Source organism: Sphingobium sp. DC-2, from assembly GCF_000722555.1.
Lineage (GTDB): Bacteria > Pseudomonadota > Alphaproteobacteria > Sphingomonadales > Sphingomonadaceae > Sphingobium > Sphingobium quisquiliarum.
In genome coordinates this window covers 1-54454 of sequence record NZ_JNAC01000034.1, presented here as the reverse complement: position 1 = coordinate 54454, position 54454 = coordinate 1, and the positions used below count along the sequence as shown (strand labels likewise).

Here is a 54454-nt window from a genome sequence, read left to right as displayed (position 1 = left end):
CAGCCCCACCAGCGTCAGGGCGCGTCCCCCGGTCTGGAGATCGTGCCGCGCGGAAAAGACGGTCTCCGCCGCTTCCTCCACGATGCTGTTCCATTCGCCGCAATCGTCGCATTGCCCCTGCCAGCGGCCGGATACGGAGCCGCACTGCTGACAGACGAATTTGCGCTTTGCCTTGGCCATGCACGAGCTATGACGCGGCTTTGCGAACATTTCAAGAACAAAGCGCTGGCTTGGGCTTCGGCAAGCTCAGCCGGGCCCTTCGACTTCGCTCAGGGCGAACGGATAGCAAGGGTAAGCCCATCGTCCTGCCTATGGAAACCAGCCGCAGGGTGAGGCATTGTTTCGGGATGAAATCCATTCGCGTCGCCAGCTACAATATCCGCAAGGCCATAGGAACCGATCGCCGCCGCAACCCGGAAAGGGTGCTGGAGGTGCTGAACGAGATCGACGCGGACGTGATCGCCTTGCAGGAGGCCGATCGCCGCTTCGGCGTCCGGTCGGCGGCGATCCCGCCCCTGCTTCTGGACAGCCTGAGCCCCTACAAGCCCGTGCCGCTGAACGTGCAGGTGGATTCCATGGGCTGGCACGGCAATGCGATATTGGTACGCAAGGAGGCGGAGATCGGCGCGCATGACGTGCTGCATCTGCCCTGCCTCGAACCGCGCGGCGCGACCATGGCGGAGGTCACGCTGGCGGGGAAGACCATGCGCTTCTTCGGCATGCATCTGGACCTGTCGGGGCTGTGGCGGCGCAGGCAGGCGGCGGCGGTGATCCATGCCGCCGGGGTGCGCGAGACGATGCCGACCGTCCTGATGGGCGACCTGAACGAATGGAGCGCCAATCGCGGATGCCTGGCCGATTTCGCCCGCCACTACAGCTTCGCGCCCTGCGGCCGCAGCTTCCATGCGCGGCGGCCGGTGGCGCAACTCGACCGGATCATGCATTGCGGCCAGTTGAAACTGCTGGACTGCGGGGTGCATGATAGCGCTGCGGCGCGCAAGGCGTCGGACCATCTGCCCATCTGGGCGGAGTTCCGGGCCTGAGGGGGAGGGACGGGTGAAGATGCTTGCGGTGGGGAATAATGGCTGAACGGCGCGCGGGCGGTGTTGGAGGGGCATGCGTTCCGGGACAGGTTGCGGCCCCATGAAGGAACGCGAACTCCGCCTCGCGCTGGTCTGCTATGGCGGCATCAGCCTGGCCGTCTACATGCATGGCATCACCAAGGAGATCTGGCGGCTGGCGCGCGCGAGCCGGGCCTTTCATGACGGCGCGCCCACGGGCGGCAGCAGCGAGGCGATCTACCGCAAGCTGCTGGAGGAGCTTGAAACGGCGGGCGGCGTCCGGCTGCGCGTCATGCCCGACATCATCGCAGGCGCGAGCGCGGGCGGGATCAACGGCATCTTCCTGGCGCAGGCGATCGAGACCGGCCAGTCGCTGGAGCCGCTGACCGAAATGTGGCTGGAAAATGCCGATGTCGAAAAGCTGCTGGACCCGGACGCCCGGCCCGCGCGGCGGATCACCAAATTCTGGGCGGCGCCGCTGGTGTGGATGGCGGCGCGGCACCCCGGCGATACGGTGGAGCGCACCGTCGCCCCCGTAGCGCGGGAGGAAGTGCGCCAGAAACTGTCCCATTTCATCCGGTCCCGCTGGTTCGAGCCGCCCTTCGGCGGCGCGATCTTCACTGCCATGATCCTGGACGCGTTCGATGCGATGGAGGCGGCCGATCGCGGGCCGCCCCTGCTGCCCGAAGGCCATCCGCTCGACCTGTTCGTCACCGTCACCGACTTTGAAGGCCATCCGCAAAGCCTGAACCTCAACAGCCCGCCGCAGGTGGTGGAGACGGAGCATAGGCTGTCGATCGGCTTCACCGCGCGCGGGCGGGATGCGGGCGGGGGCGGCCGCGCCTTCGCCGATCCCGCCGAACTGGTCTTCGCCGCGCGGGCGACGGCCAGCTTTCCCGGCGCTTTCCCGCCCTTCGCCGTGCGGGAGCTGGACAAGGTGCTGGAGGAACGCAAGCGCCCCTGGCCGACCCGCGACGCCTTTCTGGCGCATGCCCTGCCCCGCCATTGGGCACGGGGCATGGCCGACGACGCCATATTGATCGACGGATCGGTGCTGGCCAACGCCCCCTTCGCCCAGGCGATCGGCGCGCTGCGCAACCGGCCGTCGCGGCGGGAGGTCGACCGCCGCTTCGTCTATATCGATCCCAAGCCGGGCCGCCGGTCGGTGCGGCTGAACCGGCAGGGCGCGGCGGAGGAGGACGCCGGGGGCGAATCGACGGCGCTGCCCGGATTTTTCAGGACGATCTTCGGCGCGCTCAGCGACATTCCGCGCGAGCAGCCGATCCGCGACAATCTGGATGCGATCGACCGGCACAGTTCCCGCATCCGCCGCATGGTGCGCATCCTCAACGCCTTGCGGCCGGGGATCGAGGCGGAGGTGGAAAGCACGATCGGCGGCCTGCTGTTCCTGGACCGCCCCACGCCCGCCCGCCTGTCATCCTGGCGCGCGAAGGCGCAGCAGCGCGCGGCGAATTCGGCCGGTTTCGCCTTTCCCGCTTATGGGCATCTCAAGCTGTCGGGCATTGTCGAGGATCTGGCCGCCCTGCTGTTCGACCTGAGCGGCGAGGAAAGCCCGTTGATGCGCGAAAGCTACCGGCAGGCGCTCTGGTCTCATGTCCGGGCGATCGGGGCGGACCGGCTGACGGAGGATGTGGGGCCCAATTCGCCGCCCGTCACCTTCTTCCGCACCCATGACCTGTCCTTCCGCATCCGGCGGCTGCGCTTTCTCGCGCGGCGGCTGGCGGAGACGCTGGAGGTCGAATCGCAGGCGGGCGATGATGTCATCCAGAAGATGCACGACGCCATCTATCAGGCGATCGCCCATTATACCGAATGCGAGGGGCATGATTTCTACGATGGCGCGATCCGGCAAGCGGCGGGCGAGGTGCCCAATGATCCCGCCACGGCGCTCGACGCGATCGCGCGGGCGCGCGGCCTCAATGAACGGGACCAGACCGCCGACCTGATGCTGGCCGAAGCATTGGCGGCCCTGCCCAAGGCGGAGCGGCGGGTGATGCTGCTCTCCTATCTCGGCTTCCCCTTCTACGACATCGCCACGCTACCGTTGCTTCAAGGACACGCCGCGGATGAATATGATCCGGTCAAGGTCGACCGGATTTCGCCGGAAGATTGCTCGGCGATCCGCGCGGGCGGCGCGGAAGCGACATTGAAAGGCATTGAATTCAACAACTTCGGCGCCTTTTTCAGCCGGGCCTACCGGGAAAATGACTATCTGTGGGGGCGGCTGCACGGGGTCGAGCGGCTGCTGGACATCGTGAATTCGGCAGTTCCCGCGGCAAGCCGCCTTTCCGAAGACGCGGTGCGGGCCTATAGGCGAGCCGCTTTCATGGCGATTCTCGATGAGGAGGAACAGCGGCTGCCGCATGTCGCTGACCTGATCGCGACATTGCGGGAGGAAATCGTTGGGCGCACGGGTGGGGCTGTTTCCGATGATGATGATACTGGCGCTGGCCGCCGGTTGCCGTGACGCGTCGGACGAAGATGCGCCCGCCGCCAATGCGATGACGTCCGCCCCTGCCCCGGCCGCCAATATCGTGGAAGCCGCGCCGCCGGTGGAAAATGCCGCCGCGCCCGCCCGGCCATCCGCGCAGGTGACGGTCAGGGCGCATCCCGCGCCGCGCTCCTCGCTGGACCTGCCCCCATCCCCTGACGCGGCGCAGCTCACCGCCTTTCCCGGCGAGGTGACCAGCTTCATGGTCGACCGCGACAGTTGCGATCATTTCCGGGGCGAGGAACCCTATGACGGCGAACGGCGCGTCTTCCTGGCCGAAAGCATCGCGGAACTGTGCACCGGCACCGACGCGCGGCTGGCACTGCTGCGGCGGCGCTATGCGAACGACCCCTCCGTCATCGCGGCGCTGCGGGGATATGAGGACCGGATCGAAACCGCGCGGCAGAACTGACCATCGCCGGACGCGCGCGGCAATGGTCGCTCTGTTCACATGACGGGCTTTCGCTTATGGCCCGGCCATGTCCGATGATAGTCAGCCCTGCCAGATCGCGCCGACGCGCGCGCAGATCGAAACCCTGGCGCTGGAGGCGTTGTCGCGCCTGCCCGACCCCTTCCGCTCCCACCTGTCCAACGTCGTCCTGTTCGTCGAGGAATTCGCCGATGCGCAGGTGCTCAAGGACATGGAGATAGACGATCCGTTCGGCCTTACCGGCCTGTATAGCGGGCGGCCGGTGGGCGACCCGGCGCAGACCGGCGACAGTCCCCCCACGGTGCATCTGTTCCGCAGGCCGCTGCTGGACGAATGGGTGGAAACGGGCGTGCCGCTCGACGCGCTGATCACCCATGTGGTTGTGCATGAGATCGGCCATCATTTCGGCCTGTCCGACATCGACATGCAGGTTCTGGAGGACATGGTCGCGCCATGAGCGGAGCGGCGCTGCGCCTGTCGGGCATTGCCTGCGCGCGTGGCGGGCGGCTGCTGTTCCGGGGTGTGGACCTGCATCTGGAGGCGGGCGGCAGCGCCCTGCTGCGCGGCCCAAACGGCATCGGCAAGTCCAGCCTGATGCGGATCTGCGCCGGGCTGCTGCGCGAAGCGGCGGGGACGGTCGAACGGCACGGCCGGATCGCGATGGCGGACGAGCGGCTCGCGCTGGATATGGAGCAGCCGCTGATGCAGGCGCTGTCTTTCTGGGCGAAGCTGGACGGGGCGGACGCGGCGGCGCTGGATGGGGCGCTGGCGGCGATGGCCCTGACGCCGCTGCGCGATGCGCCGGTGCGGATGCTCTCGACCGGGCAGCGCAAGCGGGCGGCGCTGGCGCGGGTGATCGCGAGCGGCGCGGTCATCTGGCTGCTGGACGAGCCGGGCAACGGGCTGGACGACGCATCGCTGGCGCTGCTGGGGCGCTGCGTGGAGGCGCATCTGGCGGGCGGCGGGATCGTGCTGGCGGCGTCGCACCAGCCCCTGCCGCTGCGCGCGCCGGTGCTGCTGGACCTTGCGGCCTATGGTGTCGAGGAAGCCGCATGAGGGTGCTGGCCCTGCTGGTGGCGCGGGACCTGCGGCAGGCGTGGCAGTCGGCGGGGCTGTGGCTGCCGGTCGCCTTCCTGCTGCTGGTGGCGAGCCTCTATCCCTTCGCGGTGGGGCCGGACGCGGCGCTGCTGCGGCGATCGGGCGGGGGCATGCTGTGGATCGCGGCGCTGCTCGCCAGCCTGCTGCCGGTCGATCGCCTGGTCGCGCCGGACCGCGACGCGGGCGTACTGGACCAGCTGGCGGCGCGCGGCATCGGCGAGGAGATGGTGGTGCTGGCGCGGCTGGCGGCGCACTGGCTGGGCTTCGGCCCGGCGCTGATGCTGGCGGCCCTGCCCGCCGCCGCGCTGCTGAAGCTGGACGGCGCGACGATCGCGCTGGTGGAGCTGGGGCTGCTGATCGGCACGCCCGCGCTGGCAGCGCTGGGGCTGCTGGTGGCGACGCTGACGGCGGGGCTGCGGTCCAGCGGGGCGCTGGCGGGACTGCTGGCGCTGCCGCTGGCGGTGCCGCTGCTGATCTTCGGCGCGGGGACGCTGGGCGACGGGAGCGGCGCCGCGTTCAAGTTCCTGGGCGCGGCATCGCTGTTGCTGGTCGCCATCACCCCCATCGCCGGGGGAGCGGCGATCCGCGCGGGACGGGAATAGGCTCAATGCCAAACTCGACAGCGCGGCGCGCATGGGCCAAGGCGCGCGGATGATCGCGCTGGCCGCCTCCATCCTGTTCGTCCTCATCTGGTCCACCGGCTTCATCGTCGCGCGGGCGACCGTGCCCCATGGCGCGCCGGAACTGATCCTGAGCCTGCGGCTGACGCTGACGGCGCTGCTACTGGGGCTGATCGCATGGCGGGCGCGGCAGGCGCTGCCCCCGGCCGGGCGGCTGCGGCAGCATCTGGCGGCGGGCGCGATGCTGCACGGCATCTACCTGACCGTAAGCTGGTGGGCGGTCTATCATGGCATGCCAGCGGGCATCATGTCGCTGCTGGGCGCGCTGCAACCGCTGATGGTGGCGGTGGCCAGCGTCGCGCTGCTGGGCGACCGGCTGCCGGGGCGCGCCTGGGCAGGCCTCGGCATCGCCATTGCGGGCGTCGGATGCGTGCTGCTGCCAGCGATCGAGCGGTCCGGCGTGGATGGCATCCCGGTCCTGCCCGCCATTGCCGGGCTGGCCGCCATCATCGCCATGACCGGCGGCACGCTGGTCCAGCGGGGTTCGATTTCCGGCGACGGCATCTGGATTTCGGGCGCGGTGCAGAATGCGGGCGGCGCGCTGGTCGCGATCGCGGCGGCGCTGACGATCGGCGAAGCGCGGTGGGACAATGCGCCGCTGCTGTGGATCGGCCTCGGCTGGTCGGTGCTCGGGTTGTCGGCGGGCGGGCTGTCGCTGCTCGTCTGGCTGGTGCGCACACAGGGGGCGGCGCGCATGTCGATGCTGCTGCTGCTCGTCCCGCCCCTCGCCGCGATCGAGGCATGGGCGCTGTTCGGCGAGCGGCTGGGCCCGGTGCAGCTCATCGGCTTCGCGCTGGCGCTGGCGGGCGTGCTGCTCGGCCGCTCGCCGGGAAGGCGCGAGCCAGTGGCGGAGCCTGCCTAGGCTCTAGCTTTCCCGCAGCCGCTCATGATGGCGGATCACCTCATCGATGATGAAGCGCAAGAATTTCTCGGTGAAATCGGGGTCGAGCTTCGCATCGGTCGCAAGCTGGCGCAGGCGGGCGATCTGCCGTTCCTCCCGCCCCGGATCGGCGGGCGGCAGCGCGTGGGAGGCCTTATATTCCCCCACGGCCTGGGTGATCTTGAAGCGTTCGGCGAGCATGAACACCAGCGCCGCGTCGATATTGTCGATGCTCTCGCGATACCGGTTCAAACTGTCGTCCACGCCTGTCCTCCAAATTTCGCGCTTTTTTGCGCCTTCCCGCTGAACGCGCAAGCTATTCCCGCTTGCCATCTGCATTTTGCACCGCCACATGGGCCGGGTCATGACCGCACCTGCTTCCGGCAATGTCCATCCTATCGGCCGCGCCAACGGCGCGCCTTCGCTCGACCCGATGATGGCCCTCGTCGCCGGGGGCATGAACCAGGTGAACGCGGTGATCCTGGACCGGATGCAATCGCGCATCCCGCTGATCCCGGAACTGGCCGGCCATCTGATCGCGGGCGGCGGCAAGCGGATGCGGCCGATGCTGACGCTCGCCTGCGCCGACCTCGTCGGCTATGCCGGGACGCGCCACTACAAGCTGGCCGCCGCGGTCGAGTTCATCCACACCGCCACCCTGCTGCATGACGATGTCGTGGACGGATCGGGCCTGCGCCGGGGCCGCAAGACCGCCAACATCATCTGGGGCAACAGCGCCAGCGTGCTGGTGGGCGACTTCCTCTTTTCCCGCTCCTTCGAACTGATGGTCGAGGCGGAATCGCTCAAGGTCCTCAAGATCCTGTCCAACGCGTCGGCCGTGATCGCGGAGGGCGAGGTCAACCAGCTGACCGCCCAGCGCCGGATCGACACGAGCGAGGAGCAGTATCTGGACATTATCGGCGCGAAGACCGCCGCCCTCTTCGCCGCTGCCTGCCGCATTTCGGCGGTGGTCGCCGACCGTGATGAGGCGGAGGAAAAGGCGCTGGACGTCTATGGCCGCAACCTTGGCATCGCCTTCCAGCTCATCGACGACGCCATCGATTATGAATCCGACGGCGCGACCATGGGCAAGGATGCGGGCGACGACTTCCGCGACGGCAAGGTGACCTTGCCGGTGATCCTGGCCTATGCGCGCGGATCAGAAGAGGATCGCGCCTTCTGGAAGCAGGCGATTGCGGGCAACCGGACCAGCGACGAGGATCTGGCCCGCGCCACCCAGTTGCTGCGCTCCACCGGGGCGATCGACGACACGCTGGCCCGCGCGCGCCATTATGGACAGCGGGCGATCGACGCGCTCGGCCGATTCGACGCAGGCACGGCGAAGGCTGCGCTGGTGGAAGCTGTCGAGTTCGCCATCGCGCGCGCTTATTGAGGGTTTTTCCTCCCCTCACGTTCCCCTTAGCGTCCGGCGAAGGGACGACCCCGTCCGCCTTGGCCGCGGCAAGCGGAATCAGAGCGGAGCGTCAGCTGAACATATGCGGTCATGATCCTTTCTCCTGAAACGCTCGGCTTCCTGATCGCGGCGGCGCTGATGGCCGGGTGCATCGACGCCATGGCGGGCGGCGGCGGCCTCATCACCCTGCCCGCCCTGATGGCCGCAGGCGTGCCGCCGGTCGCGGCGGTGGCGACGAACAAGCTGCAATCGTCCATCGGCACCTTCGGCGCATGCATCGCCTATGCGCGGGCGGGACATATGGACGTGCGCGCCTATCGATGGCCGATCGCCGCCGCCTTCGCCGGGTCGGTGGGCGGGGCGTGGCTGTTGCAACGGGTCGACCCGTCGATCCTGGCCGGGCTGATGCCGGGGCTGCTGATCGCGCTCGCCGCCTATTTCACCTTTTCCCCCCGGATCAGCGAACTGGACCGGCACAGCCGCCTCGGCATTGCGGGGCTCAGCCTGCTGATCGGCATGGTGGGCTTTTATGACGGCTTCTTCGGCCCCGGCGCTGGCGCTTTCTACACGACCATCTTTCTGGCCATGGGCGGCCTGGGGCTGGTGCGTGCGACGGCACAGACGAAAGCGGCCAACCTTGCCAGCAATGTGGCCGGTCTGCTGACCATGATCGCGGGCGGCCATGTGATCTGGGCCGCTGGCCTCGCCATGGCGGTGGGCAGCATCACCGGCGGCCAGATCGGATCGCACCTCGCCATGCGCTTCGGGAGCAGGCTGATCCGCCCGCTGCTGATCATCATGTCGCTGGGGCTGACGGCAAAGATGCTGCTGGACCCGAAAAATCCCGTGCATCAACTGCTGTTCGGCTGAGCCCTAAATCCTCCCTGTCGCAAGAGGCGGAAGGGGATCAACCGTAAGGCTGGTGGAGGGGAAGTGCGCGCCCTTCGCCCGTTTCCCATCCACCAACGGCTGCGTCGGCAGTCCCTTCCCCACGTCTTCGGCACAGGAAGGATTTCACGAGCCGATAAAAAAGGCGGCGCTCCTCAGGAACGCCGCCTCTCTTGTCTCGACCGTCAGGCCGCGAGGATGATCAATCCTCGCTGCGGACGTCGCGGCGCTCGGCGATGCGAGCGCGCTTGCCGGTGCGGCCGCGCAGATAATAGAGCTTCGCACGGCGCACGACACCGCGGCGGACCACGGTGATCGAATCGATGTTCGGCGAATAGAGCGGGAAGACGCGCTCCACACCCTCACCGAACGAAATCTTGCGCACGGTGAAGTTGCTGCCCATGCCCTTGTTGGAGCGGGCGATGCAGACGCCTTCATAATTCTGGACGCGGCTGCGGTCGCCTTCGACGACCTTCACGCCGACGCGCAGCGTATCGCCCGGACGGAATTCCGGGATATCCTTGGCGAGAGCCGCGATGTTTTCGGCCTCGATCTGCTGGATCAAGTTCATTCAACTCAGTCCTTCGTTTCGCGTTGCGCACCAGAGGGCGGCTGGTCCCGAACGCCGATATGACGTTCCCAAAGGTCCGGCCGCCTTAGCCGTGTGTCTTCTTCCGCCCTTTGTTTCCGCCAGGCGGCGATTTTCGCATGATCCCCCGATCGCAACACTTCAGGGATCGCGCGCCCTTCCCACAGAGCGGGCCGGGTATAGTGCGGATATTCGAGAAGGCCGCTTTCGAAGCTCTCTTCATCCCCACTGGAAGCCGCGCCCATTACTCCGGGAAGCAGCCGAATGCAAGCGTCCAGCAGCATCAGCGCGCCCATCTCTCCGCCGGACAGGATGATGTCGCCCATGCTGATCTGCTCGACGGGACGCGCTTCGAAAATGCGCTCGTCAAATCCCTCGAACCGGCCGCACAGGATGGTTGCGCCGGGCCCGGCGGCCAGTTCCCGCACCCGCGCCTGGGTGATTGGCCTGCCGCGCGGGGTCATGGCGATCACCGGCAGATCGGGCCGCTTCTCCAGCGCATGATCGATGGCAAGCCCCAATATGTCGGCGCGCAGCACCATGCCCGCCCCGCCGCCCGCAGGCGTGTCATCGACGGTGCGATGCCTGTCCGTCGCAAAGTCGCGAATGTGGATGGGGTCGCAACTCCATTTCCCCTCCATGAGCGCCCGTCCGGCGAGCGACAAGCCCAGCGGCCCGGGAAACATCTCCGGGTAGAGGGTCAGGATCTGGGTGGTGAACGTCATATTTCGCGGAGCCGGGAACGCACTATGCCACAGTCATGCTGAACGTGTTTCAGCATGACGCTAAAAGCGGATGGCCGTTCCAGCCCATCAGACCGCAAACGCCGCCTCGATCACCGCGCGATCCCCGGCAATCGTCACCGCATGCATCGGCGCCATGAAGCGCTTGCCGTTCGGCCGCTCGACCTCGATAATGTCGCCCGCGCCGAAATTCTCGACCGCCACGATATTGCCCAGCCCTTCACCTTCGGTAGAGAAACAGGGCAGGCCGATCAGGTCGGCATGATAATATTCGCCCTCTTCCAGCGGAGGCAGGGCAGAGCGGGGCACCGTAAGTTCCGTGCCGCGCAAGGCTTCCGCAGCGCTGCGATCGCCAATCTCGGCGAACCGCGCGACAGCGCCATTGGGGCCGGGGCGCACTGATTTTAGCGTCAGCACCCGTCCCGCCGCATCGAAGCTCTTGTAGGATTTGAGGGCCTCGGCCCCCTCTCCGAACAGCTTCAGGCGGACTTCGCCCGTCACCCCATGCGCGCCGATGATGACGGCCAGAGTGACGGGTTTGCCGGTCAAGTCGATCAGCCTTCGGCCTGTTCTTCAGCCGGAGCAGCTTCGGGCGCGGCTTCTTCGGCGGGCGCTTCGGCCGGAGCGCTGGCGGCTTCTTCAGCGGCCTTGCGGGCTTCCTCGGCCTCCGCAGCCTTGGCGGCGCGGTCTTCGGCGCGTTCCTTGGCCTTCTGGCCCGGCTCCGCCTTCTTCGGGTTGCTGCGGGCGGCGCGTTCCTTCACCCCAGCGGCGTCCAGGAAGCGGGCGACGCGGTCGGTCGGCTGCGCGCCGGCGGCAACCCAGTGCTTCGCGCGCTCGACGTCCAGCACGACGCGCTTTTCATCGCCCTTGGGCAGGACGGGGTTGTAGCTGCCGATGCGCTCGATGAACTTGCCGTCGCGCGGGGCGCGGCTGTCGGCCACGACGATGCGATAATAGGGACGCTTCTTGGAACCACCGCGCGAGAGACGAATGGACGTTGCCATGAACTTGACCTTACCTTTCTGACTTAACCTGTTGAAACTGTTTATTTCTTTATGAAATTCTGAAAACCGGGCGGCAGGTTCGGCATGCTGCCGCCGCCTAGCCCCGGAAGCCCGCCCAGGTCGGGCCCGCCAGCGCCGCCGGGTCCGCCAAGCCCGCCCAGCATCTTGTCCATGCCGCCGCCGGTGAACATCTTGGCCAGCCCTTTGAGGCCGCCCATCTTGCGGATCTTCTTCATCGCCGTTTCCATCTCCTGATGCATTTTCAGGAGCTTGTTGACTTCCTGCACAGTGCGGCCGGAACCCTTGGCGATGCGTATCTTGCGCTTGGCGTTGATAACGGCGGGCTTCTCCCGCTCCTTGGGCGTCATCGATCCGATCATCGCGTCCAGATGGATCAGCGTCTTGTCGTTCGCGCCGCTCGCCGCCATTGCCTGCTGCGCCTTCTTGAGGCCCGGCAGCATGCCCGCCAGCGCGCCAAGGCCGCCCATGCGGCGCATCTGGTTGAGCTGCGAGCGCAGGTCGTTCATGTCGAACTGACCTTTCGCCATCTTCTTGGCGAGCTTGTCGGCTTCCTCCGCGTCGATCGTCTCGGCGGCCTTTTCGACCAGCGATACGACGTCGCCCATGCCCAGGATGCGTTGCGCCACGCGCGCCGGGTGGAAAGGCTCGATCGCGTCCAGCTTCTCACCGGTGCCCGCGAACTTGATCGGCCGCCCCGTGACCGCGCGCATCGACAGCGCCGCGCCGCCGCGCGCATCGCCGTCCATGCGGGTCAGCACCACGCCGGTCAGCGGCACCTGAGCGGTAAAGCTGGTCGCGACATTGACCGCGTCCTGACCCGTCAGCGAGTCGACCACCAGCAGGATTTCAGCCGGGTTGGAGACTTCGGCGACCGCCTTCATCTCGTCCATCAATGCCTGATCGACGTGCAGACGGCCCGCCGTGTCGAGCATCACCACGTCGAAGCCCTGGAGCTTCGCCGCCTGCAACGCGCGCTTGGCGATCTCGACCGGCTGCTGGCCCGGCACGATCGGCAGCGTCGCGACATCGGTCTGCGCGCCGAGGACCGCAAGCTGCTCCTGCGCGGCCGGGCGCTGGACGTCGAGCGACGCCATCAGCACCTTCTTGCGCTCTTTTTCCTTGAGGCGCTTGGCGATCTTCGCGGTGGAGGTGGTCTTGCCCGACCCTTGCAGGCCGACCATCATGACGACCGCGGGCGGCGCCACGTCGATCAGCAGGTCGGACGCTTCCGACCCCAGCGTTTCGGTGAGGGTATCGGAGACGATCTTGACGACCATCTGCCCCGGCGTGACCGAACGCAGCACGTCGCTGCCCACGGCCCGCTCGGTCGCCTGCTCGACGAACTGCCGCACGACGGGAAGCGCGACATCGGCCTCCAGCAGCGCGATTCGCACCTCGCGCATCGCGGCGCGGACATCGTCCTCCGTCAGCGCGCCGCGCCCACGAAGCTTGTCGAATACCCCGCCCAGACGATCGCTTAGCGAATCGAACATCATCACCTCATTTGAGCCGCAAAGGCCCGGAAAACAGCGCCACCCCGCCAAACGACAAAATCGCCGGCGGGCGAAACCTCGCCGGCCAGCGTCCATCCGGTGCCCCTGTTGAGCGCCATGGATTTGTCAGGGTATCGGACGGCAAGCCGCCTGATTGCGAGCGCCCTTTAGCGCATGGCGGGTCACCGCGCAACCATCTGTTCCCTCGTCACCCCGGATCAAGTACGGGGTGACGGAAGCCGGCATAGATCCGCGCAAGCGCCGCTCTAGCCTTTTCCCGACGCGCGCCCTACATGCGCCCGTCTATGGGACGCTTCTCCAAGATGCACGGCTTAGGCAATGATTTCGTCGTAATCGACGCGCGCGAAGGCGGGGTCGAGATGACGGCGGCGCGCGCGCAGGCCATTGCCGATCGCCATGCCGGTATCGGCTGCGACCAGCTGATCCTGATCGGCGCGTCCGAACGCGCGGACGTGTCGATGCGCATCTTCAACAGCGACGGCAGCGAGGTGGAAGCCTGCGGTAACGCCACCCGCTGCGTGCCCCTGTTCGCGGGGCGCGACGTGCTGATCGAGACGAAGGCAGGCCTGCTGGACGCGAAGGCCGTCGACGGCGGGGCGAGCGTCGACATGGGCGCGCCGCGGCTCGATTGGGACGCCATCCCCCTCGCCTACGCCATGGACACGCTGGCGATGCCGGTGAGTTGGGAAGAATTGCCCGCGCCCGCAGCGGTCAATGTCGGCAATCCCCATGTCATCTTCTTCTGCGATGATCTGGACGCGGTTGACGTCGAGCGGCTGGGTCCACTGATCGAGACCGATCCGCTTTTCCCCGCCCGCGTGAACGTCAACTTCGCGCAGATCATCGGCGAAAACCACATCCGCCTGATCGTCTGGGAGCGCGGCGCGGGCCTGACCCGCGCCTGCGGCACCGGCGCCTGCGCCACGGCGGTGGCGGCGGTGCGGCGCAAGCTGGTCAGCGGCCCGGCGAAGGTCAGCCTGCCGGGCGGCGACCTCGTCATCGACTGGCGGCCTGGCGGGCACATAGTGATGACCGGGCCCGCCACCCATGTCTTCGACGGCGAGGCTGACTGGGCGCGCTTCTGACATGAGCGGGCCGCAGATCATCACGCTCGGCTGCCGCCTCAACATCGCGGAGAGCGAGGCGATCCGCGAGATGGCGGGCGGGCAGGACGATCTGGTCGTGGTCAATAGCTGCGCCGTGACCTCCGAAGCCGTGCGCCAGACGCGCCAGGCCATCCGCCGCGCCCGGCGCGAACGGCCCGGCGCCCGCATCCTCGTCACCGGCTGCGCCGCGCAGACGGAGCCCGGCAGCTTCGCCGCCATGGCCGAAGTCGATGCGGTGATCGGCAATCGGGAGAAGATGGCGGCGGCGTCCTACGCCACATCCGTTCGTGTCGAGCGAAGTCGAGACACGGATGCGCAAGCGCTTCTCGACTTCGCTCGAAGCGAACGGAGCGAGGGAAAGGTCCGCGTCTCCGACATCATGGCCGTGCGCGAAACCGCGCCGCATATGGCCAGCGCCTTCGCCGAACATGCCCGCGCCTTTCTGGAGGTGCAGAATGGCTGCGATCATCGCTGCACCTTCTGCATCATTCCCTATGGCAGGGGGAACAGCCGCTCCGTCCCCGCGGGCGCGGTGATCGGCAAGGCGCGCGAGTTGGTCGACGCTGGCTACAAGGAGATCGTGCTGACCGGCGTGGACGTCACCAGCTACGGCCCCGACCTGCCCGGATCGCCCTCCCTCGGCCTGCTGGTCGAGCGTATCCTGAAAGCCGTGCCGGACCTCCCTCGCCTGCGCCTTTCCTCGATCGACAGCGTGGAGATTGATGAGCGATTGTTCGACCTCATCGCCCATGAGCCGCGCATGATGCCGCACCTCCACCTTTCACTCCAGGCGGGCGACGACATGATCCTCAAGCGCATGAAGCGGCGGCATGGCCGCGCCGACGCCATCCGCATCGTGGAACGGCTCAAGGCCGCCCGCCCGGCCATCAGCATCGGCGCGGACATCATCGCCGGTTTCCCGACCGAGGACGAGGCGATGTTCGAAAACAGCCTGAAGCTGGTGGAGCAATGCGCCATCGTCCACGGCCATATCTTCCCCTACTCCCCACGCGCAGGCACGCCCGCCGCCCGCATGCCGCAGGTCGATCGGACCACGATAAAGGCGCGCGCCGCCCGCCTTCGCGCGGCCTGCGAGCGGCAGCGGCAGGCCTGGCTCCAAGGCCTCATTGGCTCCACCCAATCCGTGCTGGTGGAGCGCAATGGCCTCACCGGCCACGCGGAAAATTTCGCTCCGGTGCGCTTCGCCGCGTCCCGGCCCCCCTCCTCCATCGCACGTGCCGTCATCACGGGCCTTGAGAATGGCGTTCTGATCGCGCAAGAGGCCAGCAATGACTGAACCCGGCACCAGCTGGCGCGACCGCCTCTTCGGCGGCTTGAAGCGCACCTCCGACAAGCTCGGCGAGAATCTCACCGGCCTCTTCACCAAGGCCGCGCTGGATGAGCAGACGCTGGATGAAATCGAGGAAGCGCTGATCGTCAGCGACCTTGGCCCCGCCATGGCCGCCCGCGTGCGCGACCGCCTGTCCGAAGGGCGCTACAACCGCGAACTGACCGAGGAATATCTGCGCGAGATCATCGCGGAGGAGATTGAGAAGGTGCTCGCCCCCGTCGCGCGGCCGCTGGAGATCGAGGCCTTTCCCCGGCCCCAGGTGATACTGGTCATCGGCGTCAACGGCTCTGGCAAGACCACCACCATCGCCAAGCTCGCCAACCTGTTCCTTGAGCAGGATTATGGCGTAATGCTGGCCGCGGGCGACACGTTCCGCGCCGCCGCGATCGGCCAGCTCAAGGTCTGGGCGGAGCGCCTTGGCATTCCCATCGTCGCTGGCAAGGAAGGCGGCGATGCCGCGGGCATCGTCTTCGACGCGGTGAAGCAGGCGACCGCCACCGGCATCGACGTGCTGATCGTCGACACGGCGGGCCGCCTCCAGAACAAGACCGAGCTGATGGACGAGCTGTCCAAGATCCGCCGCGTGCTGGGCCGGTTGAACCCCGCCGCGCCGCATGACGTTGTGCTGGTGCTGGACGCCACGACGGGACAGAACGCCCTGAGCCAGATTGAGGTGTTCAAGGAATTTGCGCAGGTGACGGGCCTTGTCATGACCAAGCTGGACGGAACCGCGCGCGGAGGCGTGCTGGTGGCGGCGGCGGAAAAATACCGCCTGCCCATCCACGCCATCGGCGTCGGCGAGAAGATCGAGGACCTGCGCCCCTTCGATCCGCGCGACATGGCGCGGGCGATCGCGGGGACGGCCTATGCGCGATAGGCGAGAGAAGCCATGAGAACCGTTCGGGCTGAGCTTGTCGAAGCCCTGCCCTTCTCCTTGAAGAAAAGTGCGGCCCTTCGACAAGCTCAGGGCGAACGGAAGGATCAATAATGGCGCAGGACAAAACCGCACCCAAACCCGCCCATAACGGCAATCTCAGCCTCGCGCTGGATTTCGGCCCCCTGCTCGTCTTCTTCCTGACCTACAAGGGCGCTGGCTGGATCTGGGGACCCGGCAATCCGATCACCGCGATGAGCCTCAGCACCGCCGCCTTCATGGCCGCGATCGTCATCGCCGTCATCATATCCAAGGTGAAGCTGGGCCGCGTGTCGCCGATGCTGTGGCTGTCGGCGATGCTCGTCCTCTTCTTCGGTGGGCTCACCATCTATTTTCAGGACCAGAGCTTCATCCAGGTGAAGCCGACCATCATCTACAGCTTCTTCGCGCTGATGCTGTTCGGCGGGCTGCTGCGCGGCAAGGCGCTGCTCAAATATCTGTTGCAGGCGGCCTATGACGGGCTGACGGACGAAGGCTGGCGCAAGCTGTCGCGCAACTGGGCCTTCTTCTTCGCGGCCATGGCGGTGGCCAATGAAGCGATGCGCCATTCGATGAGCTTCGACGCGTGGCTGGCGGTCAAGGTCTGGGGCGTCACCATCGTGTCACTGCTGTTCGCCGCCGCCAACATCCCGATGCTGATGCGCCACGGCCTTGCGCTGGGCGACAAGCTCGACAGCGAGGAAATCGGCGAAACCACGCCGCCGCAGGGCTGATCTTCACGCTCCGGCCGTTCGCGCTGAGCCTGTCGAAGGACCTCACTTCTTTGGAGAAAGAAAGAGACTTCGACAGGCGCAGCCCGAACGGATTGGGCCCGTCGATCACCCGCCGTTGAAGTTGATCATGCAATAGAGCATCGGCAGCGACAGCAGGGTATTGGTCCGCGAAAAGATCATCGCCGTCGTCGCGGCCTTCGCCTTCGCCGCATCTTCCGCCGGAACGATCCCCAGCGCCTTTTTCTGGTTCGGCCAGATCACGAACCACACGTTGAACGCCATTATCAGCGCCAGCCACATGCCGGTGCCGATCAGCACGAAGCCCGGCGTCAGCGTCAGCGCTTCGACCAGATAGGCGCTGCGCCACGCGATGATCAGGCCGGTCAGCACCGTCAGCGCCGCGCCCCAGCGGAAGAAGAACAGGGCGGATGGCGCGATGAACTTCGACACGCCCGGCTTCAACTCCGCCGGAACCTTGGGCATGGTGGGTATCTGGACGAAATTGAAATAGTAAAGCAGCCCGATCCACAGCACGCCGAAGAACAGGTGAAGCCAGCGCAGCACCGCCTGCTCTGGAATCGTATTAGCCGGAATCGCGAAAATCACCGCCAGCGCCAGCACCAGCCCGGCGGCAAGCACAAGATGCAGATTGCCGAAGAATTTTGCCATTGATCCATCCCCCATTGTCCGGCCGCTGCTTCCGAGCGGCCTGACCGGCGATTCTATGCCATCGTTACGCTGCTGTCACATGGATATTTCCTCGCCCCCCAATCAAAATATCCTGTTTTCCGCAGCGCGGTAAGACTGCTACGGGACCGGGAGCCTTCCGGCGGCATGTCCGTTATGCCGCCATCCATCCAAGAACCCGAGGAGTTCCGACATGGCTTTTGTTCTGCCTGACCTGCCCTATTCCAAGGACGCCTTTGGCGACATCCTTTCGGCCGAAACCTTCGATTATCACCATGGCAAGCACCACAATGCCTATGTCGTGAAGGCCAATGAACTGATCGCCGCCGATCCCGCCCTCCAGGGCAAATCGCTGGTCGAACTGATCAAGAGCAGCAAGGGCGCGCTGTTCAACCAGGTCGGGCAGATCTGGAACCACACCTTCTACTGGCACTCGCTCTCGCCGGAAAAGAAGCAGCCCTCAGGCCAGCTTCTCGACCTCATCAACGAAGGTTTCGGCTCGGTCGACGCGCTGCTCGACAAGCTGAAGGCCGAAGCGGTCGGCCATTTCGCCAGCGGCTGGGCCGCGCTGATCCTGAAGGACGGCAAGCTGGAAGTGACCAGCTATCATGACGCCGACACGCCGGTCGCGCACGGCCATACGCCGCTGCTGATCCTCGATGTGTGGGAACATGCCTATTATATCGACTATCGCAACCTGCGCCCCAACTATGCCGAACGCCTGCTCAAGGAAGCGATCGACTGGGATTTCGTCGCGCTGAACCTTGACGGCGAAGGGGCGAGCCGGGCCGACCAGCCGGGCTGATGCCTGGACGCGCCGTCCGTTGTCCGAAAGGGCTGCGGACGGCGCCGATCCGTAAATTATGCAGGAAAAACCTGTTGTTAACGGCAGCCGTGTGAAAAGCATGTTCCACAATGCTTGGAAGCGGCCATGGACCTTCACCAGTTACAAAGCCAGCATGACGCGCTCGATATATTGGCGGACGCGTTTCTGCGCCTGATCGCCGACGATCGCGCGCCCCGCACGCTGGGCACCTTGCGCTGGCAATATGCCCGTCAGCTGATGGCCCATCTCGCGCTCGAAGATCAGTTCTTCTATCCCGCCATGCAACGGCAGGCCCATCTGCCGCTACGGGACGTGGCGGCGCGGCTGCAAACCGAAATGGCGCCGCTCGCGCAAAGCTTTTCCCACTATATGGCCCGCTGGAGCGATGATCGCATCGCCCGCGAATGGCCGGACTTCTGCCGCGAAAGCCGCCAGATGATCAACGCCATGATCAACCGCATGCGCAAGGAGGAAAAGCTGCTGATGCCGCTGCTCGCCCAGGCGGGGCTGATGCCGCCGCTCAAGCAGGCTGGCTAAGCGCGTCCGGCGCGAGGCCCAGCGCCTGCGCCAGTTCATCCAGATCAGCGCCCGGACGCACCAGCAGCCAGTCGCGCGCCTGCGCTCCATTGACCACCGTCACCGCACCCTTGGGGCAAACGCCCAGGCAGTTCACCTCAACGATCCCGGCCGCCGCCTTGCGCCCTTTCTTGAGCGAAAGATGCCTGCGCAGCGCCTTGGCCAGCCGCTCGCCGCCATCGGGGCCAAAGCCGCCGTCCAGCTTCTTCGAACATTTGCGGCAGACCAGCACCGCCTGCTGCCAGTTCGAACGGACATGATCCTTCAATCAACGGTCTCCCGCGGCTTCCATGTCCGCCTTTCCTCCGCCGACCGCAGCACTTCATAGGCGGCCTGGATCGTCTGGAAGCGCACGGCAGCATCGGCGTCGCCCGGCTTCACATCGGGATGATTTTCCTTCGCCAGCCGCCGCCAGCTTTTCTTCACCGCTTCGAAATCGGCATCGTCCTCAAGGTCCAGCGCTTTGAGCGCATGCAGTTCGTCCCGCGACCGGCTGCCGTCGCCCGGTCCGCCCCAGCCATGATAGGCGCTGCTCTGATAGCCGCCCGCGTCACGCCGCTCCGCGCGTTCGCGCTGCTCCCGTTCTTCCTGGTCCAGGCCCTGAAAATAGTCCCAGTTGCGGTTATACTCGGCCGCATGGTCCGAACAAAAATACCAGCGCTCGCGGCTGTTGGGCGATTTGGGCGCGGGGCAATCGCCGGGCTTGTCACAGCCGTGCCGGTCGCACAGCCGCACCTGCTGCGCTTCACGCGAGGACCCATATCCCCGCCAGCGTGGAAAACCCCAGTCATTTGATCGGCTGCTTCTTGCCATCGGTCCAAATTAAGTAAGCCGCGAGCAGAACGCCACCCCGGCGGTTGAATTTTGCCCATTTCAATCCTCCCGATCTTGCGATGAGGCGGAATCGATATGTCAGCACCGGAAGCGCAGAACAGCGGCGTTCGCACCCCGGCATCAGCCAAATGAAGGCGGGTCCTGTGCCAGAGGGCCTGTAAGCCGGGTTCTGTCCACCCCGTCGCCGGGGATGGGCGGCCATTCCTCTAGGGGACGGATTGCTCCGCCCCTCAAGCAACCAACCCGGGCGGTCTCGGCCGAAATCAGCCTAGCAGTCAAGCTGCGCGCCGCCCCTATTCGGTCTTGCTCCCGGTGGGGTTTACCGTGCCGCCTTGCGTTGCCGCAGGCGCGGTGCGCTCTTACCGCACCCTTTCAATTTCGCTGGGCCTAGGCCTTAGCGACCTGCTTTCTGTTGCACTGTCCCTTGGATCACTCCAGCCGGCCGTTAGCCGGCACCGTCATTTCGTGGAGCCCGGACTTTCCTCGCCGTGGAAGTTACCCGCCACGCCGCGGCCGCCCGGCCCTCTGGCGAAGGCGCTATACACGCTCGCCATGCGCGCGTCATCCCCGCTTATTCATCGCCCCTTGGCTTGGGCAGCAGCAGGGCGAGCAGGATGGCGCGGCATTCGCCGTCGATCACGCCGTCGATCAATTCGGGCCTGAAGCGCCGCTGGAAGGCCACGACGGCCGCCTGCGGATCGGTGATGTCATAGCCGAACCGCTCCAGCGCCAGCATGAACCCGCCGTCGCTCCAATGCGGGTCCATCAGATTTTTGGTCGGGCGCGGCAAGGCGAGCCGCAGCCGCGCAAGCTGCGCCCAGGGGAAAAGCTCGCCGGGGTCCTGCTTGCGCGCGGGGGCGATGTCGCTGTGCCCGACGATATTGCCGCGCGTGATGCCGTGGCGCTGCACGATGTCGTAGACCAGCGGGATCAGCGACCCCATCTGCGTTTCCGGGAAGGGGCGATAGCCCCATTCATGTCCCGGATTGACGATCTCTATGCCGATGCTGGCGGAATTGACGTCATCTATGCCGCGCCAGTGCGACCGCCCGGCGTGCCAGGCGCGCTTGCCCTCATCCACCATGCGGATGATCTGTCCGTCCTCGGTGACCAGATAATGGGCGGAAACCTTGGACTCCGGGCTGGCGAGCCAGTTTATCGCGCTCGCCGCATCGGGCATCCCCGTATAATGCAGCACCAGCATGGAAATGGGCAGGCTGCGCTCATCGAAATTGGGCGATGGGGTGTCGATCATCGGAATGTCGGTCATCGCCAGAAGCCTGTCACCACCCGTGTCTTCCCCGTCTCCGCGCCCGTCATGCCGCCGCGATGCAGGCCGACAATGGCCCAGACCAGTGGGACGATCAAGCGGCCCCAGCTTCGCACATGCGAAAAGACCGGAGCGGCGCCGGGCGTTCAGACCGCCCAGCGCGACCGCTTTTCCTCCAGAACCGCTTCGGACGGCTTGCGCCCATAGCCGCCGCGAAATTCGGGATGGGGCGCGAAATCCTCGCTGTGGCCGATCACCGTCTCCCCCGCGCCCAGCAGCAGGACGGACCCGGCATGGCTGTGCCGGGCGAGCAGGCGCAGCACCTCCTGCCGCTTTTCCGGGGTGAAATAGAGCAGCACATTGCGGCAAAGCAGCAGGTCATAGTGGCCGGACGGCGCCTGCGGATGGAACAGATTGTCGGTACGGAATTCGATCATCCGCCGCAATTCGGGGCTGGCATGCCATTCATCGCCGACAGGCTCGAACCATTTGATGAGGTCGCCCACCGCCAGGCCGCGCTGCACGTCCATTTGCGTGAACACGCCCGATCGCGCCTGGTCGATCGCGGCCGTCGACACGTCGGTCGCCAATATCTCGATCCGCCACCCGCGCCAGCTGGCGATGTCGTTGCGCAGCTGGATGGCGAGCGAATAGGCCTCTTGCCCGGTCGAGCAGCCCGCGCTCCAGACCCGCAGCACCCGGTCCTTCCGGGTCGCGTGAAAGGACGGCAGGATCTGCCGGTTGAGCATGTCGAAAATCTGGAGATCGCGGAAAAAGCTGCTTTCATTGTTCAGCAGCGCGTTGATCACCGCTTCTTCCAGCTTGCCGTCGCGATGGGCGATCAGCTTCGCCGCCAGTTCGTCCATATCGGCGACGCCATTGGCGCGCATCACCGGCTTTAGCGCCGTTTCCATGCGCCACGCCCGGTTTTCGGACAATATCTGTCCGGTGCGCGAAGCGAGCAGGGCGGAAAAGATGCGGACGCCCCCTTGCGGGGATGGTTCAGCCGATAGCGTCAATGTGTCAACCCTTTGCTCTTTCCGCGCCGTGCGACGAAATCCATGATCGCCCTTGGTTCCAGCAGCGCGCAGCTCAGCCCCGCGCTCGCGACGGAACCGGGCATGCCCCAGACGACGCTGCTCGCTTCATTTTGCGCGACGATCCATCCCCCGGCGGCGACGATGTCGCGCGCGCCCACCGTGCCGTCCCGGCCCATGCCGGTCAGGACGACGCCCGCAGCGCCCGCGCCATAGACGTCCGCCATGCTGGCGAACATGGGATCGACGCCGGGCAGGTTGCCCGCTGACGTCCGTTCCCGGTTCAACCCCACCATGACCCTGCCGTGCAGCCCGCGCCGCACCTGCAAATTGGCGTCGCCGGGCGCCACATAGATGATGTCCGGCCCAACGATCTCGCCCTGTTCGGCCGTCTTGACGCGCAGCGGCGTCATCCGCGCAAGCTGCTGCGTGAAATAGGATGTGAAGCTGGCGGGCAGATGCTGCGTCAGCAGGACCGGCACGCCCAGCGGCGCGGACATGCCCGCGAACAGCTGGCTGAGCGCATGGATGCCCCCCGTAGACGCGCCGATGCCCAGGCAGGCGATCGGCGCCTTGGCCTTCTGGCGCGTCACCGGCACCCGCACGGCCTTCCCCGCGGACAAGGGCGCGTCGCCAGCCGCCAGGCGGGTCAGCCGTTCGATCAGCATCTGCGGGAAATATTCGCCATAGCTGCCGCTGCCCGGCTTAGCGCAGATGTCGCTCGCGCCCAGCGCCAGCGCCTCGACCGCGGCCTCGCTTCCTTCGTCGCAATTGCCCGACAGGATCACGACCTTGGCGGCCGGATTGGCGCGCAGGATGGCGGGCAGCGCCGCCAGCCCGCTCTGCCCCGGCAGCTCTATGTCCAGCAGGACAAGATCGACCTGGTGCCCGGCAAGATAGGACAGCGCATGTTCGGCGCTGTTCGTCTTGTGCACGACCTGAAATGCCGGATCGGCGTTCAATATGCGTTCGATCACCGTCCGCACGACCACCGAATCGTCGACCACCATCACGCGGATCGCGCTGGACCCGCTGCTGTTGGCCTTGATCGGCAGGACGACGGACATCAAATGACTTTCAGGCAGGAAGCGATGGAGCGAAGCGGAATCGGCGGCCGTCAGATGACCCCCACGATCGACAGCTTGCTTTCCAGCGTTTCGCGGTCGAACGGTTTCATGACATATTCGTCCGCGCCCGCTTCGACCGCTGCCTTGATATGGCTGATGCCGTTTTCCGTGGTGCAGAAGATGACCTTGGGCCGTGCCGACAGCTTGGCTGTGGGCAGGGCCTGGAGGAATTCCATCCCGCTCATCACCGGCATGTTCCAGTCCAGCAGCACCACGTCAGGCGCCGCCGCCTCGCACTGGTTCAGGGCGTCCTGTCCGTCCACCGCTTCGCTGACCGAAAGGTCGAGCGATTCCAATATATGCCGCGCGACTTTCCTGATGACTTTGGAATCATCCACCACAAGACAGTTTTTCATGATTGGCCCTTTGAGAATTTCTGCAACCCGCTGTCCGGCTTAATCGACAAAGGCGAGTAATTGGTAAACGCGGCCTCCATCAGGCCGCCTGGGCGAGAGAACCCATTTCGACGAAGCTGGCGAGCGAGACGAGCAGATGAGGCTGGCCCTCATGCTCCACGATCGCGCGGGCATAGGGGAGCCATGCCGGGTCAAGCTGCCCCCGCAGCGGCAGGCCCCCGTCCGGCACCTGGCAAATGTCGTGCACCGCATCGACCATCAGGCCGTAGCTGTGGCCGCTGATGTCGGCGATGATGGCGAAGCCGCGCTGCGCGGCGGGCGCCGCCGTCCCCCGGATCAGGGCGGACACGTCGATGATGGTCAGCACCCGGCTGCGCAGGGCGGAAAGGCCCGCGACATGGGCGGCCATGCCCGGCACGGGCGAGATGTCGTTCAGGCGGACCACCGCCTCCACCTCGCCGGTTTCCACCGCCACCCTGGTGCCTGCAAGCGTCGCCAGAAGATAAAGCTGTTCCATGGATCGCCCTCCTTACCGTCCAGCGCCTGCGATCGCCGCCATCAACGCATCCTGATCATAGCGATAGATGCTGCCGTCCTGCGGCCCTGACGGCCGGGGCGAGGCGCGCAGCTGCACCACGCGGCAGCCCAGGATCTCCGCCGCCTTGGCCACGTCCGGCCCGGAACTCAGCACGATGTCGCGCGGATCGACCGGCGCGTCGTCCGGCAGGCCCAGCACAACCTCATGCCCCGCCTGCCGCAGCAACGGCGCCAATATCTCGCGAGTCCAGCCATCGTCACCATCGGCCAGCACGCATCGGCCGCGCGAAGGCGCGCGCAACGCCTCGCCGGGCAGGGCCGCGAACAGGGCGAAGGGATTGACCACCTCCAGATGCTCGCCGTCGATCACCGACACGCCGCTCAGCACCCCCTGCATCGCCACCATGTCGGGGACGATCGGCATGTCGACGATGTCCAGCACCGCCGCGACGGGATAGCAGGCCTCCTGCGCGCCGTCGCGGATGCGCAGCGCGGACACATGCGGCGTATCGAAACTGTGGATCCCATTGACCACCGGCACCAGACGGCCGTCCAGCCGGACGAAGGCCCGCCCGCCCGACCGGCCGAACAGACCCGCGTCGATATCCTCGACCCGTTCGACCAGCGACAATTTGATGAGCCGCCTTTCCCCGGAAAGCTCCTCGAACCGCAACGCCGGGACCATCTCCGTCGCCGCCTCGCCGGCTTCCTCCTCTTCCGCCTGGCGTCTTGCGCAATCGTCGGCGATGTTCGGCAGCTCCGCCGCATTGGCAAGGCCCGCCGCGTCCAGCAGCAGCATGGGCCTGCCATTGTCGGGCAAGGTCATGCCCGCATAGACGCCGCTCGCCATGATCAGCGGAGAGGCGGGACGGATAACCAGTTCCTCATGATTGTCCACCGCCGCCACGCCCATGGCGTAGGGGACGCCCGTCCCCGATCGCACCACCATGATGGTGCGCGGACTGCTCTGGGGCAGCTTTTCCATGCCCAGCACATCCTCCAGGTCGATCATCGAATGGCGCACCGACCGGATCGTGGCGATCTTCGCGCCGCCGATTTCGGCGATCCGCAGCATCTCGTTATTGTCGTGCAATATCTCGACCACGGCCGCGCGCGGCATGGCGAAGTGCAGCCCGCCCGCCCGGACGATCAGCCCCGGAATGATCGTCAGCGTCAAAGGCACGCGCAACATGATGCGCAGCCCCTTGCCGGGTTGATTGTCGAGCGAAATCACCCCGCCGATCCGCTCCACATTGGCGCGGACCACATCCATGCCCACGCCCCGGCCGGAAATGGCGGTGATCTGCTTCGCCGTCGACAGCCCGGCATGGAAGATGAGGTCCAGCTTTTCCGCTTCGCTCATCCGCGCGGCGGCATCCCTGGTCAGCCTGTCCGCGGCGATGGCCTTTTCGACCAGCTTCTGCGTGTCGATGCCCTGCCCGTCGTCGCTGATCTCGATTACGATCTGGTTGCCCGACTGGCGCGCCTCCAGCTTCAGCGTTCCGGTTTCCGGCTTGCCCAGCGCGCGGCGCTTCTCCGGCGTTTCTATGCCATGGTCGATGCTGTTGCGGACGATGTGGGTCAGCGGATCGACCACCATCTCCACCATCTCGCGGTCCATTTCGACGTCGCCGCCTTCCAGCACCAGCTCGATGCGCTTGCCCAGTTCCCGGCCCAGGTCGCGGACCATGCGCGGGATCGCCGTGAACAGGCGGTCGACGCGCTGCATCCGCGTCTTGGAAATGGCGTCGCGCATGTCGGCGACGCAGGTGGACAGCCGTTCGAACGCGCTTTCCAGTTCGGGGTCGCCGGACCGTTCGCGCAACTGTCGCGACAATTCGTTGCGCGCCAGCACCATGTCCGATACGCCGTTCATCAGCTGGTCGATCAGCGACAGCGGCAGGCGGATGGTCCGGGGCACCGCCTGAGCGCCGCCCTGCCGCACAGGCTGTCCCGCAACCGGGGACGCTGCCGGTCCCTCTTCGGGGGCGCTGCCCTTGTCGTCCCGCGCGGACAGCGCGCCGATCAGCAGGTCGTCATTCTCGTCCGGCAACGCCGCGCCGACGGCCACTGCCTCTGCCAGTTCGGCGATCCGGTCCATGATGCCCAGCACCGCGCTGACCGTCGCGGGATCGGCGCTGCGATTGCCGCTGCGAATTTCCGACAGCACATCCTCGGCGGCGTGGCTCAGCCTTTCGAAACGCGGCAGGTTCAGGAAGCCGCAGCTACCCTTGACCGTGTGGAAGAAGCGGAAGATGGCGTCCAGCCGGTCGCGGTCGCCCGGATCGGCTTCCCAGGCGACGACTTCGCCTGCCAGCGCCTCCAGCGTTTCCTGCGTTTCGGCTATGAATTCCTGAAGTAGATCGTCCATTCCCCACGCCTCACGGATACGCGCCGCGGCACAATGGGGATTGCGTGGTTAAATCGCCGTTAAAGACGTTGGAGCGCGCATGAAAAAGGACGCCGCAGCCTTGGCCGCGGCGCCCTTCGGCTCGCTATGGGAGCGAAAACTTAGTGGTTTTCCGACTTTTCGACCGCGTCAGCGGCATGTTCGCCAGCGTCGCGGGTCGCATCGGCCTTGTTCTCCAGGGCGTCAGCAGCATTTTCAGCGGCGTTTTCAGCATTGCCGGACAGGTTGTCGGCCATCGCTTCCATGTTGGCGGCCTGGTTGTCGAGTGCGTCCGCCTGATTCTCGTAAGCGTTCTCGACCTTGTTTTCCTGCTTGGAATCGCACGCAGCGAGCGCGACCAAGCTGGCAAGGCCAAGGACTGAGACGATGGTTTTCACGGCGTTTTCTCCTGTTATGCCCCCCTGGGGCTGACGTCATTCGGCACGGGTCAGGGCCGCGCGATGCGACCCGAACCCTGACGGCGATCAACTGGTCGCGCGCATGTTGGTTCCCGTCGCACACTCCTTTCGTCGCAGAAACGAAATTATTTTTTCAGGGAATCCCTGATCTCGCGCAGCAGCATGATGTCTTCGGGCGTGGCGGCGGGCTCGCCGGAAGGCTTGGGCATCAGCCGGTTCACCGCCTTCACCAGCAGGAAGATGATGAAGGCCAGGATCAGGAAATTGACCAGCACCGTCAGGAATTCGCCCCATCCCAGCATGGCGACGCCAGCGCCTTTCAGGTCGGCATAGCTTTCGGGATTGCCCTTGAACCCGGCGGGAATCTCGCCCAGCCGGATGAAATAGCGCGAAAAATCCGCCCCGCCGAACAGATAGCCTACCACCGGCATGATCAGGTCGTCCGTCAGCGACTTGGTGATGGTGGCGACCGCCCCGCCGATGATGACGCCGACGGCCAGGTCGATCACATTGCCGCGGTTGATGAAAGCCTTGAACTCGGAGACCAGTCCCATAGCGAAGCCTTTGTCCTGATTGCGATCAACGCAGAATGGGCCGTTGCGCGCGGCTCGACAACCACCTATTTCCGGGAGCGCAACAAAAGCTGAGGTTGTTACATGACGATCCTGCGCCGGATTTCCTTCCTCCTCCTGTCCTTCATGGGCGCGCTCGCCCTGTCCGCATGCGGCATCAACAGCGTGCCAACGGCGGAAGAAGCCGCAAAGGCCAAATGGGCCGACGTGCAGGCGCAATATCAGCGCCGCGCCAACCTGATCGGCAATCTGGTCGCCACGGTGAAGGCGGCGGGCAAGCAGGAACAGGACACGCTGGTCCGCGTGACCGAAGCCCGCGCCAGGGCGACTTCCGTCCAGGTCAGCGCCGACGACCTGTCCGATCCCGCCAAGGTCCAGCAGTTCCAGCAGGCGCAGGCGCAGCTTTCGCAGGGCCTGGGGCGGCTGCTGGCGTCGGTGGAGGCCTATCCCGACCTCAAGACCAACCAGAATTTCCTCGATCTCCAGTCGCAGCTGGAAGGGACGGAAAACCGCATCGCCGTCGCCATCCGCGACTATAATGAGGCCGTGCGCGCCTATAATACCCGCATCCGCACCTTCCCCGACGCGATCGGCGCGAAGCTGATCCACGGCGCAAAGCCGATGACGCCGTTCCAGGCGACGACGCCGGGCGCGGAAGAAGCGCCGAAGGTCGATTTCGGCAACTGACCGCGCCATGATCCGCCGCCTGCTCCTTTTCCTGCTGCTGCTGGCGGCGATCGCCCCAGCGGCGCAGGGACAGACCTTTCCCAAGCTGACGGGACGCGTCGTCGATGACGCTGGCCTGCTGTCCCCGCAGCAGGAACAGGGCCTGACGGACAAGCTGGCGGGGCTGGAGCGGCAAAGCGGACGGCAGCTGGTCGTCGTCACCCTGCCGAGCCTTCAGGACTATGACATAGCCGATTATGGCTATCGCCTGCTGCGCCACTGGGGCATCGGCAGCAAGGAACGCAATGACGGCGCGCTGCTGATCGTCGCGCCCAATGAACGCAAGGTCAGGATAGAGGTCGGCTACGGGCTGGAAGGCATATTGACCGACGCCCTTTCGTCCCAGATCATCCGCAACAATGTGACGCCGCGTTTCCGCGCCGGGGACATGGCGGGCGGCATAGAGGCGGGGACCGACGCGCTGATCACCCTGCTCAACCTGCCGCCGGAAGAAGCGCGCGCCCGTGCCCTGGCGGCGGAAAGGGAGCAACGCGCGAGCAATAGCGGCGGCAGTCCCGTCATGCTGATCTTCTGGATCGCCATCGCCATTTTCGTGATCGTGCCGATGCTGTTCGGGCGGCGCGGCGGCAGGCGCTATGGCGGCGGGCCGGTGGTCATCTGGGGTCCGGGCCTGGGCGGCGGATGGGGTTCAGGTTCCGGCGGCGGAGGCTGGGGCGGTGGCGGCGATTGGGGCGGCTTTTCCGGCGGGGGCGGCAGCGGCGGGGGCGGCGGCGCCTCCGGGAGCTGGTGATGCACCTGCATCTGAACGAAGCCGATCACAAGCGCGTCAGCGACGCCGTCGCGGAAGCGGAGCGGACCACGGATGGAGAGATCGTCACCATCGTCGCCCGCCGGTCCGACGCCTATCATGATGCGGGCCTGCATTGGGCCATCGGCGCGGTGTTTCTCGCCCTCTCCGTCATAGCGGCTTTCCCGGCGCATTTCCGCGCCTTCTGCGCCTCGCTGCTCCACAACTGGGAGCATGAGGTCGAGGATTGGAAGCTGCTGACGGTCCTGCTGGCGCTGCTGGTCGCGAAATTCCTGATCGTCCGCTACGCCCTGGCCTGGACGCCGCTGCGCATGGCGCTCACCCCCGCCTCCACCAAGGCGCGGCGGGTGCGGCGGCGGGCGATCACCCTGTTCCGGGCCGTCGCGCAGGGGCGCACGCGCGGGCGCACGGGCGTGCTCATCTACCTGTCGCTGGACGAGCATCGCGCGGAAATCGTCGCCGACGCCTCCATCAACGAAAAGGTCACGCCGGATGTGTGGGGCGACGCCATGGCCGCCCTGATCGAAGCGGCACGCGACGGCCGCACCGCCGACGGCATGATAGAGGCGGTGCGACAGGTCGGCGCGATCCTCAGCCGCCATTTCCCGCATCTTGACGACAATCCCAACGAACTGCCCGACAGGTTGATCGAACTATGAGTGAACAGGATATGGCCGCCGGTGAAGAGGTCATGTGGGCAGGCCGCTTCATCAGCGCCAAGCGGCGCGGGCGCTGGGAATATGTCGGCCGCGCGCGCGGCATCCGCGCCGCCGCGATCCTGGCGATCGATGAGGATGCGGACGGCCGCCGCCATGTCCTGCTGGTCGATCAGTTCCGCGTGCCGCTCGGCCGCCGCTGCGTCGAACTGCCCGCTGGCCTCGTCGGCGACGAGGAGGAGGGCGAGGACGCGGCGATCGCGGCCGCCCGTGAATTGGAGGAGGAGACCGGCTACCGCCCCGATCGCGTCGAACTGGCGGGTGAATTTTGCAGCTCCCCCGGCATGGTGTCGGAAAGCTTCTTCCTCTACCGCGCGCATGGCCTGCAAAAGACCGGCGAGGGTGGCGGCGTCGGCGGTGAGGATATCCGCGTCCACCGCGTCCCCCTCGATGAACTGGACCAGCATGTCGCCGCATGGCGGCGCGACGGCTTCGCCCTCGACGTCAAGCTGCTCCTGCTGCTGGGCGGAGCGATCATGGCTTGAGGAGTTGGAGGGGGGTCGAGGCATGGCCATGTCTCCCCCCTCCGGTCCTCCTGAGTAGCCACTGAGCGAAGCCGAAAGGCGTATAGAAGGATCAGCGCTCGAAGGATGTTTGATACGGGACTACGGCAGGCTCAGCCCCTCAGCACGAACGTCTCATATCAAGGCCGATCCTCTACATCACCCCACCCGATACCAATCCGCCACCCGGTCGAGCGCGAGCGTCAGCACCAGCTTGCCAGCCCGGCTTGGCCAGCCCAGCGCCCGTTCCGCCGCCACCAGCCCCTCCCCCGCGCAGGCCACGCGCCACAATATGTCGCTTAGCCCCGGCCCCGCCGCCGCGATCGCCGCATGGAAGCGGTCCCGCGCCGCCAGTTGCCGCATCGTGGGATCGGCCGGACGCCCCGCGCCCCTGCGCCCGCCCTGCGGCGGCGCAGCGTCCCAGCGCATCGTGACCTGCGCGGCCATGCCCGCTTTCTCCCAATCGGCGCGCAGCAATTCGCCCGCACGATAATGCCGCTCGCTCAAATGCCCGCGCGCATGCAGCCAGGCGAGCGGCGATTCGCCGATATTCACCACGACGCGCTGCTCCCGGCCTGCCGGGTCCTCGATCATCTGTTCCACATATTGCATGCCCATCTGCGCCTCCTTGCCTTTAACCGGGCCGGGGGCTTGCCATGGCGGCACTATTGTAGGAAAGAACAAAAACCAAATAGGTAAAAATATCAGGAACAGCCATGATCACCCGCATCCGCGAAGTCCGTAAGGCGAAGGGGCTTACCCTTGAACAGGTCGGCGCATTGTGCCAGCCGCCGACCACGGCGCAGACGATCGGCCGCCTGGAAACCGGCACGCGAACCGTATCGGTCAACTGGCTGAACCGCATCGCCAAGGCGCTGGGCGTCGCCTCGTCCGAACTCGTCGCCTTGCCGGGGCAAAGCGCGGTGCCGGTCGCCGCGCTGCTCGGCCCCGAAGGCGCACGCGCGCCCACCCGGTCGCTCTCCTTCCCGCCGCCCGTTCCCGCCGACGCCATGATCGGGGTCCAGGTATCGGCCAGCATCGGCGATTACCGCAGCGGCGATGAAATCTGGTGCCGCCGCATCGGTCCTGACGAATTTGCCGGCGCGCTCAACCGCGACATGCTGCTGCCCCGCCATGCCGGACGCTTCCTGTTCGGCAGGCTGATCGGCCGTGAAGGCGACCGGCTGCACATCCTGCCGCTGGGCAGCGGCAGCCGCCAGCAGGTCATCACCGATCCGCCCTGGGGCGCGGTGGCGGTGCAGCTGGTGAGACAATTATAGCCAAGAGGCGGCTTCATCCCTTAGTCCTAACTTGCAATTAACCGCGGCATAGTAGGCAGGCGCCATGACTTTGAACGTCCTTACGCTTTCGACCCTGTTCCCGGACATGAGCCGCCCCAATTTCGGCGTCTTCGTGGAACGGCAGGCGCGCGAGCTGGCGAGCAGGCCCGATGTCAAGGTGACGGTCGTCGCGCCGGTCGGCATTCCCATCTGGCCCTTCAGCCTGGCCGGGCGCTATGATCCGCTCCGCTCCCTGCCGCGCAAGGAACGGTGGCAGGACCTGACCGTCTACCGCCCGGTCTTCCGCACGGTGCCCAAGGTCGGCGCACGCATCAATGTCGGCAACATGACCCGCGCCATCCTGCCGCTCGTCCGTCACCTGCACCAGCAGCAGCCATTCGACGTCATCGACGCCAGCTTCTTCTTCCCCGATGGCCCGGTGGCGCAGCGCCTGTCAAAGGCGCTCGGCATCCCCTATTCGGTCAAGGCGCGCGGGGCGGACATCCATTATTGGGGGGCGCGCCGCGACACGCGCAAGATGGTGAAGCGCGCGGCACAGGGCGCGGCCGGGCTGCTCGCCGTGTCCAACGCCATGCGCCGGTCGATGATCAAGATGGGCATGGATGGCGAAAAGATCCGCGTCCATTATACCGGCGTCGACCTCGACCGCTTCGAAATCGCTGACCGGGCAGCGGCCAAGGACGTGCTCGGCTTTGAAGGGCCGGTCGTGCTGTGCGTCGGCGCCCTGATCCCGCGCAAGGGGCAGGAACTGCTGGTGCAGGCGCTCCCCCGCCTGCCCGGCGTGACGCTGCTGTTCGCTGGCCAGGGGCAATATCGCCGGGCGCTTGAAAAGCTGGCGGAGGAACTGGGCGTGGACCGCCGCATCGGCTTCCTCGGCTCCGTGCCGCACGACCGCCTGCCGCGCATCTATGCCGCCGCCGATGTCATGGCCCTGCCATCCTCGTCCGAAGGGCTCGCCAACGCCTGGGTAGAAGCGCTCGCCTGCGGCACGCCGATCGTGATCAGCGATGTGGGCGGCGCACGGGAACTGCTCGACCGCCCCGAAGCGGGCCGGATCGTGGAGCGCGACCCCGAAGCGATCGCGGCCGCCATCGGCGCCCTGCTCTACAACCCGCCCGAGCGCGAAGCGGTGCGCGACACCGCCCTGCGCTTCACCTGGACCGCCAACGCCGACACGCTGCTGCACCACCTGCGCGGCATAGCGCGGCAGGCGTAGCGTTGGGCCATGGATTGCGGCTGCCAGCCTCGCTGACCAGTTGCTCTAGTTGAAAAGCAAACGCGCCCTGCCGCTGTCCGTCGGAAAACGCCCCCCGTCAAAAGGAATCTCTCCCCAGCGCCACGGCGTCAGCTCGTCATAGGCAGGGTTGGAAATGGGGCCGTGCCGCCGCAGGTTCAGCAGCCTTCCGCCCTCATTCTGATAAGCGGTCAGCCGCGCATATTCGCGATAGATTTCGGCGGGCCGGTCATAGTGAAAGGCGTCACCCCATCCCATGGCTTGGCTGACGCGGGTCACGCTCCACCAATCGGGCTTCGCCTCGCCGGGTAAGGAAAAAATCCGCCGCTGCCTGCTGATCAGCCGGTCCGCTCCGGTCAGCGTGCCGTCCTTTTCCGCCCAGACCGGCGAAGGCAGCATGATCACCTGCTGGCCCTTCAATTGAGGCTCCGCCCATGGCGTCGACAAAATGGTGAACGGCACCTGCTCCACCAGCCCATGCAGCGCATGCCCGGCAGGCGGCATGCCGCCCAGCATCCACAGCGCCTTGATCCGCCCCGCGCCGATCGCCTCCGCCAGCGCGCCACCCTCCAGCCCCGGCCCGGCCGCCATCGTCCGCCCGCCCCAGAAGCGCGCAGCCCGCGCCACCGAAGCGGCGGAAAAATCCATATGCGCCGCCAGCTCGCCGCTGAAGCATCCCGCTTCCCGACCGCCCATCGCATTGGGGGCGGCTGGCAGCGGCATGGGGGCCGCGCCTTTCCTGCCGATCCACCCCATCGCCAGATGCAGGTTCAGCACCGCGCGCGCCAGCTCCCCGCTCCCGGCCCGGCCGCCCTGATGCAGCGTGACGACGCGCCCGCTCGCACCCAGCAGGTCGTAAAAGGCCCGCAATTCCGCCGGAGCCAGCCCGCAACGCCGGGCGACCGACCATAGGTCATGCCCGGCCCTCAGCCCGTCCCAGAAGCCCGGCGGCGCATCCACGCTCCGGTCCAGAAATTCGCGGTCCAGCGCGCCGCTGTCATGGCAATGGACCAGCAGCCCGTTCAGCAAGGCCCCCTGCGTCCCCGCGGCCACGGTGACGGTCAGGTCAGCGCCCTTCACCGGCAGCTTCCCGCCGGACGCCAGCACCACCAGCCGGGCTGCTCCCTCCTCCCGCGCCGCCTGGATGCGGTCCATCACTATCGGGTATCGCTCCACCGCCGCCGCATCCGTCAGCAGGATGATGTCCGCCGCGTCGATATCCTCATAGGTCCCCGGCGCCACATCCTCGCCCGGCGCGGCGCGATAGGCCCCTTCGACATCGTCGCTGCGCCAGCCTGCATCGATATGGGCCGACCCGATGAACCCCTTCATCATCTTGTTGGCGGCGTAATAATCCTCCGTCAGCAGATTGCCCGGCACATGAAGGGCGACGCTGTCCGGCCCATGCCGCGCAAGGATGCTGGCCAGCCTGCGCGCGATCTGCGCGATCGCCCGGTCCCATCCGGCGCGGCGGCCGCCCGCCATCGGATGGAGCAGCCGCCCGTCCAGCGGCGCCATATCCTCGATCGCGCCGCTTTTCGCGCATAGCTGGCCGCTATTTGCCGGGTGGACGGGATCGCCCGCAAAGCTCAACTCGCGCCCCTCGCCCGTCACGGCGCGGATGCCGCACCCGACCGGGCACTGGCCGCAAAGCGTTCGCACAATCGCCATGACCGGATCAGGTCACAGGCGTCATTTCTGGCAGGCGACGATCGCGTCGATCACCGACAGCGTTTCCTGCGGATCGCGCACCCGCACCGTGTCCAGTCCCAATTCCTTGGCCGGATAGTCATTGCCGCCGGGAAAGATCGCGTCGCCGATGAACATCATGGCCTCCAGCGCGATGCCGCTCGCATCCCGCAATTTCTTGAGGCCATAGGCCTTGTCCACCCCTTCGCGCGTGATGTCGATCGATGTCGCGCCGCCCATGTTGATGGAAAGCCCCGGCAAGCGCTGGCGCAAATCCGCCTGGATCACCCGGCGCTTGGCGAAATCGGGATCCCAGACCTCCTTGGCATGGATGGGCGCCTGCTGCCCCAGCGCGGAAAAGGTGATCTGGCTGCCGCGATCCTCGATCCGTTCGCCCCACACTTCCTCAGGCACGAATCCGGTCGCCTCCAGCGATGCGTCGAAGGCGGCGAAGATCTGCTGCTTCTGCGCCTCGTCGAACAGTTCGGCATAGACGGGCGACCATGCGCCGTCCCTGTGGGTGTAGAGCTTCGTCCCCGTCGTCGGCATCAGCCACAGGCGCGTCCTGTCCGCATGGGCGGGCAGGCGGCTGGCGACCTGCTTGTCGAATTGCGGCCAGTCCCCGCCGGAAATCACCGCGACATGCGCCACGGTCAGCAGGCGGGCGATCGCCTCCCCCATCTCCTCGCCCAGCGGCTGCTTGCTTTCGGCCAGCGTTCCGTCCAGATCGAACGCAATCAGCTCCTTCATTCCACAAGCTCCCGCAAAGACTGACAAAGTGGCTCGCCACCCCGGCCCGCTATCATCAAATTGGCTGTCGGCAAATGCCGCAAAAGGGAATAAATCGGCCCGGCTCGCCATTCCCCAGGCGGCTCGCCCATATTGTCCCAAGGAAATCCCCGGCACATGGCCTCTCGACCGAAAGATGACTGGGTGCTGCTCGGCAAGGGCAAAAGCTCGCACGTCTTCCGCATCGGCGGCGGCCAGATCATCAAGGTGTTCCATGCGGCCGTTTCCGAAGAGATGATCCAGCGGGAAATGGCCGCGGCCACGCTGGCGGCGGCTCATGATCTTCCCACCGCCGCCCCCGCCAGCCGCACCGCCGTGGACGGACTGCCCGCGCTCATTTATCCCGAAGTCACGGGCGCGCCGCTCGCCGCCACGATCCGCAAATATCCTTATCGCGCGTCCGCCCTGCTCGGCGAGATGGCGGAGCTTCTGGCGGCGATCCACGACCGGCGGGTATCCGGCCTGCGCACCGTCAATTCGGTCATCGAAACCGACATCAATTACGGCCCCGCCCCCGCCGCCCTCAAGCGGGCGGCCTGCGCCCATCTCGCCACGCTGCCGCTGCCGGACCATCTGCTGCATGGCGATTTCCACATCGACAATATCATCATCCGCGACGGCCGCCCGGTGATCCTCGACTGGGCCAAGGCCGCCATCGGCCATCCCGCCGCCGACATGGTGCGCGCCGAAATGCTGATGCGCTTTGGCGAAGGCCCCGCCGATCCGGTGACGGCGCTCTGGCGCGACTGGGCCGCCGGACGCCTTGGCCGCGCCTACCGCCAGCACAGCGGCCTCCACCGGGAACAGCTATCGCTCTGGCGGCCCGTGGTCGCCCTCGCCTGGCTGCGCGCCCGGCCATCCGTGCGCGACCGGGCCTTTCACGCCTATCTGAACCGCGCCCTCGCCAAGGCCGGGCTGCCGCGCTTCGTGCCTGTTTAACGCTTCGGCTTTCCGTTCGCCCTCAGCTTGTCGAAGGGTCCGGCTGAGCGAAGCCGAAGCCTTCGCCGCGCTCAGGGGCCCGCTCAGGCAAGGGAGGGCTTCGACTTCGCTCGGCCCGAACGGACGCCAGCTATTATCCAGGCTCACCCGGCCCGCTGCAACGCCACCGGCCGCCTGTCCTTTTCCACCGGCAATGGCTTCGCATCCCGCGTGGAGCACAGCCGCTCCACCGCGTTGCGCACCAGCATGGTCAGCCCCTTCTCGCTCAGCAAGCCGCCGCGAATCAGGCACCGGTCGATCAGCACCCGCCGGAACGCCGCATACAGCAGCTCGTCCGGCGCGCCGGGGTCCAGCCAGAACTCGTCCAGCGTTCCCTTGTAGACGACCCCCGGCACCTTGTAGACGGCATGTCCCAGCACGACCACCGGCTTGCCCGCGTTCAGCGCCAGCGTGCCCACGGTGCTGTTCACCGTCACCACCCCCAGCGACCGGCCCACCACCTGCGCAATGTCCCAGTCCGCCAGGTAGAAGACCCGGTCGCCCACGCCATAGCGCGCCGCCAGCCTGCGCGTCAGCCTTTCCCAGGCGACCAGTCCCGAATCCAGCGGATGACGCTTCACCAGCAGCGATGTTTCGGGCGGGGCGTAGCGGGCGAAGCTCTTGATCACGAAGCGCAGCGCCGCGCGCATATTGCCGAAGGGCGAATGGACGCGGATCTGATAGTCCGAATCCAGTTGCAGCGGCAGGGTGAAATAGGGCCTGTCCTTGACCTTTTCCCATTCCGCCTTCGCCGCCAGCTTGTCGCCCTTGCGCAGCATCAGCTTCTTGAACCATCCGGCCGCCTCCAGCGCGAAGCTCTGCGGCCGGTGCGTGCGATAGAAGGGGAAGACCGGCCGCATCATCGCTGACGCCAGGCCGTTGCGCGTCGTATTGACCGCGCGCTGGCGGAAGGTGGACGGGATCTGCGGCTCCGTCCCCCCCTGTTCGGGCGGCAGGCCGCGCGCCTGTTCCAGATACCATTGCGGGTCCAGCGGCAGGGTGGAATTGCCGTTCACCCCGTCTTCCTGCAACGTCATGAAGTCGGGCCGGATATAGCCTTCCTCCAGCACATGGACGCGCAGGCCGCGCAGCCGCGCCATCTTGTGCGCCGACGCATGATAGGGCCTGCAATCGCCATAGAGGATGAGGTCGGTCACATCATGCTGAACGATGAAATCATCGAAGAAAAGCGGCCAGTTGCGGAAGGTGCCGCGATAGTCCGTCGCCTCCCCCGGCCAGTCGACCTTGTCGCCGCCATTGATGTTGATCCGCAACGCCTTGTGCCCGCGCTCCCGCAAGGCGTCGGCCAGCATCGCGAAAAAGGGTCCGTGCGGCCCCTGAAGGAAAAGGAAGGTCTTGGCAGGCGCGTCAGCCATGGAGACGCTCGGCGGACAATGTCATAAATCTTTGTATTTTTCCCTGAACCATCCGCAACCGGACCAGCCATGATATTGGCGAGTGCGCACCGGCCGCCATCCGCTCCACCATGATTTCAGGACCACAGGGCAATTGCGTGACCGGGTCCAGATAGCGAGGATAGAGAATGAGGGCGGCCGCCACAAGCTGGTCGATGGTCAATCGGCGGCCCCTGCGCGGATTGGACGGGGCCAGATCGCGCGTCAGGCCCCATCCGGCGTAGAAAGGCATGCCGTGCACCGTCACCGGCCGGTCGCGCAGCAGCGCCTCGAACCCGGTGAGGGACGAAAGCACATGCACGTCATCGACGGCCTGCACCAGCCCCATCAACGGCGCGCCGGTGTCGATGACATCGGCATGGCGCAGCACCGCCGCATCGCTCAGATGCCCTTTGCGCAGCCCCGCCTGCACGTCAGGATGCGGGCGGTAGATGATATGCGCATCCCGCTCCACCTCCCGCGCCCGCTCCAGCAGGCCCAGATTGCCCGCGACCCCCGCGCCGCCATGCTGCACCGACAGGTCGTCCTCCACCTGCCCGACCACCAGCACGGTCCGCTTGCCGGAGGGGAGATGCGGCATGCCGCCCGCCTCCAGCCCATATTTGGTGACGCCCCCCGCCCGGATCGCAGAGCGCAGGCGGCGCGCGCGGTCCAGCAGCGCGGGCGGAAATTCATGGGTGGCGAGCAGCGTCTCCAGGTCGCTTGGGCTGCGCGCGTCATAATAGATGCCGGTCCGGTCAACCACCACCGATCCGGGCGGCGTCAACGCCGCGCCCAGCCCCCTGGACCGCAGAAAACCGTCCTCCACCTTCACGGCGGCCACGCCCTGCGCCTTGGCATCGGCGATGAAGGTGGCGGGCACGCGCGATGGCCAGAAGGCGACATCGCCCTTTTCCCGCCCGGCATAGCGCAGCGCCGCTGGCGGCGTCAGTATCGGTGGAGGCCGCGTGCCGTCCCACAGGAAACGGCGCACCGCCTCCCGCTTCCACCAGGCCATGCCCGTTGCCGCAGCGATGCCGCGATTGGCCTCCAACATGCGCCGCCAGTCGCTGAGTTGCCGCACCGCATCGGCGGCGCTGGCGGGTTCGCCGGTAAAGCAATCGCGATAGCTCGCCGCAGCGATGGCCGCCCGCGCCGCCTGCCGCAATCGTCGCGGATCGATGCGGCGGCCATCGGTCCCAAGCACCGGCACGTCCAGCAGGCCAGCGACGATCGCCAGCTCATCATCCTCCGGCGCATGGACCGCTTGCGCTCCGCCGATCAGCGCCCAGGGGTCCACCGCTTCGTCAATCCGGGCGCCCTGCTGCGATCCATCCGTAGCGCCCACGACCGCGATCTCCGCAGCGGGGACAGGGTCAAACGTCCCCGCCGGAACAGCCATCCCCGCACGAACCACCACGCGAAAGCCTGTGCGGACCGCCCCCCAGAAAGCACCCCCCACCCGCGCGCGGGCAATCTCGTCCAGCAGTTCGTCCGGCACCGCGCCCGCTTCTCCCTCGCTGGCCATGCTGACCGCCGCCACCGAAGGGGCAATGCCGGGAAAGGGAGGAGAACGGAGAAAGGGAAGACGGTTCATGCCTTGCAATCCTGCCGAACCATCATTGCGCCGCGACAGGAACAGGAAGAAACAAAGCGTTGCCGCGCACCAGTAAGGGCCATGTCCACATCGCCCTATTGATGAACTGGTGAAGGCAGGTCAAGTAAAGGCCGACGCCGTTACATCATCCAGCAACTTCATGACGGTATCGAAATATCCGCCCCATGTCGGCGCGCGCCATGCGGCGATCCGCTGCAACTGGGCGGCCCGTTCCGCCGAATCCGGGCGGCGATAGGCGTCGATCATCGCCATCCATCCCAGCCCGTCGAGCGGGTCGAGATAGTCGGGCGCATCGCCCCCCACCTCCCGATGGGCGACGATGTCGCTGCAAATCACCGGCACGCCCGCCGCCAGAGCCTCGACCACCGGCATGCCGAACCCTTCCTCGAAGGACGGCATCACCATCGCGCGGGCATGGGCGACAAGCTGCTGCATTTCATTGTCGGACAGTTCGCCCGCCTCGATCACATGGCCGCGCAATATCTCGCCGCGCTCCAGATGATCGACCACATTCTCATTTTCCCAGCCCCGGCGGCCGATCAGCACCAGCACCGGCGCGTCATCGCCCAGCCGCTCGACCAGCCGCCGCCAGATGTTCAGCAGCAGCAGATGGTTCTTTCGCGGCTCGATGGTGGAGATATAGACGAAATAAGGCCGCGATGGCATCTGAAAGCCCTCGGCGGCGGGCATGTCCGGCGGATCGGCGCCGAAATGGGCGACGCAGATCGTCCGCCCGTCCAGCCCCCGGCTCATATGGGGGCCAAGCGCGTCGATCGTCGCCTGGCTGTTGCCGATGATGCCATGGGCGTAGCGGTCGATCGTGCGCACCCGCCGCCGATGCTCGTCAGCGCCCTGCGGACGTGCGAATTCGGGATGGGTCAGCGGGATGACATCGTGGACCAGCGTCACGAACCGCGCCCCTTCCGCCCGCAGGATCGCGCCGACCTGATCGGCATCGTCCAGATGATGCGGCGACACTTGCAGATAGACGCGCGGCCCCTTGGCGCGCGGCACCGGCCGGGGACGCAGCGCGATCAGGTGGCGGATGATCGCCGCCCGGCCCGTCTTTTCGTCCGGCCTCTCCGCATTGCGCCAGCGCGCGGCGGTAAAGGCCAGGAACTGCCTGACCGCCGCTCCGTTCAGGCGGCCATAATAGCCGCCCGCCGGGTGAACCGCGGCAAAGGCGAGCCGGTCGGGAATGCGCTGCAACAGCTCGCGCGCATAGACGAATTCCACCCGGTCGATCCCGGTCGGCGCGGAATGGAAGCTGCGCGACAGCAGGCGCGACAGGTCCAATATGACCTCCGCCTTGCCATCGCTCGCGGCGAAAGACGGGCTGGCAGGCTTGGCCCGAAGCGCCAGCCGCGCGCCGGGTGCCTTGAACGGCTTGAGCGCCATGCTACCGCCCCGCTTCCCCGAAGCCGCCCTGCCGCTGTCCGCGCCGCATTTCAGAACTGCGCACGAATCTCTTCCGCCAGCGCTTCCAATGCGGCGGGATCGGCGAAATTGCCCTGCGCATGGGCGGAAAAGCCCGCCGGGCCGCCCGCCCAGCGCGGCACGATATGGAAATGCAGGTGGAACACGGTCTGCCCCGCCGCCGCGCCGTTGAACTGCGCGATGTGGATGCCGTCCGGGTCCAGCGCCTTGTGCGTGGCGGCGGCGACCTTCTTCACCGTCGCCATCACCTGGGCCAGCGCCTCATCCTCGATCTCCAGCATGTTGCGCGCCTTCGACCATTTGGAAATGACCAGGCTGTGCCCCTTCGACTGCGGCTGAATGTCAAGGAAGGCATAGGTGTGCTCATCCTCATACAGCCTGGTCGAAGGGATTTTCCCCTGAAGGATCAGTGCAAAGACATTGCCCTCGTCGTAAACGCCCTCAAGGCTCATGCCACATTCCTCAGCTCAGATAATGAGCCGTTGTCTTAGCGGCGACTTCCTCCGCCGTCACGCCCGGCGCGAGTTCGATCAGCTTGAACGGGCTGTCATGGTCCGGCCGCTGGAACACGCACAGGTCGGTGACGATCATGTCCACCACATTCTTGCCGGTCAGCGGCAGGGTGCAGGCGGGGATGAATTTGGGGCTGCCGTCCTTGGACGTATGCTCCATGACGACGATGATCTTCTTGACGCCCGCGACCAGGTCCATCGCGCCGCCCATCCCCTTGATCATCTTGCCGGGGATCATCCAGTTGGCGATGTCGCCATTTTCCGCCACTTCCATCGCGCCCAGCACGGTCAGATCGATATGCCCGCCCCGGATCATGGCGAAGCTGTCGGCGCTGGAAAAATAGGCGGAGTTGGGCAGTTCGCTGATCGTCTGCTTGCCCGCGTTGATCAGGTCGGCATCCTCCTCCCCCTCATAGGGAAAGGGGCCGATGCCCAGCATGCCGTTTTCCGATTGCAGCGTCACTTCGACCCCCGCCGGAATATGGTTCGCCACCAGCGTCGGAATGCCGATGCCCAGATTCACGTAGAAGCCGTCTTTCAGCTCCTTCGCCGCGCGCGCGGCCATCTCGTCTCTGGTCCAGGGCATCAGGCGGTCTCCCTCTGGCGAACGGTGCGGAATTCGATCTTCTTCTCGTACGGCGCGCCGACGATCATGCGCTTCACATAGATGCCGGGCAGGTGGATCGCGTCGGGGTCCAGGCTACCGGCGGGCACCACCTCCTCCACCTCGGCGACGCAGATCTTCGCCGCCGTCGCCATCGGCGCGTTGAAGTTGCGCGCCGTCTTGCGGAAGATCAGGTTGCCGCTCTCGTCGGCCTTCCACCCCTTGATGATCGCAAGGTCGGCGAAGATGCCGCGTTCCAATATATATTCCTGTCCGTCGAAGACCTTGACTTCCTTCCCCTCGGCCACCGCCGTGCCGACGCCCGTCTTGGTGTAGAAGCCCGGAATGCCCGCCCCGCCTGCGCGGCAGCGTTCCGCCAGCGTCCCCTGGGGGCAGAATTCCACCTCCAGCTCGCCCGCCAGATATTGCCGCTCGAACTCCTTGTTCTCGCCGACATAGGAGGAGATCATCTTCTTCACCTGCCGCGTGCGCAGCAGCTTGCCCAGCCCCTCGCCGTCGATCCCGGCATTGTTGGAAGCGATGGTAAGGTCCTTCACGCCCGAATCACGGATCGCGTCGATCAACCGCTCAGGAATTCCGCAAAGTCCAAAACCGCCCGCGCATAATTGCATGCCGTCGAAGAGAAGGCCCTCCAACGCAGACGCAGCATCGGGGTAGAGCTTCTTGACCATCGCTTTTCCTCCTCCTGAACCGGCTTTGCCCATAGGGCGAAGCGGCCGGAGGGTCAATTTGCTGCGATGGCGAAAGTGCGGGGATATGCAGATGCCGGAGGCGGATCGCACATTTGGAACGCCCCGCTCAGCTTCATCGCCATCCTGAACTCGTTTCAGGATCCATGGTGCATCCATCCACGGCTGCGCGAAACTGCCGGTTGCTCAGATCAACCCCGCCAGCGGACTCGACGGATCGGCATACATCCGCTTGCCCATCCGCCCCGCGCGATAGGCCATGCGCCCCGCTTCGACGCCAGCCTTCATCGCGGCGGCCATCAGCACCGGGTCCTTGGCCTCCGCGATCGCCGTGTTCATCAGCACGCCGGTGCAGCCCAGCTCCATCGCCTCGGCCGCTTCGGATGCCGTGCCCACGCCCGCGTCCACCAGCACCGGCAGCTTCGTGCCCTCCACGATCAGGCGGATCGTCACCCGGTTCTGGATGCCCAGTCCCGACCCGATCGGCGCGCCCAGCGGCATGATCGCCACCGCGCCCGCATCCTCCAGCCGCTTGGCCGCGATCGGATCGTCGACGCAATAGACCATCGGCTTGAAGCCTTCCCTGGCCAATATCTCCGTCGCGCGCAGCGTTTCCACCATGTCGGGATAGAGCGTCCGCGCCTCGCCCAGCACCTCCAGCTTGACGAGGTCCCATCCGCCCGCTTCCCGCGCCAGCCGCAGCGTGCGGATCGCCTCCTCGCCGGTATAGCAGCCCGCCGTGTTGGGAAGGTAAGTGATCTTCTTCGGATCGATATAGTCGGTCAGCATCGGCGCCTTTGGGTCGGACACATTGACCCGCCGCACCGCCACCGTGACGATCTCCGCCCCCGAAGCCGCGACCGCCGCCGCATTCTGCTCGAAATTCCGATATTTGCCCGTGCCAACGATCAGCCGCGACCGGAACGTCTTGCCCGCCACCGCCCAGCTATCGTCATCCACCGCCGAAGCGTCGCCGCCGCCGACGAAATGCACGATCTCCAGATCGTCGCCATCCTCGACGCAGACCTGGGCCAGGGTCGATCGCGGCACCACCTCCAGATTGCGCTCCACCGCCACCTTTTCGGGTACGAAGCCCAGTTCGCTCGCCAGTTCGGCCAGCGTCATGCCTGCACGCACGCGGCGATGCTCGCCATTGATGGTGATCGATAATGTGCCGTCGACGTGCAATGCTCTTGTCCTGTCTTCAATCGAAAGAACGTGTCTCGACTTGGCGCGACACGAAAGGCTAAGGATCAGCGCAGCATATAGGGGCCGCGACGCCCCTGCCGCAACATGCTTAGGGGAAATGCCATGGCCGACGCGCGGAAAATCTATGTGTTGAACGGCCCCAACCTCAACATGCTGGGCACGCGGGAACCGGAAATCTACGGCTATGACACGCTCGACGACATTGCAGAACGGATGGAGGATGCAGCGCAGCGCGCGCATGTGGAGATTGATTTCCGCCAGTCCAATCATGAAGGCCATCTGATCGACTGGCTTCAGGAAGCGCATGAGGAAGGCGCGCATGCCGTCATCCTCAATGCCGGCGGCCTCACCCACACCTCCATCGCCCTGCACGATGCGATCAAGGGCGTCACGGTGCCCGTCATCGAAGTGCACCTGTCCAACCCGCACAAGCGCGAACCCTTCCGCCACAAAAGCTATGTCGGCATGGCGGCGAAGGGAACCATCGCGGGCTTCGGCGCGATGTCCTACATGCTGGCGCTGGAAGCCGCGCTCGAATTGTGACTTGTCGTTCGAAAGTTGCGCTTCGCCCCAAATGCGCATAGGCGCGGGCATCATAAACGATATTCACCGTCCAGGGACTTCAAATGAACGACAAGGCTGAAAAGGGCGCAATGCAGGTCGACGTGCAGCTGGTGCGGGATCTCGCCGCGCTGCTCGACGACACCAACCTGACGGAGATCGAGGTGGAGGACGGCGATCGCAAGATCCGCGTCGCGCGCAAGGCGGGCGGCGGCAACGCCATCGCCTATGCGCCCGCCCCGGTCATGGCAGCCCCCGTGGCCGCTCCAGCACCTGCCGCCGCCGCTCCAGCCGAAGCCGCCGCGCCCGCCGCCGCCGCCAACGCCGTCCGTTCGCCGATCGTCGGCACCGCCTATCTGGCCGCCGAACCGGGCGCGGCTCCTTTCGCGCCGGTCGGTTCGACCGTGAAGGCGGGGGACACCGTGCTGATCGTCGAAGCGATGAAGGTCATGAACGCGATTCCCGCGCCCAATGCGGGCACGGTCAAGGCTGTCCTGGTCGAAAACGGCCAGCCGGTCGAATATGACCAGCCGCTGATCGTCATCGAATAAGGCCGCGCATCCCATGGCCATCGAAAAGCTGCTGATCGCCAACCGGGGCGAAATCGCCCTGCGCATCCACCGCGCCTGCCATGAAATGGGCATCAGGACGGTCGCGGTCCACTCCACCGCCGACGCCGACGCCATGCATGTGCGCCTTGCCGACGAAGCGATCTGCATCGGCCCCCCGGCGGCCAAGGACAGCTATCTCAACATCGCCGCGATTATTTCCGCCGCCGAAATCTCCGGCGCGGACGCGATCCATCCCGGCTATGGCTTCCTCTCCGAAAACGCGCAGTTCGCGGAGATTGTTGAGGCGCATGGGCTGGCCTTCGTCGGCCCCAAGCCCGAACATATCCGCATCATGGGCGACAAGGTGGAGGCGAAGCGCACCGCAGGCGCGCTCGGCCTGCCGCTGGTGCCGGGCTCCGACGGCGCGCTCGAAAGCGTCGAGGAGGCCAGGCAAGTCGCCGCGAAGATCGGCTACCCCGTCCTCATCAAGGCGGCGTCGGGCGGCGGCGGCCGCGGCATGAAGGTCGTGCCGTCCGAAGACCAGCTCGAAACGCTGATGCGCCAGGCCGGCAGCGAGGCGAAGGCGGCGTTCGGCGACGACACCGTCTATATGGAAAAATATCTGGGCAACCCCCGGCATATCGAATTCCAGGTTTTCGGCGACGGCAACGGCAACGCCATTCACCTTGGCGAGCGCGACTGCTCGCTCCAGCGCCGCCACCAGAAGGTGCTGGAGGAAGCGCCCTCCCCCGTCCTCTCCACCGCAGAGCGCGACCGGATGGGCGAAGTGGTGCGCAAGGCCATGGCCGACATGGGCTATCGCGGCGCGGGCACCATCGAATTCCTCTGGGAAAATGGCGAATTCTACTTCATCGAGATGAACACCCGCCTCCAGGTGGAACATCCGGTGACGGAAATGATCACCGGCGTCGATCTCGTCCGCGAGCAGATCCGCGTCGCCGAGGGCAAGCCCCTGTCGGTGGAGCAGCAGGACATCGAATTCCACGGCCACGCCATCGAATGCCGCATCAATGCAGAGGACCCGCGCACCTTCGCGCCCTCGCCCGGCACCGTCACCAGCTATCACGTGCCCGGCGGCATGCACGTCCGCGTCGATAGCGGCCTGTATCAAGGCTATAAGGTGCCGCCATATTATGACAGCATGATCGGCAAGCTGATCGTCTACGGCCGCACCCGCGAAGGCTGCATCATGCGGTTGAAGCGCGCGCTGGAGGAATATGTGATCGAAGGCATGAAGACCACGATCCCGCTCCACCAGAAGCTGCTCAAGGACCCCGATTTCCTCAACGGCGACTATACGATCAAGTGGCTGGAAGAGTGGTTGGCGAAGGACGATCAGGCATGAAGGCGACCATCTGGCACAACCCCCGCTGCTCCAAGTCCCGCGCCGCGCTCGCGATCCTGGAAGCCGCGCCGGGCGTTGAGGTCGAGGTGGTCGAATATCTCAAAACCCCGCCCACCCGCGCCGAAATCGAAGCGGTGCTGCGACAGGCGGGCGTCCGCGCGTCGGAAGCCGTCCGCAAGGGCGAGCCCGCCGTCAAGGACATCGGCCTCGACGTGACGGACGACAAGGCTGTCCTGGACGCGATGGCGGCGCATCCCATCCTGATCGAACGCGCCATCGTCATCACGGAAAAAGGCGCCGTGATCGCCCGGCCGCCGGAACGGGCGAGCGAAGTCCTTCAACGCGCAAGCAGAAAATTTTCTGACTTCTAAGCTCGGCGAAAACGGGTTTCAGCCCAGCAGCTTGACTCAGATGCGAGGCAAGATGCTTTAGATCCGTGTCCAATCAAAACATTGATTAACGGGGGAATTCTGTGCATATTCGTTGGCTGGCGGCCATTTCTGCCTTGGCGATGTTATCGAGCTGTGGAGGGGGAGGTGCCGACTCCGAGACACCAGCAGCGGGTCCCCAGCCCACGCCTTCGCCAGCACCTACTCCAACGCCAGCTGCGACAGTATTTGGCGCTGTAACAGCAGGCCCGATGCTGGCGCCGATCTCTTTTGATTTTGACAATGACGGCAGGGTCGACGCGATAACGACCACATCCGCCACCGGACTGTTCGGCCAGGACGTCGCAGTGCTACCGCCGTTCATTGGGTTCGGATCTGTCCCTTCATCACCCACCGGCAGAATGAGCGTTAGTCTTGGGGTCGATGCGGCAACCGGGATGATCATCGGAGACATGTCCGCTCCGCCTGGCGCATCGATCATTTCTCCTCTCACCACCGTAATAGACGCGCAGGGGAGCTCCAGCTCCGTGCGAACGGCGCTGGGCTTGGACTCCGGCGGCTATGCATTGAGAGCGGGAACTAATCTGCTCACTTTCAACCCAGTGCGTAACTGGCAGAGCAGCGACGCTGGCGTCGCGCAGGATGCTGGCCGTCTTACAACGATCAATCTGCAACTTTTAGCTCTTGCGGCTTATTTCACAGACACAAGCGACCCCGAGGACTATGCGATATCGCTAAGGAAGGTGTCGCGCCACATCAGTGCTGCAATGGTGACGAGCGGGTCTCTGGATTTTACCACTCCTGCCAGCATCGTAGCTTTGATGACAGCATCAGGGCAGGCATCTGTACTTGATCCGCCTGTTCCCACCGACTGGCGCGACGCTAAAGCCGATCTTATTGCGAAGTATATGACGGCGATGCCCCCCAGGATCAGGGACGAGGCGGACATCAGGGCTTGGGTATATACGTTTCGATTCTTTATCATGCCGGAACTGAACATTCTCGGTTATCGCTGGCCAAATCCGGCAGCGCCCAGGATCGCAGCGATTCAGCCCGCCGATATCACAGCGGTAGCGGAGTATTTTCGGTCAGCACCAGCACCAGTGGCCGGGCCGTTGATGGCGGCACCAGACTATCGTGAAATTACCGCTTCTTCATCAGCACCAAATTCATTGGTCCTTAGCGGCTGCGCCACGGCCGCCCCAACGCGGCTTCCGACCTGTAGCGATTGGCTACTTTTCCGAGGTAGCGAAAACACGGAGCTGACTGCTGCCGACGCCGTCGAGCCTGCCAAGCTGACAGCCAGCTTGATCGACGGAAATCTCCATCTCACGCGAGCAGGAACATTCCTTGGATTGACACGCGTTACTTACCAAACACGCAATTCAACGGGCGATATGGCTACCGGCATCATCTTCGTGCGGGTCCGCGCGCCGGACTGAACTGAGATTGCCGACCTGAGCGCGATGGCAAGCCTGTTTGCCAACGCCCACTGGAGCCCTCCGCCCTAACCCGCTATCCCCTCGCACCATGTCCCAGAATCATCTCTACCTGGTCGACGGCAGCGGCTATATCTTCCGCGCCTATCACCAGCTTCCGCCGCTCACCAATCGCCATGGCCAGCCCGTGGGCGCGGTCTATGGCTATACCACGATGCTGTGGAAGCTGGCCGACGAGCTGGGCAAGGCGGAAGGGCCGACGCACCTCGCAGTCGTGCTGGACAAGGGCAGCCACACGTTCCGCAATGAGATGTACGATGCCTACAAGGCGAACCGTCCGCCGCCGCCGGAGGACCTTGTCCCCCAATTCCCGATGATCCGCGACGCCACCCGCGCCTTCTCCCTCCCCTGCATCGAGGAAGCCGGGTTCGAGGCGGACGACATCATCGCCAGCTACACAAAGGCCGCCGTCGCGAAGGGCTGGCACGTCACCATCGTCAGTTCCGACAAGGATCTGATGCAGCTCATCCAGCCCGGCGTCGACATGTACGACACGATGAAGAATGAGCGGCGGGGCGCCGACTATGTCATGGCGAAGTTCGGCGTGCAGCCGCAGCAACTGGGCGACGTCCTCGCGCTGATGGGCGACAGCATCGACAATGTCCCCGGCATTCCCGGCATCGGCCCCAAGACCGCCGCGAAGCTCATCACCGAATATGGCAGCCTGGAAGCCGCGCTCGAAGCCGCCCCTTCGATGAAGAAGTCGAAGATGCAGGAAAATCTGATCGCCCATGCCGACATGGCCCGCCTGTCCCGCAAGCTGGTGGCACTGCACGACCGCATGGACCTGCCTGAACCGCTGGAGGAACTGACGCTCAAGGGCATTCCGGCCGAACCGCTCCAGAATTTCCTGGAGCATCACGGCTTCAAGTCGCTGCTGACCCGCCTCGGCGCGCCCGCCGCCGCCGTGGCGATCGCCACCGCCGCGGCCGCCGTCACCGAAGCCACCGCGCCCGCCGCCCCGGTGCTGGAAGAAGAACCGCCCATCGACCGCAGCCTCTACGAAACGGTGGTGACGGAAGACGCGCTCGACCGCTGGATCGCCGCCGCCCATGCGGAAGGCATCGTCGCCGTCGACACAGAAACCGACATGCTCGACTGCGTCTCCTGCGCGCTCGTCGGCGTCAGCCTGGCCGTCGGCCCCAGCGCCGCCTGCTACATCCCCGTCGGCCATGGCGGGAAGGATATGTTCGCCGAAAAGCCTGAGCAGCTTGCCCTCGACCTCGTCCTTGCGAAACTCAAGCCGCTGCTGGAGGACGACAGCGTCCTCAAGATCGGCCAGAACCTCAAATATGACCTCACGGTCATGCGCCGCCACGGGATCGAGATAGCGCCCTATGACGACACCATCGTCATGAGCTTCGACCTCGACGCAGGCCAGAGCCTGGCGGGCCACGGCATGGACGAGGCGGCGAAAACCCACCTCAACCATGTCTGCATCAGCTTCAAGGATGTGTGCGGCACCGGCAAGAACCAGATCAGCTTCGCCGAAGTCCCGCTCGACAAGGCGACCGAATATGCAGCCGAGGACGCGGACGTCACGCTGCGCCTGTGGAAGCTGTTCAAGAACCGCATCGCCAATGAAGGCGCGACCCGCGTCTATGAACTGGTCGATCGCCCGCTCGTCTCCGTCATTGCCAAGATGGAGCATGAAGGCATCAAGGTCGATCGCGAAGCCCTCTCCCGCCTCTCCGCCGAATTCACCGCCGAAATCGCCAAGCTGGAGGGCGAAATCCATGGCCTGGCTGGCCAGCCCTTCGCCATCGGCTCCACCCAGCAACTGGGCGCGATCCTGTTCGACAAGATGGGCTACAAGGGCGGCAAGAAAGGCAAGTCCGGCGCTTATTCCACCGATGTCACCATACTCGAACAGCTAAAGGCCCAGGGCGCGGAAATCGCCGGGAAAATCCTCGACTGGCGTCAGCTTTCGAAGCTCAAATCCACCTATACCGACGCGCTCCAGGCCCAGATCAACAGGGATTCAAGCCGCGTCCACACCAGCTACAGCCTGTCGGGCGCGCAGACCGGCCGCCTGTCCTCCACCGACCCCAATCTCCAGAACATCCCGATCCGCACCGAAGTCGGCCGCCAGATCCGCCATGCCTTCGTCGCGGAGCCCGGCAATGTCATCCTCGCGGCGGACTACAGCCAGATCGAACTGCGCCTCGCCGCCCACATCGCCGATGTGCCCGCCCTGCGCGAAGCCTTTCTGGCGGGTGAGGACATTCACGCCGCCACCGCCCAGCAATTGTTCGGGGAGGTCAATCGCGACACGCGCGGCCGCGCGAAAACGATCAACTTCGCGATCCTTTACGGCATTTCCCGCTGGGGCCTCGCCGGACGTCTGGAGATCAGCGCCGACGAAGCGCAGGACATGATCAGCCGCTATTATGAGCGCTTCCCCGGCATCAGCCTCTATATCACCGAAACGCTCGAAAAGGCCCGCGCGCGCGGCTACACCGAAACCCTGTTCGGCCGCAAAACATGGTTCCCGCGCATCAAGGCCCCTATCCAGCACGAACGGCAGGGCGCTGAACGCGCCGCGATCAACGCCCCGATCCAGGGCACCAGCGCCGACATCATCAAACGCGCCATGGCCCGCATGGGTCCCGCCCTCGCCGCGGAAGGGCTTCATAGCGTGAAGATGCTGCTCCAGGTCCATGACGAACTGGTCTTCGAACTGCCCGAAGGCGATGTGGAGCAAGCCAGCACCGTCATCCGCCGCGTCATGGAAACCGCCGCCGAACCCATCGTGAAGCTGAGCGTGCCCCTGGGCGTGGAGATCGGCCATGGCCCAAGCTGGGGCGCGGCGCATTGATTTGATTCGCGCAGAGCCCGCAGAGGGCGCTGAGAGGTTTGGAAGATATTGTTCACGCGGAGACGCGGAGAAGGTCACGGCCGGACCGATGCATGATCTTCCACAATGGCGCGCAGCGCAGGAAAAAATACCTTACCTCCTACGCGATGAAGGAAAGAAAAAGCGGCATATGCCGATACCCCCTCCGCGTCTCCGCGCCTCCGCGTGAAATAATTCTACTACGATCGCCGCGCGCACCCTCAGCGCCCTCTGCGGGCTCTGCGCGAACCAAAACCCCCGCTTCCGCACATTACGGCTACAAAGCGGAACCTGTCATCCGCACCAACATACGGGCCGCGTAGCAGTTTTCCACGCGGAGGCGCAGAGGCGCGGAGGATTCGCATGCCGCGCAAGCGGCCGTAAACTGGATCGAGTTTGGAGGAAGATGACGGCGGGGCCGCAAGGCGGCGATCTCCGCGCCTCCGCGTGAACCCAAATTCAATCCCGCGCGTAGCGGTCCTCATAACGGACGATGTCGTCCTCGCCCACATAGGACCCCGTCTGCACCTCGATGAACACCATCGGGATACGGCCCGGATTTTCGATCCGGTGCACCGCGCCAACCGGCACATAGACCGACTGGTTTTCCGACAGCAGTTGTACCTCTTCGCCCACGGTGACCTTGGCGGTTCCCTCCACGACGACCCAATGCTCGGACCGATGGAAATGGCTTTGCAGGCTCAAGGACGCGCCCGGCAGCACGGTGATGCGCTTGACCTGGAAGCGCGCGCCCACCACCAGGCTTTCATACCAGCCCCAGGGCCGGTGATCCTTGGGGAAAGCTTCCGCCTGGCGCGCACCCTTGCGTTGCAGCGCCTCGACGGCCAGCTTCACATCCTGCGTGCGCGCCTTGTCCGCGATCAGCACCGCATCGTTCATCGCCACCGCGACGATGTTGCTAAGGCCCAGGCCGACAATCTCCAGCCCTTCGCTTTCCGATCGCAGCAACGTGTCGCGGCAATCCAGCGCGGTCGCGCCGCCCGATAGCGCAACGCCATTCCCGTCCGGCTGCGAATGGCTCCACACCGCATCCCAGCCGCCAAGGTCGGACCATTCCGCATCGAAGGGCACGACCGACAGATTGTCCGCCCGCTCCATGATCGCATAGTCGATGGCGACGCTCTCCGCCTTGCCCCAGGGCTCCGCCGCCAGCCGCAGGAAGCCGAGGTCGCTTTCCGCCTGCTCCACCGCCGCGCGCACTGCCGACAGGATTGATGGCGCATGCTGTTCGAACGCTGCAATCAGGTCCTTCGCCGCGAAGAGGAAGATGCCCGCATTCCAGAGATAATCGCCGGTCGCCAGCATCTCTTCGGCGCGCGCCAGATCAGGCTTCTCGACAAAGCTCGCCAGCTTGATGGGCGCGCCCGATCCATCCGGCCTGCTCTGCGCCTGGAGATAGCCATAGCCTGTTTCGGGCCGCGTCGGGCTGATCCCGAAGGTGACGAGGTCGCCCGCCAGCGCCGCGTCCAGCCCCTTGCCCACGGCCTGATGAAATGCGGCCACATCCGGCACCACATGGTCGGACGGCGCAACCAGCATGACCGCGTCAGGATTGCGCGCGGCCAGATGCAGCGCCGCCGCCAATATGGCGGGCGCGGTGTTGCGCCCGTCCGGCTCGATCAGGATCGCTGCCGGATCGATATTCTCCTTCGCCAGCTGCTCCGCGACGATGAAACGGAACAGCGAGTTGGTGAGGATCAACGGCTGCCCGAAGGAGAAATTCTCCGCCGCGCCCGAGAGGCGGCGCGCGACCGACTGGAACAGCGTGGTATCGCCCAGCAACGGCACGAACTGTTTGGGATAGGATTTGCGCGACAGCGGCCAAAGCCGGGTGCCCGATCCTCCCGCCAGGATGACGGGCGTGATCTCGACCGAAGGAGCGTTGGTTCCCGGCATGAAAATCCTGTTCGCGAAATGAAGCCTGCCCGAGCGCTCTAAAGGATCGCCCGGACGAGACAAGGGGGCAGCTTTCCTCCCCATTCCACCAGTCGCGAAAAAAAGGCGGCGCCAGGGCCGCCCTTTCATTAATCGAACAATTCTTCCAGGAAGCTTTTCTTGCGCTTCTTCTGATAATAGCGGCCGTCATCGCGATAGTCGCGGTCGGGCCGGTAATGCGCCTGCTGCTGCGGCGGCGGAGCGGCGGCGGCGGACCCGGATCGCTCGATGATCTTGTCGAGTTCTCCCCGGTCCAGCCACACGCCGCGGCATTGCGGGCAATAATCGATCTCCACCCCCTGCCGGTCCGTCATGGAAAGTCCCACATGACAGACCGGGCAGAGCATGGCCGACACGGCTTCTGGCGTCCGCATCATTATTCCCTGTCACCCGTCAGGCTCAGCAGCATCTGGAACAGGTTCACGAAGTTCAGGTACAGCGACAGCGCGCCCATGACCTGCATCTTTTCCGCGATCTCATGGCCGGCATAGTAGAAATATTCCGACTTGATGCGCTGCACGTCCCAGGCGGTGAGGCCGGTGAAGACCACGACGCCGATGATGGAAATCACCATCTGCATGGCCGACGAGCCGATGAAGATGTTGATGAGGCTCGCGACCAGGATGCCGATCAGGCCCATGATCAGGAACGAACCCATCTTCGACAGGTCACGCCCCGTGGTATAGCCCCACAGCGCCATCGCCAGGAACATCACGGCCGCCGAGAAGAAGGCCTGCGCGATGCTCCCCCCGGTGAAGATCAGGAAGATGCTGGCCAGCGACACGCCCATCACGGCGGAAAAAGCCCAGAAGGCCATCCGCGCGCCTGCGGTCGTCATCTTTTCGATGCGGAAGCTGAAGAAAAAGACGAACGCCAGCGGCGCGAAGATCGCGACCCACTTGAGCGGCGTGCCGAAAATGGCGGCGGCCAGCACCGGCGTATTGCCGATGAAGGCGGCCACAAGGCCGGTGATGACCAGGCCGATCCCCATGTTGCGGAAGACGCCCAGCATGTGACTACGCAGCCCGGCGTCATATTGCGCCGCCTGCGTCGTCCCATAATTCGATGTACGAACGGGATTGTTCACGGCGTAGAAACTCCATCCTTCAAAACAAACGTCATGTGGATCGAGTGGCCCGGCGCGGTCTTCGTGAGGCTTGAGGGGGGAAAGCCCCACGAACCTGCACCGAGCGCACTCGATGCGGTCCGACATCGCAACTGGATCATCCAGCCGCCAGAGGGGCCCGGCCCGCACAGGCAATATTGGAAGTCGAACGCGCAAACGCAAGCCATCGGCACGCCAGCAACAATTTGTTACGAATCAGGAGGGGTTCGGAAGGGGTTCGCGCAGAGGCGCAGAGGACGCTGAGGGTTTGGAAGATTTTTGTTCACGCGGAGGCGCGGAGACGCGGAGGAGGTTGCGGCTGGATCGATACCTGCTCTTTCATGACAGCGCGCAGCGCAGGCAAAGAGTGGATTGTTGCCTTCGGGGGACTGTCAGGATTTCCGTGTGTGGCCGGGCATAATGGGCAACAAGGA

Annotated in this window: 59 protein-coding genes and 1 other RNA gene (1 of these 60 cut by a window edge); 28 read left to right on the top strand and 32 right to left on the bottom strand. The window is 65.6% G+C overall.

Features of this window, described 5'->3' with window-relative positions; all coding sequences use genetic code 11:
• Positions 1–180 carry the start of a DNA repair protein RadA gene (gene radA, locus ET21_RS0106425; protein WP_030539004.1) on the bottom strand. The gene continues 1188 nt to the left of window position 1, outside the view, so 180 of the gene's 1368 nt are visible here — the first part of the coding sequence; the start codon lies at positions 178–180; its stop codon lies off the left edge, out of view.
• Between the two features lie 167 nt (positions 181–347).
• Here radA and ET21_RS0106420 point away from each other — a divergent pair, with 167 nt between their 5' ends.
• The 7 genes from ET21_RS0106420 to ET21_RS0106390 all read left to right on the top strand — a co-directional run bounded on the left by ET21_RS0106420 (position 348) and on the right by ET21_RS0106390 (position 6643).
• Complete coding sequence (locus ET21_RS0106420) at positions 348–1043, top strand: endonuclease/exonuclease/phosphatase family protein (RefSeq protein WP_030539003.1); 696 nt, start codon at positions 348–350, stop codon at positions 1041–1043.
• A 100-nt stretch (positions 1044–1143) separates the two neighbouring features.
• A complete protein-coding gene (locus ET21_RS0106415) occupies positions 1144–3549 on the top strand; it encodes a patatin-like protein (RefSeq protein WP_081856615.1) in 2406 nt (801 codons plus the stop codon).
• A complete protein-coding gene (locus tag ET21_RS0106410; RefSeq protein WP_030539001.1) occupies positions 3518–3985 on the top strand; it encodes a hypothetical protein in 468 nt (155 codons plus the stop codon). The genes ET21_RS0106415 and ET21_RS0106410 overlap by 32 nt, the downstream gene beginning before the upstream one ends.
• A gap of 67 nt (positions 3986–4052) precedes the next feature.
• On the top strand, positions 4053–4460 hold the full coding sequence (locus tag ET21_RS0106405) for a metallopeptidase family protein (RefSeq protein ID WP_030539000.1): 408 nt from the start codon (positions 4053–4055) through the stop codon (positions 4458–4460).
• Positions 4457–5059, top strand: a complete 603-nt coding sequence (gene ccmA, locus ET21_RS0106400) for a heme ABC exporter ATP-binding protein CcmA (protein ID WP_030538999.1) — start codon at positions 4457–4459, stop codon at positions 5057–5059. Before ET21_RS0106405 ends, ccmA begins: the two co-directional genes overlap by 4 nt.
• Positions 5056–5703 carry a heme exporter protein CcmB gene (locus ET21_RS0106395; protein ID WP_030538998.1) on the top strand — a complete coding sequence of 216 codons (648 nt, stop codon included), beginning with the start codon at positions 5056–5058 and terminating at the stop codon, positions 5701–5703. Before ccmA ends, ET21_RS0106395 begins: the two co-directional genes overlap by 4 nt.
• 49 nt (positions 5704–5752) lie before the next feature.
• Positions 5753–6643 carry a DMT family transporter gene (locus tag ET21_RS0106390; protein ID WP_030538997.1) on the top strand — a complete coding sequence of 297 codons (891 nt, stop codon included), beginning with the start codon at positions 5753–5755 and terminating at the stop codon, positions 6641–6643.
• Positions 6644–6646: 3 nt separating this feature from the next.
• Here the strand turns inward: ET21_RS0106390 and ET21_RS0106385 are convergent, their stop codons facing one another.
• Entirely contained in the window at positions 6647–6925 is a 279-nt protein-coding gene (locus tag ET21_RS0106385; RefSeq protein ID WP_030538996.1) for a chorismate mutase, read from the bottom strand.
• A 100-nt stretch (positions 6926–7025) separates the two neighbouring features.
• Here ET21_RS0106385 and ET21_RS0106380 point away from each other — a divergent pair, with 100 nt between their 5' ends.
• Both ET21_RS0106380 and ET21_RS0106375 read left to right on the top strand, forming a co-directional pair.
• A complete protein-coding gene (locus ET21_RS0106380) occupies positions 7026–8054 on the top strand; it encodes a polyprenyl synthetase family protein (RefSeq protein ID WP_021237490.1) in 1029 nt (342 codons plus the stop codon).
• A gap of 111 nt (positions 8055–8165) precedes the next feature.
• Positions 8166–8945, top strand: coding sequence for a TSUP family transporter (locus ET21_RS0106375; RefSeq protein ID WP_021237489.1), 780 nt, complete (start codon positions 8166–8168; stop codon positions 8943–8945).
• A gap of 220 nt (positions 8946–9165) precedes the next feature.
• Here ET21_RS0106375 and rplS read toward each other — a convergent pair whose 3' ends face one another.
• The 5 genes from rplS to ffh form a co-directional block, all read right to left on the bottom strand.
• Positions 9166–9534: a 50S ribosomal protein L19 gene (rplS, locus tag ET21_RS0106370; protein WP_021237488.1), complete on the bottom strand. Its 369-nt coding sequence runs from the start codon at positions 9532–9534 to the stop codon at positions 9166–9168.
• A gap of 5 nt (positions 9535–9539) precedes the next feature.
• On the bottom strand, positions 9540–10277 hold the full coding sequence (trmD, locus tag ET21_RS0106365) for a tRNA (guanosine(37)-N1)-methyltransferase TrmD (RefSeq protein ID WP_030538995.1): 738 nt from the start codon (positions 10275–10277) through the stop codon (positions 9540–9542).
• An 87-nt stretch (positions 10278–10364) separates the two neighbouring features.
• Positions 10365–10844 (bottom strand): ribosome maturation factor RimM, encoded by a 480-nt coding sequence (rimM, locus tag ET21_RS0106360; RefSeq protein ID WP_021237486.1) that lies wholly within the window; start codon positions 10842–10844, stop codon positions 10365–10367.
• Positions 10845–10849: 5 nt separating this feature from the next.
• Complete coding sequence (gene rpsP / locus ET21_RS0106355) at positions 10850–11299, bottom strand: 30S ribosomal protein S16 (protein ID WP_021237485.1); 450 nt, start codon at positions 11297–11299, stop codon at positions 10850–10852.
• Positions 11300–11340: 41 nt separating this feature from the next.
• Positions 11341–12816 (bottom strand): signal recognition particle protein, encoded by a 1476-nt coding sequence (gene ffh / locus ET21_RS0106350; protein WP_030538994.1) that lies wholly within the window; start codon positions 12814–12816, stop codon positions 11341–11343.
• A 302-nt stretch (positions 12817–13118) separates the two neighbouring features.
• On the opposite strand from ffh, the gene dapF reads away from it, so the two are divergent.
• The 4 genes from dapF to ispZ all read left to right on the top strand — a co-directional run bounded on the left by dapF (position 13119) and on the right by ispZ (position 16938).
• Positions 13119–13919, top strand: coding sequence for a diaminopimelate epimerase (dapF, locus tag ET21_RS0106345; protein ID WP_030538993.1), 801 nt, complete (start codon positions 13119–13121; stop codon positions 13917–13919).
• Position 13920: 1 nt separating this feature from the next.
• Positions 13921–15237, top strand: coding sequence for a tRNA (N(6)-L-threonylcarbamoyladenosine(37)-C(2))-methylthiotransferase MtaB (gene mtaB, locus ET21_RS0106340; RefSeq protein WP_030538992.1), 1317 nt, complete (start codon positions 13921–13923; stop codon positions 15235–15237).
• Positions 15230–16168, top strand: a complete 939-nt coding sequence (gene ftsY, locus ET21_RS0106335; RefSeq protein WP_021237481.1) for a signal recognition particle-docking protein FtsY — start codon at positions 15230–15232, stop codon at positions 16166–16168. Before mtaB ends, ftsY begins: the two co-directional genes overlap by 8 nt.
• Positions 16169–16278: 110 nt before the next feature.
• Positions 16279–16938, top strand: coding sequence for a septation protein IspZ (gene ispZ / locus ET21_RS0106330; RefSeq protein WP_021237480.1), 660 nt, complete (start codon positions 16279–16281; stop codon positions 16936–16938).
• 105 nt (positions 16939–17043) lie between these two features.
• On the opposite strand, the gene ET21_RS0106325 is transcribed toward ispZ, so the two are convergent.
• A complete protein-coding gene (locus ET21_RS0106325) occupies positions 17044–17607 on the bottom strand; it encodes a urate hydroxylase PuuD (RefSeq protein WP_030538991.1) in 564 nt (187 codons plus the stop codon).
• 211 nt (positions 17608–17818) lie between these two features.
• Between ET21_RS0106325 and ET21_RS0106320 the strand changes: the two genes are divergently transcribed.
• Both ET21_RS0106320 and ET21_RS0106315 read left to right on the top strand, forming a co-directional pair.
• Positions 17819–18430: a superoxide dismutase gene (locus ET21_RS0106320; RefSeq protein WP_021237478.1), complete on the top strand. Its 612-nt coding sequence runs from the start codon at positions 17819–17821 to the stop codon at positions 18428–18430.
• A gap of 126 nt (positions 18431–18556) precedes the next feature.
• On the top strand, positions 18557–18988 hold the full coding sequence (locus ET21_RS0106315) for a hemerythrin domain-containing protein (protein WP_030538990.1): 432 nt from the start codon (positions 18557–18559) through the stop codon (positions 18986–18988).
• Here ET21_RS0106315 and ET21_RS0106310 read toward each other — a convergent pair.
• The 11 genes from ET21_RS0106310 to mscL all read right to left on the bottom strand — a co-directional run bounded on the left by ET21_RS0106310 (position 18972) and on the right by mscL (position 27550).
• Entirely contained in the window at positions 18972–19295 is a 324-nt protein-coding gene (locus ET21_RS0106310) for a DUF1636 domain-containing protein (protein ID WP_021237476.1), read from the bottom strand. The two genes, ET21_RS0106315 and ET21_RS0106310, sit on opposite strands and share 17 nt — an antisense overlap.
• Positions 19292–19840, bottom strand: a complete 549-nt coding sequence (locus ET21_RS0106305) for a J domain-containing protein (protein ID WP_030538989.1) — start codon at positions 19838–19840, stop codon at positions 19292–19294. Before ET21_RS0106305 ends, ET21_RS0106310 begins: the two co-directional genes overlap by 4 nt.
• A 163-nt stretch (positions 19841–20003) precedes the next feature.
• An RNA gene (gene rnpB, locus ET21_RS26460) (RNase P RNA component class A) lies at positions 20004–20390 on the bottom strand.
• A gap of 42 nt (positions 20391–20432) precedes the next feature.
• Entirely contained in the window at positions 20433–21131 is a 699-nt protein-coding gene (locus tag ET21_RS0106300; protein WP_030538988.1) for an N-acetylmuramoyl-L-alanine amidase, read from the bottom strand.
• A gap of 146 nt (positions 21132–21277) precedes the next feature.
• Positions 21278–22150: a protein-glutamate O-methyltransferase CheR gene (locus tag ET21_RS0106295; RefSeq protein WP_021237472.1), complete on the bottom strand. Its 873-nt coding sequence runs from the start codon at positions 22148–22150 to the stop codon at positions 21278–21280.
• Positions 22147–23235 carry a chemotaxis protein CheB gene (locus ET21_RS0106290; protein WP_030538987.1) on the bottom strand — a complete coding sequence of 363 codons (1089 nt, stop codon included), beginning with the start codon at positions 23233–23235 and terminating at the stop codon, positions 22147–22149. The genes ET21_RS0106295 and ET21_RS0106290 overlap by 4 nt, the downstream gene beginning before the upstream one ends.
• 50 nt (positions 23236–23285) lie before the next feature.
• Positions 23286–23651, bottom strand: a complete 366-nt coding sequence (locus ET21_RS0106285) for a response regulator (RefSeq protein ID WP_021237470.1) — start codon at positions 23649–23651, stop codon at positions 23286–23288.
• Positions 23652–23730: 79 nt separating this feature from the next.
• Entirely contained in the window at positions 23731–24168 is a 438-nt protein-coding gene (locus ET21_RS0106280) for a chemotaxis protein CheW (RefSeq protein ID WP_021237469.1), read from the bottom strand.
• A 12-nt stretch (positions 24169–24180) separates the two neighbouring features.
• Positions 24181–26559, bottom strand: coding sequence for a chemotaxis protein CheA (locus tag ET21_RS0106275; RefSeq protein ID WP_030538986.1), 2379 nt, complete (start codon positions 26557–26559; stop codon positions 24181–24183).
• A gap of 140 nt (positions 26560–26699) precedes the next feature.
• The gene (locus tag ET21_RS0106270; protein ID WP_021237467.1) at positions 26700–26975 is read right to left on the bottom strand and encodes a hypothetical protein; all 276 of its coding nucleotides are present in this window, start codon (positions 26973–26975) and stop codon (positions 26700–26702) included.
• Positions 26976–27121: 146 nt separating this feature from the next.
• A complete protein-coding gene (gene mscL / locus ET21_RS0106265; protein WP_030538985.1) occupies positions 27122–27550 on the bottom strand; it encodes a large conductance mechanosensitive channel protein MscL in 429 nt (142 codons plus the stop codon).
• Between the two features lie 102 nt (positions 27551–27652).
• Between mscL and ET21_RS0106260 the strand changes: the two genes are divergently transcribed.
• Genes ET21_RS0106260 through ET21_RS0106245 form a run of 4 tightly spaced genes read left to right on the top strand, consistent with a single transcriptional unit; the run spans position 27653 to position 30264 of the window.
• Complete coding sequence (locus ET21_RS0106260; RefSeq protein WP_030538984.1) at positions 27653–28255, top strand: LemA family protein; 603 nt, start codon at positions 27653–27655, stop codon at positions 28253–28255.
• Positions 28256–28262: 7 nt separating this feature from the next.
• The gene (locus ET21_RS0106255) at positions 28263–29045 is read left to right on the top strand and encodes a YgcG family protein (RefSeq protein WP_030538983.1); all 783 of its coding nucleotides are present in this window, start codon (positions 28263–28265) and stop codon (positions 29043–29045) included.
• Positions 29045–29722 (top strand): TPM domain-containing protein, encoded by a 678-nt coding sequence (locus tag ET21_RS0106250; protein ID WP_021237463.1) that lies wholly within the window; start codon positions 29045–29047, stop codon positions 29720–29722. The genes ET21_RS0106255 and ET21_RS0106250 overlap by 1 nt, the downstream gene beginning before the upstream one ends.
• Positions 29719–30264 (top strand): NUDIX hydrolase, encoded by a 546-nt coding sequence (locus tag ET21_RS0106245; protein ID WP_030538982.1) that lies wholly within the window; start codon positions 29719–29721, stop codon positions 30262–30264. The genes ET21_RS0106250 and ET21_RS0106245 overlap by 4 nt, the downstream gene beginning before the upstream one ends.
• A gap of 177 nt (positions 30265–30441) precedes the next feature.
• On the opposite strand, the gene ET21_RS0106240 is transcribed toward ET21_RS0106245, so the two are convergent.
• The gene (locus ET21_RS0106240; protein WP_021237461.1) at positions 30442–30900 is read right to left on the bottom strand and encodes a DUF6456 domain-containing protein; all 459 of its coding nucleotides are present in this window, start codon (positions 30898–30900) and stop codon (positions 30442–30444) included.
• Between the two features lie 98 nt (positions 30901–30998).
• On the opposite strand from ET21_RS0106240, the gene ET21_RS0106235 reads away from it, so the two are divergent.
• The gene (locus ET21_RS0106235) at positions 30999–31562 is read left to right on the top strand and encodes a helix-turn-helix domain-containing protein (protein ID WP_021237460.1); all 564 of its coding nucleotides are present in this window, start codon (positions 30999–31001) and stop codon (positions 31560–31562) included.
• Positions 31563–31626: 64 nt separating this feature from the next.
• Positions 31627–32799, top strand: coding sequence for a glycosyltransferase (locus ET21_RS0106230; protein WP_030538981.1), 1173 nt, complete (start codon positions 31627–31629; stop codon positions 32797–32799).
• 45 nt (positions 32800–32844) lie between these two features.
• On the opposite strand, the gene ET21_RS0106225 is transcribed toward ET21_RS0106230, so the two are convergent.
• Both ET21_RS0106225 and ET21_RS0106220 read right to left on the bottom strand, forming a co-directional pair.
• On the bottom strand, positions 32845–34488 hold the full coding sequence (locus ET21_RS0106225; protein WP_030538980.1) for a molybdopterin-dependent oxidoreductase: 1644 nt from the start codon (positions 34486–34488) through the stop codon (positions 32845–32847).
• 21 nt (positions 34489–34509) lie between these two features.
• Positions 34510–35256: an HAD-IIB family hydrolase gene (locus ET21_RS0106220; RefSeq protein ID WP_030538979.1), complete on the bottom strand. Its 747-nt coding sequence runs from the start codon at positions 35254–35256 to the stop codon at positions 34510–34512.
• Between the two features lie 156 nt (positions 35257–35412).
• On the opposite strand from ET21_RS0106220, the gene ET21_RS0106215 reads away from it, so the two are divergent.
• The gene (locus ET21_RS0106215) at positions 35413–36234 is read left to right on the top strand and encodes a phosphotransferase family protein (protein WP_051768029.1); all 822 of its coding nucleotides are present in this window, start codon (positions 35413–35415) and stop codon (positions 36232–36234) included.
• Between the two features lie 143 nt (positions 36235–36377).
• Here the strand turns inward: ET21_RS0106215 and ET21_RS0106210 are convergent, their stop codons facing one another.
• The 7 genes from ET21_RS0106210 to thiS form a co-directional block, all read right to left on the bottom strand.
• Complete coding sequence (locus tag ET21_RS0106210) at positions 36378–37649, bottom strand: capsule biosynthesis protein (RefSeq protein ID WP_021237775.1); 1272 nt, start codon at positions 37647–37649, stop codon at positions 36378–36380.
• Positions 37642–39264 carry a capsule biosynthesis protein gene (locus ET21_RS0106205; protein ID WP_030538977.1) on the bottom strand — a complete coding sequence of 541 codons (1623 nt, stop codon included), beginning with the start codon at positions 39262–39264 and terminating at the stop codon, positions 37642–37644. Before ET21_RS0106205 ends, ET21_RS0106210 begins: the two co-directional genes overlap by 8 nt.
• A 120-nt stretch (positions 39265–39384) precedes the next feature.
• Entirely contained in the window at positions 39385–40683 is a 1299-nt protein-coding gene (locus ET21_RS0106200) for a glycosyltransferase family 1 protein (protein WP_030538976.1), read from the bottom strand.
• A gap of 50 nt (positions 40684–40733) precedes the next feature.
• A complete protein-coding gene (locus ET21_RS0106195; RefSeq protein WP_021237772.1) occupies positions 40734–41174 on the bottom strand; it encodes an HIT family protein in 441 nt (146 codons plus the stop codon).
• Positions 41175–41184: 10 nt separating this feature from the next.
• Positions 41185–41820 (bottom strand): CoA transferase subunit B, encoded by a 636-nt coding sequence (locus tag ET21_RS0106190; RefSeq protein WP_030538975.1) that lies wholly within the window; start codon positions 41818–41820, stop codon positions 41185–41187.
• Positions 41820–42530 carry a CoA transferase subunit A gene (locus ET21_RS0106185; protein ID WP_030538974.1) on the bottom strand — a complete coding sequence of 237 codons (711 nt, stop codon included), beginning with the start codon at positions 42528–42530 and terminating at the stop codon, positions 41820–41822. The genes ET21_RS0106190 and ET21_RS0106185 overlap by 1 nt, the downstream gene beginning before the upstream one ends.
• Before the next feature lie 204 nt (positions 42531–42734).
• Positions 42735–43736 carry a sulfur carrier protein ThiS gene (thiS, locus tag ET21_RS0106180; RefSeq protein ID WP_081856614.1) on the bottom strand — a complete coding sequence of 334 codons (1002 nt, stop codon included), beginning with the start codon at positions 43734–43736 and terminating at the stop codon, positions 42735–42737.
• A 123-nt stretch (positions 43737–43859) separates the two neighbouring features.
• On the opposite strand from thiS, the gene aroQ reads away from it, so the two are divergent.
• From aroQ to polA, 6 genes are all read left to right on the top strand, one after another.
• Positions 43860–44300, top strand: coding sequence for a type II 3-dehydroquinate dehydratase (gene aroQ / locus ET21_RS0106175; RefSeq protein ID WP_021237768.1), 441 nt, complete (start codon positions 43860–43862; stop codon positions 44298–44300).
• Positions 44301–44383: 83 nt separating this feature from the next.
• On the top strand, positions 44384–44869 hold the full coding sequence (accB, locus tag ET21_RS0106170; protein ID WP_030538972.1) for an acetyl-CoA carboxylase biotin carboxyl carrier protein: 486 nt from the start codon (positions 44384–44386) through the stop codon (positions 44867–44869).
• Positions 44870–44882: 13 nt separating this feature from the next.
• Positions 44883–46235 (top strand): acetyl-CoA carboxylase biotin carboxylase subunit, encoded by a 1353-nt coding sequence (gene accC / locus ET21_RS0106165; RefSeq protein WP_030538971.1) that lies wholly within the window; start codon positions 44883–44885, stop codon positions 46233–46235.
• Positions 46232–46606 (top strand): arsenate reductase (glutaredoxin), encoded by a 375-nt coding sequence (gene arsC / locus ET21_RS0106160; protein WP_030538970.1) that lies wholly within the window; start codon positions 46232–46234, stop codon positions 46604–46606. The genes accC and arsC overlap by 4 nt, the downstream gene beginning before the upstream one ends.
• A gap of 269 nt (positions 46607–46875) precedes the next feature.
• Complete coding sequence (locus ET21_RS0106155) at positions 46876–48066, top strand: hypothetical protein (RefSeq protein ID WP_030538969.1); 1191 nt, start codon at positions 46876–46878, stop codon at positions 48064–48066.
• Between the two features lie 88 nt (positions 48067–48154).
• Positions 48155–50941: a DNA polymerase I gene (gene polA / locus ET21_RS0106150; RefSeq protein WP_030538968.1), complete on the top strand. Its 2787-nt coding sequence runs from the start codon at positions 48155–48157 to the stop codon at positions 50939–50941.
• A gap of 477 nt (positions 50942–51418) precedes the next feature.
• Here polA and ET21_RS0106145 read toward each other — a convergent pair whose 3' ends face one another.
• From ET21_RS0106145 to ET21_RS0106135, 3 genes are all read right to left on the bottom strand, one after another.
• Positions 51419–52876 (bottom strand): mannose-1-phosphate guanylyltransferase/mannose-6-phosphate isomerase, encoded by a 1458-nt coding sequence (locus tag ET21_RS0106145; protein ID WP_030538967.1) that lies wholly within the window; start codon positions 52874–52876, stop codon positions 51419–51421.
• A 128-nt stretch (positions 52877–53004) separates the two neighbouring features.
• Positions 53005–53289, bottom strand: coding sequence for a zf-TFIIB domain-containing protein (locus tag ET21_RS0106140; protein ID WP_030538966.1), 285 nt, complete (start codon positions 53287–53289; stop codon positions 53005–53007).
• A 2-nt stretch (positions 53290–53291) separates the two neighbouring features.
• On the bottom strand, positions 53292–54002 hold the full coding sequence (locus tag ET21_RS0106135) for a Bax inhibitor-1/YccA family protein (protein ID WP_021239897.1): 711 nt from the start codon (positions 54000–54002) through the stop codon (positions 53292–53294).
• Between the last annotated feature and the right edge of the window lie 452 nt (positions 54003–54454).

Excerpts from the sequence above, each read along its gene's own strand:
- mtaB (WP_030538992.1), top strand. The coding sequence starts at position 13,921 with ATGAGCGGGCCGCAGATCATCACGCTCGGCTGCCGCCTCAACATCGCG.
- ET21_RS0106285 (WP_021237470.1), bottom strand. The coding sequence starts at position 23,651 with ATGAAAAACTGTCTTGTGGTGGATGATTCCAAAGTCATCAGGAAAGTC.
- ET21_RS0106290 (WP_030538987.1), bottom strand. The coding sequence starts at position 23,235 with ATGTCCGTCGTCCTGCCGATCAAGGCCAACAGCAGCGGGTCCAGCGCG.
- ET21_RS0106395 (WP_030538998.1), top strand. The coding sequence starts at position 5,056 with ATGAGGGTGCTGGCCCTGCTGGTGGCGCGGGACCTGCGGCAGGCGTGG.
- ET21_RS0106190 (WP_030538975.1), bottom strand. The coding sequence starts at position 41,820 with ATGCCCTGGACCAGAGACGAGATGGCCGCGCGCGCGGCGAAGGAGCTG.
- ET21_RS0106240 (WP_021237461.1), bottom strand. The coding sequence starts at position 30,900 with ATGGGCATGCAATATGTGGAACAGATGATCGAGGACCCGGCAGGCCGG.
- ET21_RS0106415 (WP_081856615.1), top strand. The coding sequence starts at position 1,144 with ATGAAGGAACGCGAACTCCGCCTCGCGCTGGTCTGCTATGGCGGCATC.
- polA (WP_030538968.1), top strand. The coding sequence starts at position 48,155 with ATGTCCCAGAATCATCTCTACCTGGTCGACGGCAGCGGCTATATCTTC.
- trmD (WP_030538995.1), bottom strand. The coding sequence starts at position 10,277 with ATGACGTTCACCACCCAGATCCTGACCCTCTACCCGGAGATGTTTCCC.
- ET21_RS0106390 (WP_030538997.1), top strand. The coding sequence starts at position 5,753 with ATGATCGCGCTGGCCGCCTCCATCCTGTTCGTCCTCATCTGGTCCACC.
- ET21_RS0106375 (WP_021237489.1), top strand. The coding sequence starts at position 8,166 with ATGATCCTTTCTCCTGAAACGCTCGGCTTCCTGATCGCGGCGGCGCTG.
- ET21_RS0106405 (WP_030539000.1), top strand. The coding sequence starts at position 4,053 with ATGTCCGATGATAGTCAGCCCTGCCAGATCGCGCCGACGCGCGCGCAG.
- rpsP (WP_021237485.1), bottom strand. The coding sequence starts at position 11,299 with ATGGCAACGTCCATTCGTCTCTCGCGCGGTGGTTCCAAGAAGCGTCCC.
- ET21_RS0106245 (WP_030538982.1), top strand. The coding sequence starts at position 29,719 with ATGAGTGAACAGGATATGGCCGCCGGTGAAGAGGTCATGTGGGCAGGC.
- ffh (WP_030538994.1), bottom strand. The coding sequence starts at position 12,816 with ATGATGTTCGATTCGCTAAGCGATCGTCTGGGCGGGGTATTCGACAAG.
- ET21_RS0106275 (WP_030538986.1), bottom strand. The coding sequence starts at position 26,559 with ATGGACGATCTACTTCAGGAATTCATAGCCGAAACGCAGGAAACGCTG.
- ET21_RS0106280 (WP_021237469.1), bottom strand. The coding sequence starts at position 24,168 with ATGGAACAGCTTTATCTTCTGGCGACGCTTGCAGGCACCAGGGTGGCG.
- ET21_RS0106140 (WP_030538966.1), bottom strand. The coding sequence starts at position 53,289 with ATGCGGACGCCAGAAGCCGTGTCGGCCATGCTCTGCCCGGTCTGTCAT.
- arsC (WP_030538970.1), top strand. The coding sequence starts at position 46,232 with ATGAAGGCGACCATCTGGCACAACCCCCGCTGCTCCAAGTCCCGCGCC.
- accB (WP_030538972.1), top strand. The coding sequence starts at position 44,384 with ATGAACGACAAGGCTGAAAAGGGCGCAATGCAGGTCGACGTGCAGCTG.
- ET21_RS0106320 (WP_021237478.1), top strand. The coding sequence starts at position 17,819 with ATGGCTTTTGTTCTGCCTGACCTGCCCTATTCCAAGGACGCCTTTGGC.
- ftsY (WP_021237481.1), top strand. The coding sequence starts at position 15,230 with ATGACTGAACCCGGCACCAGCTGGCGCGACCGCCTCTTCGGCGGCTTG.
- ET21_RS0106315 (WP_030538990.1), top strand. The coding sequence starts at position 18,557 with ATGGACCTTCACCAGTTACAAAGCCAGCATGACGCGCTCGATATATTG.
- ET21_RS0106185 (WP_030538974.1), bottom strand. The coding sequence starts at position 42,530 with ATGGTCAAGAAGCTCTACCCCGATGCTGCGTCTGCGTTGGAGGGCCTT.
- ET21_RS0106155 (WP_030538969.1), top strand. The coding sequence starts at position 46,876 with ATGCTGGCGCCGATCTCTTTTGATTTTGACAATGACGGCAGGGTCGAC.
- ET21_RS0106205 (WP_030538977.1), bottom strand. The coding sequence starts at position 39,264 with ATGAACCGTCTTCCCTTTCTCCGTTCTCCTCCCTTTCCCGGCATTGCC.
- ET21_RS0106215 (WP_051768029.1), top strand. The coding sequence starts at position 35,413 with ATGGCCTCTCGACCGAAAGATGACTGGGTGCTGCTCGGCAAGGGCAAA.
- ET21_RS0106225 (WP_030538980.1), bottom strand. The coding sequence starts at position 34,488 with ATGGCGATTGTGCGAACGCTTTGCGGCCAGTGCCCGGTCGGGTGCGGC.
- ET21_RS0106210 (WP_021237775.1), bottom strand. The coding sequence starts at position 37,649 with ATGGCTGACGCGCCTGCCAAGACCTTCCTTTTCCTTCAGGGGCCGCAC.
- ET21_RS0106380 (WP_021237490.1), top strand. The coding sequence starts at position 7,026 with ATGACCGCACCTGCTTCCGGCAATGTCCATCCTATCGGCCGCGCCAAC.
- ET21_RS0106200 (WP_030538976.1), bottom strand. The coding sequence starts at position 40,683 with ATGGCGCTCAAGCCGTTCAAGGCACCCGGCGCGCGGCTGGCGCTTCGG.
- aroQ (WP_021237768.1), top strand. The coding sequence starts at position 43,860 with ATGGCCGACGCGCGGAAAATCTATGTGTTGAACGGCCCCAACCTCAAC.
- ccmA (WP_030538999.1), top strand. The coding sequence starts at position 4,457 with ATGAGCGGAGCGGCGCTGCGCCTGTCGGGCATTGCCTGCGCGCGTGGC.
- ET21_RS0106145 (WP_030538967.1), bottom strand. The coding sequence starts at position 52,876 with ATGCCGGGAACCAACGCTCCTTCGGTCGAGATCACGCCCGTCATCCTG.
- dapF (WP_030538993.1), top strand. The coding sequence starts at position 13,119 with ATGGGACGCTTCTCCAAGATGCACGGCTTAGGCAATGATTTCGTCGTA.
- ET21_RS0106235 (WP_021237460.1), top strand. The coding sequence starts at position 30,999 with ATGATCACCCGCATCCGCGAAGTCCGTAAGGCGAAGGGGCTTACCCTT.
- ET21_RS0106250 (WP_021237463.1), top strand. The coding sequence starts at position 29,045 with ATGCACCTGCATCTGAACGAAGCCGATCACAAGCGCGTCAGCGACGCC.
- ET21_RS0106260 (WP_030538984.1), top strand. The coding sequence starts at position 27,653 with ATGACGATCCTGCGCCGGATTTCCTTCCTCCTCCTGTCCTTCATGGGC.
- accC (WP_030538971.1), top strand. The coding sequence starts at position 44,883 with ATGGCCATCGAAAAGCTGCTGATCGCCAACCGGGGCGAAATCGCCCTG.
- ET21_RS0106195 (WP_021237772.1), bottom strand. The coding sequence starts at position 41,174 with ATGAGCCTTGAGGGCGTTTACGACGAGGGCAATGTCTTTGCACTGATC.
- ET21_RS0106255 (WP_030538983.1), top strand. The coding sequence starts at position 28,263 with ATGATCCGCCGCCTGCTCCTTTTCCTGCTGCTGCTGGCGGCGATCGCC.
- ET21_RS0106325 (WP_030538991.1), bottom strand. The coding sequence starts at position 17,607 with ATGGCAAAATTCTTCGGCAATCTGCATCTTGTGCTTGCCGCCGGGCTG.
- mscL (WP_030538985.1), bottom strand. The coding sequence starts at position 27,550 with ATGGGACTGGTCTCCGAGTTCAAGGCTTTCATCAACCGCGGCAATGTG.
- ET21_RS0106410 (WP_030539001.1), top strand. The coding sequence starts at position 3,518 with ATGATACTGGCGCTGGCCGCCGGTTGCCGTGACGCGTCGGACGAAGAT.
- ET21_RS0106300 (WP_030538988.1), bottom strand. The coding sequence starts at position 21,131 with ATGACCGACATTCCGATGATCGACACCCCATCGCCCAATTTCGATGAG.
- ispZ (WP_021237480.1), top strand. The coding sequence starts at position 16,279 with ATGGCGCAGGACAAAACCGCACCCAAACCCGCCCATAACGGCAATCTC.
- rplS (WP_021237488.1), bottom strand. The coding sequence starts at position 9,534 with ATGAACTTGATCCAGCAGATCGAGGCCGAAAACATCGCGGCTCTCGCC.
- ET21_RS0106220 (WP_030538979.1), bottom strand. The coding sequence starts at position 35,256 with ATGAAGGAGCTGATTGCGTTCGATCTGGACGGAACGCTGGCCGAAAGC.
- ET21_RS0106420 (WP_030539003.1), top strand. The coding sequence starts at position 348 with ATGAAATCCATTCGCGTCGCCAGCTACAATATCCGCAAGGCCATAGGA.
- ET21_RS0106230 (WP_030538981.1), top strand. The coding sequence starts at position 31,627 with ATGACTTTGAACGTCCTTACGCTTTCGACCCTGTTCCCGGACATGAGC.
- ET21_RS0106305 (WP_030538989.1), bottom strand. The coding sequence starts at position 19,840 with ATGGCAAGAAGCAGCCGATCAAATGACTGGGGTTTTCCACGCTGGCGG.